Raw genomic sequence first — 57,176 nt, 5'->3', positions numbered from 1 at the left:
GCTCTGGAAGGAAAGCTCGCGCTGATAACCGGAGGAACATCGGGGATTGGCCTGGCCATGGTCGAGCGCTTCACCGCAGAAGGAGCCCATGTCTTCGCGATGGCGCGTGACGGGAGCCGCCTGGAAGCGCTCGGGCTACGGCTTGGCTCTGCCGTAATGCCGCTAGTAGGTGACATCGGCCGGCCAGAAGATCTCGATCGAGTCTTTGCCGCTATCGCCGCGACCGGTTCGCCGCTCGACATCGTATGCGCCAATGCGGGGGCGGCGATAGCCGGCGCGCTCGGCTCGGTATCTCCCGAAGACTTCAGGGCAGTCTTCGACGTAACGGTACTGGGCACCTTGTTGACCGTTCAGGGCGCGCTGCCATTGATGCGGGATGGAGGATCGATCGTTCTCACCGGTTCGATCGCCGGTTCCAAGGGCAGGGCTGGCCGCAGCGTCTACAATGCGAGCAAAGCGGCACTGCGCTCGTTTGCCAGAAGCTGGGCTAGCGAGCTTGCGCCCCGCAACATTCGAGTGAACCTACTAAGCCCGGGCCCGACCGAAACCGGCGCGTTCACGAACGTCAGCGAGGCGGTCCGGGCCGAAATGGCCGCCCAGACCCTTCGCGGCCGTCTTGCCCGGCCGGAGCAAATCGCGGCTACCGCGCTGTTCCTCGCCTCTGACGAGGCGTCGTTCGTCAACGGGGCCGAATTGTTTGCGGACGACGGCGTAGCGCAGGTCTGATCCTCAAGGGTGGCCCTTCCTGGCACGTCGGGTTACGAAGGGCTTGAATGTGGCAATTCGGACCGAAGACTTGAGCGATCAATTTCAAGCCCTCCGACTGTTCGTCCAGATCGCCCGGACCGGTAGTTTCTCGAAGGGCGCTCGCGAGATGCGGCTGTCGCAGCCGACCGCTTCGCGGATCATTGCGTTGCTGGAGGAGCAGTTGGGAGTCACACTCTTCTTGCGCTCGACACGTGCACTCACGTTGACCGACGCAGGATCGACATATCTCGCTCGGGTGCAACCTATTCTCGAATCCTTGAAGGAGGCAGACGACGCGATTCGAAGCAGCGACAATCTACGGGGAACACTTCGGGTAGCCGTTGCATCGATCATCGCCTCGCGCGCAATCGTGCCGCGGCTTGGTACTTTCCTCGCTCGCCATCCGAATTTGCGGGTGGAGTTGGTAATAGACGACCGCCGTCAGGACCTCATCCAGGAGGGGATCGATGTGGCGATACGGTTTGGCAAATTGCCGGACTCAAGCGCGATCGCGCGCCTCGTCGGGCGTTGGCCTCTAATCGTCGTCGCGGCCCCCGCCTATCTTGAAGCGAATGGGCGCCCGGAGACACCCGAGGAGCTTGACGGCCATGTCTTTGTGATCGCCGGGCCGCTCGCCGGCAAGGAGCTGCTTTTTCATAGAGACGGCCGTGCTGTGAGGGTTCAGCCGAAGGGACAGGTTTCGATCAACGGAGCCGAGGTCGCAGTGAGCGCGGTACGAGCGGGTCTTGGAATCGCGGTCGCGAGCCTGCCAGCCTTCAGCCAAGATCTCGACACCGGAGAACTTGTCCGATTGTTTGCCGACTGGAGTCTCAATGACATTGAGGCGCATGCGTTGTTTGCCCCCGGGCACGGCGCGAAACCAGCCGCCCGGGCCTTTGTCGATCATCTCGTTGAGGAACTCGGCAAGCTGTAGTGCGGCGAATATCCGATTCCCTGTTAGATGTGTCTGATCGCCTCGAATGTCAGCTATCGGCGGTGTGGTGCCCAGAACCTACCAGACTGCAACCGGCCCAATTCAAGACAAGGAGCGGCGACTGGACCGCCGTCTGTTTTCGGGGAGCGCGGCGGCCGGACCGAATGTCTACCGCTGGCGGAAGCTGGCGGGCCGCTTTTACGAGCCCCGGGCCTAGTAACGTCCCCAGGTAAATCGTGACGACAATGCGTAATTCCACACGGCGCCGACCATGATCCCCGCCAGCGCCGAAAAGGCCCATGTGTCCGACTGCGCGTCGTAAAGGAACGCCGCAACCCCGACATTGGCGATCGCCCCGACCGAGCAGACGACGCAGAACGACACCCAGCCTTCGAACAGCTGCTTCGCCCCCTTGAGCCGGCCGTCGCGATAGGTCAGCGCATTGTTGAGGAAGAAGTTGAAGGTCATCGCGACGGTGGTCGCGATAATCGTCGAGACGAGGAAGCCGAATTCGAGTTCCTTGAACAGCGGCCCGAGCACGAGAAAATGCACGCCCGCGCCAAGCGCGCCAATCGCCGCGAACATGGCGAAGCGCACCGGTATGACCCGTCCGAACATCCGGTCGTAGATCGCGATCAGATATTCCATCGCGACGACATGGTCGAGCTTGCTCTCGCCCTCGGTGCGCAACCGGAAGGTGTACGGCACTTCCTCGAACCGCAGCGGGCGCGGATTGGATGTCATGATGTCGAGCAGGATCTTGAAGCCGATCGCCGACAGATGCGGCACGGCGTCGCGCACGATCTGGGTGCGGATCATGAAGAAGCCGCTCATCGGATCGTTGAGATCGGCCTTCAGCACCTGTCGCGACAGCTTGGTCGCGAAAGCCGATTTCGCGACCCGGTCGTGATCCCAGTCGCCGGTACCGCCGCCATCGACGAAACGCGAGCCGATCACCAGGTCGAGATGCTCGTCCTGCAGCAGCCGGTCGAGCATCGCCGGCAGGATCGTCTCGTCATGCTGCATGTCGCCGTCGATGACCGCGACGATCGGCGCAGCGGTGGCACACATGCCCTCGATACAGGCGGAGGAAAGACCGCGCCGCCCGATACGCTGCACCACGCGGACGCGGCGATCGAGACGCGCGATCTGGCGCGCCACGCTGGCCGTGCCATCCGGGCTGTTGTCGTCGACGAAGATCGCCTCCCACTCGCGCCCCTTCAGCGCGGCGTCGAGCTTGGCAATGAGCAGCGGCACGTTGCCCGCCTCGTTGAAGGTCGGGATGACGATCGCGAGATCGAGCAACGGTCCGGTCATGCAAGCGCCGCCAGCACCGCATCCGCCATACCGCGGGTCGACAGCGACCCGCCAAGATCGGCCGTGCGCGCGCCATTGGCCAGCGCCGTGGCGACCGCCGCCTCGATCCGGTCGGCCGGTTCCGGCATGTTCAGCGAGAAGCGGAGCATCATCGCGGCGGAGAGGATCGCGGCGGCCGGATTGGCCTTGCCCTGCCCTGCGATGTCCGGCGCGCTGCCATGGATCGGCTCGTACAGGCCCTTGCCCGCCGCATCGAGCGCCGCCGACGGCAGCAGGCCGATCGAACCGACGCACATGCTCGCCAGATCGGACAGGATATCGCCGAAGAGGTTGCCGGTGACGATCACGTCGAACTGGCCGGGATCGCGCACCAGCTGCATCGCGGCATTGTCGACCAGCATGTGGCTGAGGGTAACGTCGGGATATTCCTTCGCCGTCTCGATCACGATGTCGCGCCACAATTGCGAGGTTTCGAGCACGTTCGCCTTGTCGATCGAGCAGAGCTTGCCGCCGCGCCGCTGGGCGGCCTGGAAACCGGAATGGGCGATGCGCGAGACTTCGCTCTCGTCATAGCTCATGACGTCATAGCCTTCGCGCAAGCCAGCCGGCGTGGTGCGCATGGCCTTTTCGCCGAAATAGACGTCGCCGTTGAGCTCGCGGATGATCAGCAGGTCGATCGTGCGGGCGATCTCGGGGCGAAGCGAGGAGGCATCTTCCAGGCCCGGGAACATCTTGGCAGGACGCAGATTGGCGAAGAGCGTCAGTTCCTTGCGCAGGCCCAGGATCGCCTGTTCCGGGCGCAGGCCGCGTTCGAGATTGTCGCAGGTCGGATCGCCGACCGACCCGAACAGGATCGCATCGGCGCGCTTCGCGAGATCGAGCGTTTCGGGCGGCAGCGGGTGGCCGGTGGTGTGATAGGCGACACCACCGACGAGCCCCTCCTCGAACGACAGGCCGAGATCGAGCGCCTCGAGCACGCGGCGCGCCTCTGCGGTGACTTCGGGACCGATGCCGTCTCCGGGCAGGATTGCGATCAGGGACACGTTGAATCCGTTCGAGCTGCGCGTGTCGAAGCTCCGTTCTTCTTCGACAGCGGGAAGGATGGCCCAGACGCGGGGCGAACGGAGTGCGCTGCCTTTGCCGTCAGGCCGCGACTCACGCAACTGCCCTTTTCAGCCGCTCGATCAGCCGCGCTCGCCCTGCGAGCGTTTCGACGCGGCGATCGGTGAGGATATCGCTTTCCAGCGCTTCGCCGGTGAGGCGAAGGGCGGCGAGGATGTCAGCCCAGCCGGCCTCGCCGCCGGTGCGCAGGATGTCGGGCAGGCGATCGAGTTCCAGGCCGTAGCCGAGTTCGGCGAGCAGCAGCAGTTCGTATCGGGCGAGCGCCACCGCCCAGCCCCGCGCGGCGGGCGCTGCCTCGATCGCGCCGATCACCCCGTCGAGCGCCGCGTGGAGGCGCGGATAGGGTTGTGCTTCCGGCAATGCCGTCGCGGTCAGCGCCGTCACCCATTCGAGCGCGGCGGCCGGGAGTGGTTCGGCGAAGAGCGGGGCTCGGCTGTGGATCAGCTCGACGGTGAGGCCGGCGAGCTGGTCTTCCGTACGGGCGCGCCATTCGCCCAGGATGAGGTTCGCCGGCTGAAGGATCGGGCGGATATGGCGCGAGCGGCCACCGCGGACATAGCCGGGCTGGAGGCCGTGATCGGCGGTGAGCGCGCGCACGATCGCACCGTGCTCGCCATGCTGGCGGATCGCGAGGACCAGGGCTTCGGCGCGGAGGTGCATGGCGATGCCCCTACCCCTTCTCCCCTTGTGGGAGAAGGAGGGAGGAGCGAAGCGACGGAAGTATGAGGGGAAGTGGGGCTCGAGACAATCGAGTGTCCCCCTCACCCTTCCCATCGCTACGCGATGGGCCCCTTCCCTCTCCCACAGGGGGAGAGGGAGAAGTGAGGTCTCAGGCGCGCCGGATTTTCTTTGCGATCTTTTGCAGGCCCAGCTTTTCCACTGTGCGTTTTCCGAAGGCGGCGCTCCGGTCGAAGGTGCCGAGGGCCAGTGTCGTCAGGCGGTTGGCGAGGCTGGCGCGGAGCAGGAGCAGGTCGATGCACTCGACGCCGCCGGTGGAGAACTGGCGTTTGTGCTGGCCGTCGCCCTCGGTGAAGTCGAAGCGGGTCAGGCCGGGATCGGCGAACAGATCGCGCATCGCCTCCATCTGGAGCACGCCGCCTGGGGAAAGATCGGAAAAGGCGGGATCGTGGCCGAGATGATCGTAGCGGACGACCCCGGCATTGACAGGCGTGTAGAGATAGGCGGCCGGCTCGCCACCGATGTAGAGCAGCCAGCCGCGCACCGAATCCGCCGCGGCGAGCTGGTACATGGAGCGCAGGAAGGCCGAATCGTCGGGCAGGCCGTCGCCGAGCAGCTTTTCCTGATAGGTCAGCACCGAGATGCGGCGGGCGATGTCGTGGAACACCGTCATCTCGTCCGGCGTGCGGAAGCGGCGGACGTCGAGCGTACCGCCCGAGGCGGTCGCGACCTTCTTCGCCTTGCGCTTCAGGCTGGAGCGCGCGTTGGACGACATGGTGTCGAGCCAGGCGTCGAACCCGATCGTCAGGTCGGTGTAGCGCCGCGTGTAGCGTTGCCGCACGAAGACGATCATGTTGCCGGCGGCGGCGCTCATGGCGTCGCGGCGGTCCTCCGGCAGCGAGGTGATCTGATAGCCGTGCGCCGAACGGTCGAGCGGCGGCAGCGCGGGCAGCCTGCCCTCCACCGCTTCGTCCAGGGTCAACGGCACGCGAACGAGCTGGCGCCTGATCGAGGCGAGCGTGCGGGCGCCGAGCTGGAACCGAAGCGGCATCGATACGGCGTTCATGCCGCGCGCTCCTCGACCATGTTCGACCAGAGCTGTTCGGCCTGGCGCCAGCGGGTGCGCAGGGAATTGGGGCCGAGCGGCCTATCCTCGCGACCGAGGCGGAGCGCGGGGCGATCCGCGAAATGGGTGGTGGGCAGCAGTTCGGCCCATTCGGCGAGCAGCGCGCACAATGCCTCGAAGCGGCGGACATGCACCGCGTTGGCGCGGGTGCCGGAGCGATTGGCGAGTTCGAAGCCGTGGCTGACGATCGTCACGGCGGCGTGATTCTCCATCGCCGCATGTTCGAGCGCGGCGCGCTGTTCGCCAGCGGACAGGGCGCAGATCTGGAAGTTGCGGAGGGCGCCGGGGCGGTCCTCGATCAGGGTCACCGGTACCTCGATCACGCCCTCGCGCTCGACCGGGGCGATATGGGTGGGCGGCAGGCCGATGGCGCTTGGCCAGGGATGCTCGGCGCCGTTGTGGCTGCTGTCATAGACGAAGCCGAGCGAGGACAGCGCCCGGAGCGTATCGTCGTTGGCGCTATAGGTGCCGGCGCGAAAGGCGATCGGGTGCGGAGCGCCGGCCGCGACGAGCAATTCGGTGGCGCCGACGATCAGGTCGTGCTGCTCGTCGAGCGCATAATCGGCCATTTCGAACCGGCCGAAGCTCGCCCCGCCATCGCCGTGCTTCGCGCCGGTCCAGTGCGGGTGGAGGTGAAGCTGGACCTCCTGCCCTGCCTCCAGGATGGTCTCCACCACGCGGCGGGTGGGTTCCAGGCCGAAGATCAGCGCCGGCATCGGATCGACGAAGAAGCACGCCTTGAGCCCGTGGCGCGCGAGCGTGTCGAGCTGATAGCTCACGCCGACCCCGGCGGGCTCCATCGAGCGATCATAGATCGCCGCGCGGTCGAGCCCGTCGATATGGTGGCGCCACATCAGCTCGGTATCGACGGTAAGAAAGACAGGCGTAGGCATCGGCATGGAGTTCTAGGTACGGGTGATGAAAATTCTCCCAACGTCAGCGTCATTTACAATCCGGAAACACGATTTCTTCGATCAGGGTACGATCCCGTACTTCGCATAGGTGCGGTCGATCTGCGGCGTCATCATGCGCGCGGCGGCGAGATCGCCCTCGCTTGCCTTGGCGTCGCCCATGCGCTTGCGCACCACGCCGCGCATATACATGCTGGCGGGAAGGCCCGGATCGAGATCGAGCGCGGTGTTGAGATCGGCCAGCGCGTCGGGCAGATCGAATCGCGCTCGCGGGCCGGTACGGGGGAAACGTATCGGGCGATCACCGTGCGCCCATCTCGACTCCGGGTCAGCGCGAGGGCTCGCATGCGGCGCGATCTTCGCGACCGGCGTCGCGCCAACGAGGTGCCCGAAGCGGTCGCCATGAAGCAACACCATCATTGCCAACCGTATCACGCGCCTGAGACTTCGGCCTCGGGCGCTTTTTGCCTGCCTGGCGGAGATCGCCCGGCGCGCACCCGGATTGTGGCACCGCCGGCCCGCTGCTACGCAGGCCCACAAAGAGGGGTATATTCGATGCGCAAGGTGATCGCGGGGCTTTTTTTACCACCTCGACCCAGCGACACCGAATATTATCACGCCGTCGATCTGCTGCGCGGCCTGGCGGCGATGGCCGTGGTGCTGTTCCACTACCTCAACTTCTATATCCCGGCGGGGCAGGTCGATGCTGTCGCAAATTTCCGCGACCTGGAACCACTGCACCAGATGCTTTGGCCATTCTACCAATATGGCCTGTACGCGGTTCAACTGTTCTGGCTGGTCTCCGGCTTCGTGTTCGCGGCGGTCTATGCCGGTCGCGCTAGGGAGCCCGGCAAATTCTTCGTCAACCGCTTCGCCAGACTATACCCGCTCCATTTCGTGACGCTGCTTGTGGTCGCGGCCCTGCAGTTCGGGCGGCTCCATGCCCTGGGCGATTTTCAGACCTACCAGTTCAATGACCTCTATCATTTCGTGCTGAACCTGTTTTTCGCGTCCAGTTGGGGGCTCGAGCGCGGGATGTCGTTCAACGGGCCGATCTGGTCGGTGTCGGTGGAGGTCGCGATCTATGCCGCGTTCCTGGTCACGCTCCCGTTTCTCTATCGCCGCGGCATCCTGGGCCCGCTCGCGCTGGCGGTGATCTTCACGAGCGGCAGCGTCTTCAAGCTGCCCGGCACCGTGTTCTGGCAGTGTGGCTTTTACTTCTTCCTCGGGTCCGCGATCTACATCGCGTTCGGCGCGCTGCGCGATCGACCGCTGTTGTTTGCCCTGGCGGGGATCGGAGCGCTCTGCGCGGCGGCGGCCGCCTGCCTGAAGCCGAACGGGATCGGAATCGCCCATCTCATGCCGATCGTGCTGCCGGGAATCTTCCTGCTCGCCTGCGCCATCGAAGCGACGGGCCGGATGCGGAAGAGCCGGTGGACGGCCTGGATCGGCGATAACACCTATGGCGTCTATCTATGGCACATACCTATCCAGCTCGCGCTGATGCTGATGCTTGATATCTGGGTTGGGAGTCGGGCGATCGCGAACAGCCCCGCCTTCCTGCTTGCGTTCGTGGCGATCGTCATGTGCGTGGCAAGGCTGTCGTTCCTCGTGATCGAGCGTCCTGCGAGAGATGCGATCAAATCCTGGTACCGCCAGCGTTCGGCAAGGTCTGAGCCACAGGCGGAAGCCCAGGCGATCTTCTAGGCTCCTGCGCCGCGCCGCGATCGTTTGCTCTCGATGGCGTTGCGTACCCGGATGTCTATCTTGTCGACGATCCACGCGGCTATTGCGGCGCCGATCAGCACCGCGATCCCGGCCGTGACGGGCGGCATCTGCAAGTGCCTGGTGACGACTATCCCTGCCGCGATCACCGGCATGTGGATCGCATAGAGGGGGAAGGACAATTCGCCGAGCAGGGCAAACAGCCGCCGGCATRCCGGTGGCGGCTCCATCGTCGATGCCATGAGGACGATCAGCGGTGACAGCGCGAGCGCGAAAACCAGATCATAGGGCAATCGCAGCGCGCGTGGCGGATCGGCAAATAACAGTATCAGCAAGATGGCGAGCAGGGCGACCGACCAGATCGTCTGCCGTCCATGTGCCCCGGAGCGATACCGATAGATCAGCAGGCCCGCGGTGAATGAAAAGACCGTTCTGGCGATACCGCCGGGCACAGTCGGCCATGTCGTTCCGAGGCCGATGTCGTTTGCCCATATCGCCCCCCACACAAAGGCGATGCCGGCGACGACGAGTAGGGCGATATAGCCCCGGAGTGACGTCAGGCGCGCGATGGCCGCCCATGCGACGTTGACCCAGAATTCAAAGATGAGCGACCAGGCCGGCCCGTTGAGTGGCGCGATGTAGAAGATCCCAGGCCCGAAAGCCGGGAGAAAGAACAAGGCCGGGACGAGCGCCCACCCGATCGAACCGATCGGGATCGCGCCACCCATGTGCAGGACATTTTCGGCAACGACTTGCGCGATGCCGAGGACCAGGCCGAGGAGATACAGCGGATAGAAGCGGATCAGACGCTTCGCCGCAAAGCCGCGCATCGTTAGCGTGCCGGACACAAGCTTGGCCTGGTATGCGCCGGCAACGACGAACCCGCTGAGCGCGAAGAAGAAATCTACCGCGAGATAGCCGCTCGCCGCTTTCTGCGGCCAGAAGAACGAGAACATGTGGAAGACCGCAACCGCGAGGGCCGCAGCGCCGCGCAACCCGTTCATCGTCTCATAGGTGCGCGTTGACGTGGTCATGCTGCGCCTTTGCTTGCTGGGCACCTTCCGCGCAATAGTTGTCCGGCGGATTCGGCCGCGGATCTGGTGCAGATTGCGGTGATTCCCGGCCCGGTTCGGAATATTCCGCCACACCAGCTTAGCAATAAGGCGCACGTCACCGTACTGGGGGTGATGAGGAGGTTTAGCGCCCGAATGGTGCGGAAACCGGGTGCGGCCGTGCCGCGGGCTCGGCGGACCATCAAGGCGGGTGCTGGCGGGATTCCGGCGTTTCTTTTTTCCTCCGCTATTCGCAGCAAATCCGCGCCGGAATTTCCCCTGCTTGATTCAAACGGGCGCCGGAACCGGGTCTTGAGAGGGCGGGATTGTCCATAGCGGGTGCGTGACATGGCGGAACGGCGGATTGAATCGGGCCACGAGAGGCCGGATGCGGTGGCGAGAGATGCGGCGGGGACGGGTGGCGCCGAGCCGGCCGCCTATCGTGTCGGGAAAGGCAGGCCGCCGACCGGCCGGCGCTTCGCCAGGGGCCAGTCGGGCAATCCGCGGGGGCGTCCGAAAATGCGCGGCGGATCGGGCAAGCCGGGCGATCGCCTGATCGGCGCCGACCAACCGACGCGGCGGATGATCCTGGAGGAAGCGTATCGGACGATCACGGTGCGGGACGGCGACGAGGAAATCCAGATGACCGCGAACCGGGCGGTGTTCCGGGCGATGATGGAGCGCGCGCTGAAGGGCAGCAGGATTGCGCAACGCAAATGGATCGAGATGGTCGAGCAGGCCGAGGCCGAACAGAGGAGCAGGAGTGAGGGGATGTATGGACATCTCCCCGGCGCGGGCCGCTTTCGGCCGGGCGCCGATGCTGCGCATCTTCGGTGGCAGATTGGTGGAGTACTACCGAAATCCCATGCAATACAGCCAAAGTGGCTATTTCCTATTATAGAATAATGATTCGATAACCCTGTAATCCACTTCCAGATTAAAATTTCGTGTGCGAAACGCTATGCGTCTACGAAAGGAAAAGATCATGGTCGCCAAGGGAATCGATTATTATCTTTACTCGGATTCGGAAAATCTACGCACTGACCTGGCCGTCCCGAAGATTCATCGCGCTCACGGCCCCGAGGCGAACTTCCAGCGCAACAACTTTCAGGTGCAATCGCAAAACATCCCTGATCCGGTCAACTATACCGGCAGGCTCGAATGGGTGACGACCGATCACGGCAAGGAGACGCTCAGGCAGTGGCAGAACATCAGTTCGCTCGACGGCAACCTCAAGACCGGCACGATGCACACCATGTTCAACACGCCGCCGCGGATCGGCAGCCCGACGGTCTGCTGGGGCCTGTACGACGCGGGATCCGGCAAGGTCTCCGGGATGACCAACCAGCATCAGCTCTATATCTATTCGACGCGCGATCAGCGCCGCTGGATGGGCGATCTCGCCAAGCGCAATCCGCGCGTCGCACGCGGGCCTTTGTACCGATTTGCGCTGCCCGGTTCCCATGACGCTGGCATGTTCGACATGCGCGCGGTGATGAAGGTGGTACACAATCCCGCGTTCGTCTTGGCGCTCGGCGCGTTTATGGGCGTGGCCGCCGCCCTGCTCGGGCCGCGCGCGATCGCCAATCTCGCGATGACGCAGAAGGACAATATCCGCACGCAATTGGACATCGGCATCCGCTATTTCGATTTTCGCCCCGGCTGGATGCACTCTGCGATCCGCCCCTTTTTCGGCAGCACGCTCTACCATCAGCACGGACTGGTCCCAGGATATCCCTATGTGGATTTCGTGGTGGACGTGCTGCGCTGGCTCGACGCCAATCCCGGCGAGATCGTGGTGGTCAATCCGAACACCCAGGGCTTCGCAGCCGATGCGATGAAGCCGACCGATGCCTCCGTGCAGCACGCGCTCAATACCGCGATCGACAGGGTCAAGCTGCCCCGGCCGATCGGCATCGGCAGGTCAGCCCATCTCGACAGGAGTTACGATTCGCTGATCCGTGACAATACCCGCCTGATCTTCGCAAACGAGATCCAGAACGGGTCGCAATTCTACAACAGCTGGAGCGGAGCCTATGCGACGTTGCGGCCCGCCCCCATCATCAAAGCCTTTGAAGGCATGAAGCGCGAAATGCCGGCCAATACCAACCATGTCGTGATGCAGATGCAGGCGACGGCGACGAAGATCGGTGCGGTCGTCGCGGCCTCGGTCGTCACGTCAAGCGACGCCTCATCGCCCCTGCTCGCGACCAAACCGGCGATGGACGCCGCGACCAACCCCTGGCTGCGCGCGAACGCCGCCAAGCGGCTGTCGCCGGATCGTTTACTGGTGTTCCTCAACGACTTCGTCGACAATTGCATGGTCGAGACGGCGATCATAGTGACGGAGCAGCGCGCGCGGGATTGAGCGCGGGGGGCGGGTGACCGCTTTGCGCTGGTCCAGCCTCCCCTCTTGGGAGAGATTGTGCTGGTCCTCGGCGAGGGCACCACATCCACTGTGCCAGAGGCGATCCAGCTCGGTTGTGATGGATGAGGCGCATCTGATCGGAGCGCTGCGCTATGTGGCGCTCAATCCGGTCCAGGCGCGGCTGGTCGAGCCGCCCGAGGACTGGCGCTGGTCGAGTAGGACGGCGCACATCACCGGCGCGGGCGACCGCTTTGTCGATGTGGTGCCGGGGCTGAAGCGCGTGAGCGATTTAGCCGCTTTCCTGGTGGAGGCGTTCGATGAGGCGTTGAGCTATGCTGCTCCGCTCCGCGCCGCGCGGAAAGTGTCGGCCATCCAGTGGTCGTAGGCGTGGCTCGCCGACATTGAAGCTCGTCCTGTGATCCCGCTCTCGCCACGCAAGCGCGGGCCCGTTCCGGAGGGTGGAGGTGAGGTTTAGGGGTTGTTGCACGTAGCACCGTAATGACACGGCCTGGCCTGGGTTGGGAGCGACGGCTTCAGGAGGATCAAGGCGGGATGGCTGCCGTCAGTCGCGCTATGCGGACACCGTTCGTTGCGCGACACCGTCGATCTTGCCTGCGATCTGCCGCCACACACCAGCCGGGAGGTCATGTCCCATGCCATCGATCAGCAGGAGTTCGGCCTCCGGGATAGAAGCGGCTGTGTCTCGGCCGCAGTCCGGCAAGAATAGCGGATCGTCATTTCCATGAATGACCAGCGTGGGTGCCGTCACAGCCGACAACCGGGAGCGCCGATCTCCCGTCGCGCCAATGGCCGCGATCTGGCGACCCGTTCCGGCGGGATCATAGGCACGGCCGAGCTCCTCCGAAGCCAGTGCACGGTGGGCTTCCTCGTCGAAAGGGTAGCCAGTGCCCGCGATGCGTCTGGCGAAGGCTGAACTTCGCGACAGGAAGCCGGCTCGATCGGAGGCAGGGTCGGGCATCGGCCGCATCATCATCGCCATCGCATCCGGTGCAGCCTGCGGGAGCGCTGGATTGCCCGTGCTCGACATGATCGAGGTCAGCGAGAGGACGTGGCTACCGTGCTCGCTGGCCATGATCTGAGCGATCATGCCGCCCATAGACCGTCCAACGATGTGAGCTTGCCCGATCCCCAGCGCGTCCATCAGTCCGATCGCGTCCGCCGCCATGTCGTAGAGCGTGTACGGCACCTCCGGTCGTTGCCCCGCCTGAAGCGCTGCAGCCAGCGCGCCGAAATCCACGGCCGGGCACCCGTCGAGATGCGTCGAATAACCGGCGTCCCGATTATCGAAGCGCACCACGCGATAGCCCAGGGATACGAGCTCGGCGCAGAACGGGGCGGTCCAGCGGATCATCTGGGTGCCAAGTCCGGCGATCAGGAGGACCACCTCACCGCTCGTATCGCCGAAGCTCTCCCAAGCCAGTTCGATCCCGTTTGCTTTGGCGATGTTCATGGCGGGACGTTCTCTCGTGCTCGGTGGTTCGCCGAGATCTCTCGCTACGGCCTGCGGTCACTAGAGGGTATTGCCAGCAGATGCGAAGGCCCGGAATCGGGAACGACAATTCTGCCGGCCTATGTCCGTTATTGCGGCGCTTGCCGGCAGACCGCTTCATTAGGCCAGGGCCCAACTCGCCGAGGAGCGAGTCGCGGTCCGGTTCGGTGTTGCGCACCCCTTTCGGCTGCGGGCCGGCGCGGGCGCCGGGCAGAGAGCCGCATCGACGCCATTATTGCCGCCATGCTCGAAATGCCCCCTTCACTGGAAATGCCCCCTTCGCTGAAAATGCCCCCTTCGCTGGAAATGCCCCCTTCGCTGGAAATGCCCCCCTTCACTGGAAATGTTTGTGAAGAATGCCGAATTCGCCTAGCGGGATGGCACAAGAAACATCGTCGACTGAGCAACATCTATGTCGAACCTGAAGATGGATTTCCGCCAGCCCCCTGCCCAGCTGGCCGATCATTTCTCGTTTTTCTACCATTTCGAGCAGGACGACGATCGTTTCGAGGGGGTCGACCGCGCCGATTATGCGCAGTTCCGCTTCATCCTGCGCGGCGACAATGCGCGGTATCGCTTTATCGACGGCACCGAGCAGGCGATGCCGGACACCTATGTGCTGGGCCCCACCACCGGCTCTTCGAGCCTGAGCTGCGATGGCGCGGCCGAGGCGATCGGCGTCGGGCTGATGCCGCATGGTTGGGCGGCGCTGGTGCCGATGGACGCCTCGGCGGCGGCGAACCGGCTGTTCGACGCGAAGGACCTGTTCGGCCCGATCGTGACCGAGGTGTATGAGAAGCTGCGCGCCACGCCGGATTTCGATGCGCGCGTCGCGATCCTGGAGGAGATGCTGGTCACGCTGATGCGGCGGCAGAAACCGGGGTATCAGGCGTTCGTCGCCCAGGTGAACGAATGGCTTGCCGGCACCGTCGCGCCCGAGGTCAACGACCTGGTCGCGCTGACCGGCCTGTCGCTGCGGCAGGTGCAGCGCGGCTGCAAACGCTATTTCGGATCGCCACCCAAGGTGCTGGCCCGCAAATACCGGGCGCTGCGCGCGGCGGTGGCGATGACGCATCGCGACCCCGAGCTGGACGAGATGCTGGACGAGGGGTTCTACGACCAGTCGCATGTGGTGCGGGAAATCAAGCATTTCACGGGGATGACGCCGCGGGCCTTTGCCGAGCATCCGACGGAGCTGAACCGGGAGATTGCCAAGCGGATTGCGCTGGAGCGGGAGAATCCGATCCGGCGGAGTGGGGTGATTACCTGAGGTGGAGTGGGGGGAATTTGGTATTGCGTCCCCGAAATCCCCCGAAATCCCTGCTGCATTTACTTTTGGAGCGGGCGGTTCGTTCGCCTGGCCCAGCGCCAGCGTTGCAGCGAGGTGGTAAAATCTTCAGACATGCCGCTTACCGGGGCCCCGACGCGTCAGGGCAAGGAACATGGAACAAGCTGTCGTTCGGGTGACACTTTCGCTGGTTGGACCCGGTATTCTGACATTATTCGGGATCGTGTTCGGTGCGTGCTGGCTGGTCGAGCGCCGCCGAGTGCACCTGTTGCTGATGGCAGCCGCGTGCGCGCTGGTCGCGATCGGGGCCACCGTTCAGGTACTTTACTGGCCTCGAGATACCGGCCTCAATGCCATGATATCAGGCCTGTTCTATACAGTGGGAGTGCTAGCTGCCGCTGAAGGGATCGTCCGACGTTCCGGGCGAAGCCTGGGGCTGTGGAGCCATATGGTCGCGGTCACCGCGATAATGGGCTTGCTCTGGTACTTTTTCTACATCGACAGGAGCCTCATCGCCCGGGTGTACATCCAGAACCTGGGCTATGGCATGATCCTGCTGGCGGCGGCCCTGCGCATATCGAAGCTGAGGCGGAGTCATGTCATCGACAGGATCCTGTTCTGGACCTTGCTGGCCTTTGCCCTCCATTTCTTTCCGCGAACGATCTTTACCATCGGATTCTCGGCGCCCGTAGGGGCGGCCGCCTTCGCCAACTCGCTCTTCTGGCAGGCTTTGCAGTTATCGCTTGCGGTGTTGGGCACGGCGCTGGCCATGGCGGTTCTTGCAGGCACGGTATCAGACCTGGTGGAGGATATACGCCGCGACCGTGACCTCGATCACCTGACAGGTGTGCTTAACCGGCGCGGCTTCGAAGCGTCGGTGAAGCTGTCCTTGTCCGAACCGGGAGCAAGGATGGCCTCGCTCATCATCTGCGATCTCGATGACTTCAAATCCGTAAACGATACCTACGGCCACGTTGTGGGCGATCAGGTGCTCCAGCACATTGCCAGCATCCTGCAGCAATCTACGCGCAAGCAGGATATCGTAGGGAGAGTCGGCGGGGAAGAATTTGCGATTCTGTTGCCGGACACCACCCCCGCCAAGGCGTTTGAATATGCCGAACATTTGCGTAGCGCGATATTGAATCGCGACTTTTCCGAGCTGCTGGATGCACGACGTGTTTCCGCCAGCTTTGGTGTGTCTTCAGAAAAAGACAGCCGATTCGAAAGACTGTATCAGAACGCGGACAATCACCTCTATGAGGCGAAGCGGGCGGGCCGAAACCAGACCTGGCCACAGCCCGTCTCGGCGCGCCAGAACAGATCCACTGGCGGCCATATCACGGTTTGATCTGCCCCATGCCGAGTGGCCCAAAGACCATGATCGTCTGGACCACCATGAGCCTGGCCCTTTTTTCTGGTCCAGCCATTGCGAGGACAGCCGCCCCTTTTTGCATCAGGGCAGGCTAGCCCGCCCTGATGCAAAAACGCTCCGCCGGGGTCTGATTGCCGAGGAAACTGTGCGGACGTACATTGTTGTGGTCGTGCCCCCACGCTTCACATTTATGCAGGGCGTCAGCCAAGCTCAAGAACCAGTTGGCATTGAGGCACTCCGGCCAACAGCAGGCGCCAGAGCGCGGTGCGGATGCACGCGATTGTAGAGGTCGAGCCACTTTGGCAGTTGGTCGATGACGGTCTGTGCATGGATCTAAATAGTAAGCTGTCACCGAATCCGAGGCGATCGGCGTGGGGCTGATGCCGCATGGCTGGGCGGCGCTGGTGCCGATGGACGCCTCGGCGGCGGCGAACCGGTTGTTCGACGCGAAGGACCTGTTCGGCCCGATCGTGACCGAGGTGTTCGGGACACTGCGCGCGACGCCGGATTTCGATGCGCGCGTCGCGATCCTGGAGGAGATGCTGGTCACGCTGATGCGGCGGCAGAAACCGGGGTATCAGGCGTTCGTCGCCTAGGTGAACGAATGGCTTGCCGGCACCGTCGCGCCCGAGGTCAACGACCTGGTCGCGCTGACCGGCCTGTCGCTGCGGCAGGTGCAGCGCGGCTGCAAACGCTATTTCGGATCGCTGCCCAAGGTGCTGGCCCGCAAATACCGGGCGCTGCGCGCGGCGGTGGCGATGACGCATCGCGACCCCGAGCTGGACGAGATGCTGGACGAGGGTTTCTACGACCAGTCGCATGTGGTGCGGGAAATCAAGCATTTCACGGGGATGACGCCGCGGGCGTTTGCCGAGCATCCGACGGAGCTGAACCGGGAGATTGCCAAGCGGATTGCGCTGGAGCGGGAGAATCCGATCAGGCGGCGTGGGGTGATTACTTGAGGTGGAGCGGGGTGCGAGGCCTTTATAGTAGGCACAAATCACCCTTAGGGTCACCATCGCGGATGGCCTGAAATCAGGCGGACCAAGCGCATCAGATTTGAAATCGCTCAAAGTTCTCGCTCGCCGTAGATGTCCGTCGTAAGCCCCCATCGGAGAAATACACTTCAGGGAGTTCGGATGTCAGAGTGGGAGAGCAAAGTCGTCTTACAGCGTGGCGAGAGCCTGACGCGGACGGGATCACGTCAAACCGGGTTCATGCAGGAGACCGATATTGATAATTATGATGTCGTGGACGGTGACGGCAACACGAACGGCACAGTCGAGATAAGGGATCATACCGCCGTGAGAGGATTACGCCGAACAATCACCGTCATTCAACGAGACAGCAGCGGGAAGATTGTTGTTAACGAAGTCTGGAACCCGTAATCGAATAAGGTTATCAAACCGTTCGATCTGATCAGGACAAATTAAACAGTCCGTTTTTACAACGAATCACTAAAGATATTACAAGGATAGAATCATGACAACTGGACTGGAAAGGTGGGCCAGAACTGAACGACAATTCATCAAGGACGACATCATGTGGCTTAAGACTGGAGCCAAACTCATCTCGCCTAGCGGTGACGATATCAGCGCCCGAAAGCTGGTCGAGTTGGAAGCGCGATTAGAGCAGGCTCATCTGGCGCTCGGGGACAGTTCGAATTGATGCAGATCATACGGACCTGGTCGTCCGGTGGACAATCTTCTTCGCTGTGCTCCACAGTATGGGCAGTACGGAGGCGCTGAGCGACCGGGTCTCGCCGACAATCGCGACGGCTTCGCGCCCAGCCATGGCGATGGCGGCAGACCCGCGGTCTGTTTACCTCGAACAAGCTGTCGTTCGAGTGCTCACAGTTGCCCGTCTTGAGTCGAGAGCGGTGGCACTGCGCATAGTTAACCAGAGCGCCAGTCCATTGGCCAGTTAAGTGGAGTGTCACCGCGCCCCCTTGACGGAATAGGAGCCGTCGCAGAACATAGAGATCGCACGCACTCAACGCAGGCAGAAGTCGGATTCGATTGGTAGAAATAAAGGCGGGCCGATTGCCGATCCGGTACGGCGAGAATCGTAATTGGGGGATCCGTTGATTGCATTTCCGCGCATCGAACGCGTTTCTGTTCGTAGCTATGACCTCTATCCCGGATTAGGTGAGAGCAAGGAGCTCTGCCTGGAACTTGGCGGGGGGCCTTGGCTCGTTCTCGGCGTTAATGGTCTCGGCAAGAGTACATTGCTCCTGCTTATGCGATATCTCCTGACCGGCGCGGTTCGGGCGCGTGGAGCAGGCTTTGCCGGCGATCGTGATGACTTGCAGGCTGTCAATAATCGGTTTTTCGCGGTTCGGGTACTCGACGGCGCGCGGGATTCGGTTGCCACTATCGAGGTTAGCGTTGGCGATGCGAAGTTGGTTGTAGAACGCTCACTTTCGAATTTGACGCTCATTAAAGCGGTTATCACACGAGACGGCGTGTCCGAGGAGATTGGCAGCGAAGAAAATTATCGCGCCGCTTTCACCGCACTGATGGGCGTCGCGCAGTTCGAAGACGTCGTACGCGCGCTGGATCACCTCACTTTCTACTTGGAAATGCGACAACCTCTAATTTGGGATGGGGCCGCCCAATTTGAGCTATTTCGCGCCCTCTTGACCCCCAATCTTTCGGCCGATCTACGTCGCCTTGAAGGCGAAATCGTCTCTGCAGACAGTGCGGCACGCAACCTCAGCGCAACGCTTTTCAAGATAACGGCTAAACGACAGAAGGAAGCAATAAAGAAAGTAAGCGCTAGCGACACCAGAGCGCGCATTGCAGCTGCTCAGGGAGAACTTGATGCCCTACTCAAGGATGAAATAAAATTATCCGAAGAATTAGACGGAGCTGAAACGCAGCGCTCTGACTACAATCTCCAGGTAAAGCGCGCCGAGAAAGAGCTCGACGATGCGGCGCAGGTATATGAAAAGATAAAATTCGATGTACTTCGTCAAGCATTCGCAGGAGTTAACCCGACTGATCAGTATATTTTCCTGAAACTTATATCGGAGAAAATATGCATTGCCTGCAACCAAGCAGCGCCAGATGCTGCGAAGGAGATGCAGACCCGCAGCGATACCGGGCATTGCGTAGTTTGCGGCAACCCTCGAAAATTCGACACCAACGTCGAATACATCGGTGATGCCGCTAAAAATAAGGCGGTAGAAGCCTACGAGGCGCTAGAATCGCGTCGCCGCGAACTTGATGACCTTCGTCGCCAGTTCATAACTTCGAATGATTTCGTTTATGCTCTACATAAAAAGCTATCTGCTGTCCGGCTGAATGCAGAAACGAAACACGGCACAATTCGACAATTGAAGAAGAATTTACCGGCAGAAGAGGGCCTGGAGCTTAGTCGCGAAGAGGATCGCATTGTTACGCTTCGTGAGCAAGTGCAGATATTTCGACAAGAGAGAACTATTGCGGAACAAAAGATTGACGAACTCCTTGTTCAGCTGAAGAACGCGACGGAGGAGATTCGAGAACGATTGGAAGGGGCATTCGATCGTCGGGCTGAGCCGTTTTTCGCGGAGCAAGTTCGGCTCGTGTACGCGCCCCGAACCGCTAAGATCGGGCAAGGGGGGCGATCATTCGAATTTCCTGCGTTCGAAGTCGAAATGACATCTGGTGCTACCCTTAGCCAATTTGTTCGAAGGACCCAAGAACAGGTCTCGCTATCGCAGCGTGAATATCTGGATATTATCTTCCGGATGATCCTTATTGACGAACTGGGCTCGGGAAAAGGTACTCTGGTTGTAGACGGACCGGAAGGATCATTAGACGCCGTATTCGCGGGGCGCGCGGGAGACCTATTTGCGCGCTTTGCGATGGGAGATACCGCCAACGTTATACTCGCTTGCAACATCATCGAGGGCGGATTCATTCCGCATACCCTATCAGCGTACCTGAAGGAACAACGCAGATCTCGCGTCGTGAACCTGATCGAACAAGCAATGCCCACGCAAGCGCTCATCAATCTGCGTGATCTCTACATGCAGAAGGTCGATGAGATTCTTGGCCAGGACCCTCAATGAGTGCTGGACAGCCTGAACCAGACCTCCGTGTCCGGGCTCGCCTCTTGCAAATCATCGCGGCTTTGGAAGGCGCTGGCGGCACTCCGATATCTAACCGCGATCTACACGCTTTCGCTTATCTAACTAACGTGCTCAGTCCAGTATGGGAAGTCGAACCGCTAGAACGGTCGGTTCTCAAAGATCGTGACGGCCCACGCTCCTCGGCGTTGGAGCATGAGCTAGATTTATGCGTCGGAGCGGGCCTGATAGTCGTCGATGCGTTAAAGCCCGATCCTGAAAACCCGTTACGCCTCGATGCAACTTACCGGCTTAACGCTAGGGCCGTGCGCCCCGTATTGGCAGCGATCTCGATCCTTCCCGATCAGGAGAATATTTCCGCATATCTCAACGAACTCGCATTTGCCTTCCTTGAGATTAGCCCGGACCAACGAGATGACGCTGCATTGCAGGATGCAACATGGTCAAATCCCGCGATCGCAGATGGGCGCGTTGTCGATTTTGGCGAGCGCTTAAAGAAGTCGATCAACCCGACCTATAACGCTGCGGAGACATTTCAGACGTTCGCTCCTGAAGGGGTTACGCTAAATAAGGCAGAGAAGCTTCTAATGTACGTACGCCTTCTCAAGAGGAGGTCGCATGGTTAGCAATCTCGGCGGGATAACGCTTGAGGAAATCAAGAACTCTGCGCGAGAGCAGCCGTTTCCCGACAACGCAGGAGCCACGCCTAGCGAGCGCTTTTTGATGAAGATCTCAGCTTTGGTGACGATTCGCCAGCAGCAAGGAGATTCAGGTGGGGTCGCGGTCTTCCTTCAGAGCGATGCGCTCCAAAGCGACGCCGAAGATTGCGGCGGGACTTTTCACCCGGTGATTGCAACCGGCAACGACCCCATCGCTGGAAAGGTATGGCTTTCGAATGCCGCCCTGGGAGCCGCATACGCGCTCAACATTGATTGTAGCGACCAAGCCGTAATTTTCGGGAAAGTCAGAAGTGCAGGCTTTGGCGGTCTTCCAGCACTAGTCATCGATTGGAGAGGCAATGTTCCGGTAGGCCGCTTTTATGCAAAGGGCTTGGAGAACGTTGACTTCGTGCATGACGTGGCACTTGCTTACACTGAGATAACAAGGGACGACCTCAAAGACTGCCTTGATCATTTCTATAATACGTCGCTCGCAACACCACTGCGCACTCGTGAAGGTCATGCCCCAGCAGTTTGGGGCGACGCATCAAAAGGGTGGCCAGCACATCGGCCAGAAGAACGCATACAGGGAAAGTTAATCGAGCAGCTGCGATCACGTTACACGAAGCACAAAGTCCGCGCAGAGCCTAAAAATGACGACGGCATCACAGATTTAGTGATTTATGCAGAGACCCGTGACGTATCAGGGAAGAAAATTATTGTAAAGGAGTGGGTTTTAGAACTGAAAGCTCTTACCGATAGAACTGAGGCAGGCAATACGATTGGGGTCGCTGACACAAGGGGGCGCGTCGTGGAAGGTATCACTCAGGCGGTTGCCTACCGGCATAGAGAGCATGCCAACAATGCTGCACTCTGCTGTTATGACATGCGCGCCGCTGACGAAGGTGATCGCGCATGTTTCGCCGAAATCCAAGAAGAGGCTATGCGGGAAGCGGTTTACCTTTGGCGATGGTTTCTCCATCGCAGCTCCTCGGCCCTGCGGACGGAGGAGCGCGCCGCCCGAAATGCTTCAGCGGCGAAAGGTCAAAAGACTCTCTAGCAATTCCGGACGCCCACCTTGTTGGGGAGACGCGCGCATTGACCTGAAGGGCTCAACGGCAAGCAACTGATAACCAATCCCGGCCGCTATTTCGGCGAGGATGTCAGCGACCGGCACTTGGATGCCGTGGTAACGACTGTCGCCGACGACAAGATAGGCCCTGCCGCCGGGCACGATCGATCCGTGAAGTTTTTCGAGAATATCTTGCATATCGGAGAAATAAGCGGAGACCATGTCAGGGATGGTTCCGTTCCACAGCTCCCCCCGGATGCTGTCTAACTCAAGCGACACGCGCCTAAGAATATCTGACTTTACTTCCGACCCGGAATAATCTCGCTTAATCTGAACGTGGCTACGCAAAGTCTCCAGTCGGAGTTTCCGATTTGCCTCGCCACCATTCAAATAGCCGCAAACCCAAAGTTCCACGTTATAAACATCGGTATAATCGAAGGAATTCGGGTACGGTGGCGAAAAGATAGCCACATCGAATTGGCCGGATGACGGCGTCAAAACTCGGGCATCGCCACGCAGTAAATCGTAGCCCAGATGCTGCCTGTTTCGAAAACGCTGGATGTCATAGACAGCTTGGACGAAGGCGGCATCGAAGGCGAAGAGAACATCAGAAGCTGACGATTCACGATCCGCCCAGTTTTTTCTGTAACGTCGCCCCTTCCCGCTCACTACTACGTTACTGACCTGCAACGAGATTGGGGCGAGAAGCACCCTAAAAAGACGGCGATGAGAGAGTTCTTTAACCGCCAAGATCGCGTTGCGGAGACCTGCCAAGCGCCGAGCTACCGCTTCGCTGAAAATATACCGACCATCCTTGCCTGGAGCTACGAACGTAGCGGGCGCACCAGGGAATATGTCATCGCTATCGTCGTCATCAACTTCCCGCAACAACGATGCATAATCATCCAACAATGCTGCGGCATCATAGGAAGCAAGCTTCGCTTCGATCAAATCGGCAAGATAAGGGTTAACCTCAATGGTCGTTGGCGCTGCGCCGAGAAACTGGCTTGCAAGCGCGGTCGTCCCAGACCCCCCGAACGGGTCAATAACTTGAGATATTGGTCTTCCGAGAGCTAGGCTCGTCTCTTCAAATGCCTGCGCTATTAATTCGGGCGCGAAAGCTTCCTTGAACGCACGCCACGCTTGAAAAGCGACAAGCGGCGTACCCGCATTCGTCGAAAGGTGAGCAGGGCTACGACCATCCAGCCAATCTTGCAGTGTTGCTGGTCGATCTTCAACAAATAGCATAGGCGCGATCCCCGATGTAGCCACCCTCGCGCACGAAATTTGGCGGGCAAAAGTTAGCATTCGTTGATATTTTTTGCAATACACTTGAAGCGATGGCCAAGAGGGCCCCTATCGCCCGTGGTAAAAATCATAAACCTGCCGCGCCACCAGCGCCGAGACCCCCGGCGCCTTCTGCAGGTCCTCCAGGCTCGCATTGCGCACCGCCCGCCCCGTGCCGAAATGCATCAGCAGTGCCTTTTTCCTCGCGGGGCCGATGCCCGGCACCTCGTCCAGCGGGCTCGCGCCGATCGCCTTGGCGCGTTTTGCGCGGTGGGCACCGATCGCGAAGCGGTGGACTTCGTCGCGCAGGCGCTGGAGGTAGAACAGGACGGGCGCGTTGGTCGGCAGGGTCAGCTCGCGGCCGTCCATCAGGTGGAAGACCTCGCGCCCTTCCCGCCCATGGTCGGGGCCCTTGGCGACGCCGACCAGGCAGACATCCTCGATGCCGAGTTCCTCCAGCACGCCCTTTGCGGCGTTGAGCTGGCCACGGCCGCCGTCGATCAGCACCAGATCGGGCCATTCGCCTGAATCCCGATCGGGGTCCTCGGCCTGAGCGCGGGCGAAGCGGCGGCCGAAGACTTCGCGCATCATGCCGAAATCGTCGCCGGGGATGGTCTTCGCATCCTTGATGTTGAACTTGCGGTACTGGCCCTTGCGGAAACCCTCCGGCCCAGCGACGACCATCGCGCCGAGCGCATTGGTGCCCTGGATATGGCTGTTGTCGTAGATCTCGATCCGGTCGGGCGGCTCGGCCAGATCGAACAGATCGGCGACCTCGCGCAGCAGCTTTGCCTGGGTGGTGCTTTCGGCGAGGCGGCGATCGAGCGCTTCCTCGGCGTTGCGCTTCGCCTGGTCGAGCAGGCGGCGGCGGGTGCCGCGCTGGGGGATGGAGATGGCGACCTTCGCCCCTGCCCGCTCGGCGAACGCCTCCTGCAGGAGCTCGGTCTCTTCCAGCTCGCGATCGACGAAGATGATGCGCGGCGGGGGCACCTCCTCGTAGAATTGGGTGAGGAAGCTCGCCAGCACCTCCGCCTCGGGCACGTCGTTGGTGTGGGCGGGGAAGAAGCTGCGATGGCCCCAATTCTGGCCGCCGCGGATGAAGAAGGCCTGGATGCCCATGACGCCGTTCTTGTTGGCGAGCGCGAAGATGTCGGCGTCCCCTACCCCTTCCGCGTTGATCGCCTGGCTGCCCTGGATGAAGGTGAGCGCCTTCAGCCGATCGCGGATGATCGCKGCCAGCTCGAAATCCATATTCTCGGCCGCTGCCTGCATCTGGCCGCCGAGCTTGGTCTGCACCTGGGTCGATTTGCCGGCGAGGAAGGCCTTGGCGTCGCCGATGAGCTCGCCATAATCCTCCTGCGAGATGCGGCCGACACAGGGGGCCGAGCAGCGCTTGATCTGGTAGAGCAGGCAGGGCCGGTCGCGCGTCCTGAAGAAGCTGTCGGTGCAGGAGCGGAGCAGGAACAGCTTCTGCAGGGCGTTGAGCGTGTTGTTGACGCTGCCGGCGCTGGCGAAGGGGCCGTAATAATTGCCCTTGGCGCGGCGGGCGCCGCGATGCTTCTGGATGCGCGGAAAATCATGATCGGCGCGCAGGAGGATGAAGGGGAAGCTTTTGTCGTCGCGCAGCAGGACGTTGTAGGCGGGGCGATAGCGCTTGATGAGCTGCGCCTCGAGCAGCAGCGCCTCCGCCTCGTTATTGGTGGTGACGATGGTCATCGAGCGGGTCTGCGCGACCATGCGCTGGAGCCGTTTCGGCAGGCGATCGACCTGGGTGTAGTTGTTGACCCGGTTCTTCAGCGCGCGGGCCTTGCCGATGTAGAGCACGTCGCCCTTCGCATCCTGCATGCGATAGACGCCGGGGCGTGTGGGCAGCGTTTTCAGCACGTTGCGGATGGCGGCCACGCCGGCCTCCAGATCGGGCGCGTCGGTGCCGCGGACCGTGAAGGTGGATTTCTCTTCGTTGAAGCGATCGGGGGCATTGGGGGTGGACATCGTCCCCCTCAGTTAGGACTCCGGCGCGCCCGCAACAACGGCTATATCATGTCCGACAGGGGAGCTGGACATGCAGTTGAAGGGCAAGACGGCGTTAGTGACCGGGGGCAGCGACGGCATCGGGCTGGAGATCGCACGGCACCTGCAGGCGGCGGGGGCGGAGGTGATCGTGGTCGGGCGCGACCGGGGGCGGCTTGCCGCGGCGCTGGCCGAGGGGTTCGACACGGTGACGGCGGACCTTTCGAGCGCCGCCGGGTGCGACGCGCTGATCGCGGAAGTGGCCGAGCGGACGATCGACATCCTGGTGAACAATGCCGGCATGGGCGCGACCTTCCAGGTTGGGGTGCCGTTCGACCTGGGCGAGATCGACCGGTGCATCTTCCTGAACGTCAATGCGCCTGTCCGGCTGATCGCGGGGCTGCTCGACCGGCTGCGCGCGCGGCCCGAGGCGATGATCGTCAACGTCACCTCCGGGCTGGCGATCGCGCCGAACGCGGGGAGCCCGGTCTATTGCGGCACCAAGGCGGGGCTGCGGAGCTTCACCATGGCGTTGCGGGCGCAGCTGGCGGGCACCAGCGTGCAGGTGATGGAGGCGTTGCCGCCGGTGGTCGAGACGCGGATGACCGAGGACAATCTGCACAAGAAGATGCCGGCGCCGGAATGCGGGCGGCAGATCGTCGCGGCGATGGCGCGCGGGCGGAAACAGGCGAATGTCGGCATGACCGCGGTGCTGAACGCGGTGTATAATGTGTCACCCGCCATCGCACGGCGGGTGATGATCCGGTATTAGGGTTTAAATCTGAACGGCTTGAAGCGCTGCTTTTGCCTCCTTCTTTCTTCCCCGGCGGAGAGTACCGGGTCGGATCGTCCCCCGGACGATCCTTGAACATGCGGGGCATGTTCAACCCGGTACTGGGCCCAGTAGGAAAGGTAGATGTAACGACGCGCAGCACTTCCCATTATCGTCCCCCAACTGGGCCCCGGCCTTCGCCGGGGAACAAGGGAGTTTGGGATCGCCTGCGCTCAGATTAACGCATTCCCGGACCTATTTGAGCGCGGCGAGATCGGCCTTGGCCTTGGCGAGCTGTGCGTCGGTGAGGGCGCCGTTGGACAGCGGCTGCACGGCGCTCAGCGACAGCACCTTGAACTGGTCATAGGCCGGGTGCGCGAGCATGCCGGGGAAATCGGCCTCGAGCACAGCCTTGCCGGCCGGGTCGGCGGCGATGGTCTGGATCGGGGTGTCGAGATCGAACTTCGCCGCGGTTGCCGCGGGGGCAGCCGGTGCGGCCGGGGTCGCAGGCGCCGCAGGAGCGGTCTGCGCGACGGCGGGGGCCGCCGTCATCACGAACAGGGCGGTAAGGGCGGCAAGCTTCATGGGACTCTCTCTCCAGGGATCAGGACACGCGACTCGGTGCCCCGGCCCCGGGTGTAGCCGGGATCGAGACACCGTGGAATGTCGGTGATGCTGCCCGAAGGCGGGATTAGTTGAGGCGACCGAGACCGGCGATGGTGCGATCGACCAGCGGCGCATCGGCCCCGGCGTCATGCTTCTCGGCGATGATCGCAGCGGCCGCACGGGTGGCGGCGTCGGCTGCCGTAGCGCGAACCTCGGCAATCGCGGCGCGCTCGGCCGCGGCGATCTTGTCCTCGGCCATCTTGCGACGGCGGCCGACCAGATCGGCGGAATCGCTTTCGGCCTTGGCGATCATCAGCTTCGCCTCTGCCTCGGCATGGGCGATGATCGCGGCGGCATCGCCGGCGCTCGCCGCATTGCGTGCCTTGGCCTCGGCAAGCTGCTTCTCCGCCTCGGCACGGAGGCGCGAGGCCTCGTCGAGCTGGGTGCGGATCGTGGCGATCTTTGCGTCCAGCATGCCGGCGATCATTGCCGGCACCTTCTTCCAGAGGATCAGGCCGATGACGACCAGCATCGACAGCGCGACGAAGCCGGGCGCCGAAATGCCCAGAGCCGTGGGCTCGTGATGCAGCTCGGTCGTGCCGGTCGCCGCCGTCAGAGTCTCGTGATGCGCGTCAGCCATGCGCCAGTTCCGCCTTCACCTGCTGTTCGATCGCCGAGCGATCGACCGCCACGCCCGAAAGCTTGGCGACAATATCCTGAACCGCGTCGACGGTCGCCGTCTCGATCTCGGCCAGGGCAGTCGTCCTGGCACCCTCGATCCGGGCGGTGGCATCGACGAGCTCCGCGGCCATTGCCGCGTCGCCCGCCTTGACGTTGGTTTCGGCCGTGGCGGCTGCCTTGGCCTTCGCCTCGGTCACCGCCTTCAGGGCCTGGGACCGGGCCGATTCGAGCCCGGTCTGATAGTCGAGTTCCGACGCACGGGCGGCGGCATTCGCGGCCTCAGCCGCGGCGAGGTCTCCGCTGATCTTCGCGTTACGATCGTCGATCGTGCGCTCGATCTTGGGGACCATCGCCTTGCCGATCCCGAAATAGATCAGGGCGAACACGATCGCGAGCCAGAACAGCTGCGACGCGTAGATCTCTGTGATCTGGGATAGCTGCGGCATTGAGGTCGCTCTTCGCTTACTTGACGACGAAGAGGATGAGGATCGCGACGACGAACGCGATCAGGCCGAGCAGCTCCGATGCCGCGAAGCCGATGAACAGGCGGCCCTGCTGGCCGTCTGCTGCGCCCGGATTGCGCAGAGCGCCTTCGAGGAACGAACCGAACACGTTGCCCACGCCGAGCGCGGCCATGCCAACGCCGATCGCCGCGAGGCCGGCACCGATGTACATTGCACCAAGATCAGTCATGATAAGCTCCATTAGAAATACGGTAGTTTGGGACGAAATTCGAAAGACTTAGTGCAGGTGCACCGCATCGTTCAGGTAAAGCGAGGTCAGCAGCGCGAAGACATAGGCCTGGATCGCGCACACCAGCAACTCGAGCGCGCTGACGCCGACGATCATCAGGAAGCTGAGCACCGTGACGATGAAGCCGATCGGGCTGCCGTCGAGGCCGGCGTTCAGGCCCTGCACCACGAAGCTGCCGAACACTTCGAGCAGGATGTGGCCGGCGGTCATCGCGACGAACAGTCGCAGACCAAGGCTGAACGGGCGAACCATGAACGACACGAACTCGACCGGGATGATGACGGGCATCAGCCAGCCGGGCGCGCCGTGCGGCACGAACAGCGAGAAGAAGTGCAGGCCGTGGCGCCAGAAGCCGACCGCGAGCACGATGCCGAACGACAGGAAGGCCAGCACCGCGGTGACGGTGATGTGGCTGGTCACGGCGAAGGTGTGCAGGCCCGGCACGATCGCCAGCGGCAGCACGCCGACCAGGTTCGCGAACAGGATGAACATGAAGATCGAGAAGATGTAGGGCGCGAACTTCTTGCCTTCCGGCCCGATGTTCACCTGCATCATGTTGTCGATGAAGCCGACGACCGATTCAGCGGCCGCCTGCCAGCGCGTCGGCACCAGCTGACGCTTCATGCCGCCCCACATGAACAGGAACAGCAGCGCGAACACGACGACCATGAACAGCGCCGAGTTCGTGAAGGAAACATCGTATCCGAACAGCTCAAGATGCCGGCCGAGCACAGGCTCGACCAGGAACTGTTCCATCGGGTCAATTTTACCGGCCACGATCGCCTTACCCTTGTGCGTTGCTGTCGGAAGCGACGGTCATTCCGCGCGCTCCTTCGAGATCTTGAAGATGTTACGGAATGCCGCGACGATGGCGAGCGCGAGCAGGATCAGCAGCAGCCAGGGGCTGGTGCCAAGCCATTTGTCGAGCAGCCAGCCGATCAGGCCGCCGCCGATCGGCGCGCCGATCAGCTCGGCCAGAACGCGCGACCCCTGCGAATAGCCCTTGGCGGGCTTTGCCGCGGGATTTCCGGCAGTACGCGCCTCTTCAGTCGCACGCGCCTTCGCGATGCGGCTTTCAAGGTCATCGTTCTGGCGGTCATCGGCCAACGCGAAAGCATCCTGATAAGAAAACGCCGCCGGGCTTGCGCACGGCGACGGAAAACATGGGGCGAGCCCCCGTTGCGGCGCCCGTTTAGAAAAGGGGTCGCCTTGAGTCAACCTTAACCCCCGGTGACTTTTCGCTTCTCTCCGCCCCTGAGCCCCGAAGCGGTGGGCCGACGATATGGACGCGTTCGTCGGCCGCGGGTTCGACCGCGGAGCGGTGCCGCCTTCGGACGATGCCTCGGGGCCTGATCGCCAAGGCGGACCCGCTGCGGAACAATCGCCGAATAGCTGCTCCAGGTTGTTGCGCCCCGATCCGAACTTCGTCACGCAGACGCCATGCTGACCGGACGGACTGACCGGGCGCCGGTCGCCTTGCTCGCGGGTTTCGTCCTGCTCGTGCTCATCGTCGCCGGTGCGCTATGGCTCGTGGTCAGGCAGGATCGGGCGGCGGCGCTGGTCCTGCATACGCTGGAAGTCGAAGGCCGCCTGACCGACGTGCTGTCCCGCCTGCAGGATGCGGAGACCGGCGAACGCGGATATCTGCTCACCAGGCAAAAGCCGTTTCTCGATCCGTACCGCGAGGCGACGGCCAACCTCGATGGCGATCTGGCGGCGCTGGAGGCGGCGGTCGGCGACAACGTGTCGCAGCTGGCCAGGGCCCGCGAGCTGACCCGCCTCGCCACCGACCGCAATGCGCATCTGGGGGCCGTCATCGCCACCTTCGATCGGAGCGGCATCGTGCCGGTCGGGCAGCTGGAATATGGCAAGCGGCTGATGGACCGGATCCGCGTCGTGGTCGCGACGATGAAGAGCGAGGAGGAACGCCTGCTGCCCGACCGGCGGGCCCGCGCGCAATGGAGGCTCTTCGTCGCCATCGGCGCCCTGATACTCGCGGCGATCGGTACCTGCCTGCTCGGCCTCTATGCCTTTTCCCGCATGCGCGGACAGTTGATGCAGGTGCAGTCGGCCCATGATGCGCTCGAACAGGCGAACGCCCGGCTGATCGAGGAAGCGCAGAGCCGCGAACGGGTGGAGGCCCAGGCACGGCAGATGCAGAAGATGGAAGCCGTCGGCCAGCTGACCGGCGGGATCGCGCACGACTTCAACAACATGCTCGCCATCGTGGTGGGATCGCTCGACATGGCGAAGATCCGCGCATCGGCGGGCGACCATGGGAAAGCCGCCGCCTGCGTCGACAATGCCATGGAAGGCGCCCAGCGCGCCGCGCAGCTCACCTCCCGCCTGCTCGCCTTTTCACGCCAGCAGCCGCTCGCCCCTGCGCCGGTCGACGCCAACAAGATGGTCGGCGGCATGTCGGAAATGCTGCGCCGGACGATCGGCGAGCATCTGCGGGTCGAAACGGTGCTGGCGGGCGGGCTGTGGCCGACCTTTGCCGACGCCAACCAGCTCGACAATGCCCTGCTGAACCTGTGCGTGAACGCGCGGGACGCGATGCCGGATGGCGGACGGCTGACCATCGAGACGGCCAATGCCCATCTCGACGACGCCTATGCCGCACAGCATCCCGACGTGAAGGCCGGGCAATATGTACTCGTGTCGGTGAGCGACACCGGCACCGGCATGCCGCCCGAAGTGATCGAACGTGCCTTCGACCCCTTTTATACGACCAAGGGTGTCGGCAAGGGCACCGGGCTTGGGCTCAGCCAGGTGTTCGGCTTCGTCAAACAGTCCAACGGGCATGTGAAGATCTATTCCGAACCCGGCCAGGGTACGACGGTGAAGATCTATCTGCCGCGCGCCCTTCAGGACGCGGTCCACCCGACCGGCACGCTATCCGGCAACGCGGCCCGGCTTGACGATATCCCCCGCGCCCGGGGCGAGGAATTCGTCCTGGTCGTCGAGGACGACGAGGGGGTGCGCCACACCTCCGTCGAGACGCTGCGCGAGCTCGGCTATACCGTGGTCCAGGCGTCCGACGCGCAACAGGCCCTGGCCTTGCTCGAATTGCAGCCGCGGATCGACCTGATGTTTACCGACGTCGTCATGCCCGACATGAACGGCCGGCTGCTCGCCGAACGGGTCGCCAAGGGCTGGCCGGACGTGCGCGTCCTCTACACGACTGGCTATACGCGCAACGCCATCGTCCATAACGGCATGCTCGACCCGGGTGTGGACCTGCTGTCAAAGCCGTTCACGCTGGAGCAGCTTGCGATGAAGGTCCGGCAGGTTCTGGACCGGTAGGGGCCAGAGCGCACTGCCTTACAGACGACCTGTCGGGCGGGCTGCTTCTACTCTTCTTTTTCGTTTCCCCGGGCGAAGGCCTGGGTCCAGCGACGGGACGGCTATGCTCGTCGTCACGCTTCGTTACCTCGGCCTCCGCAACTGGACCCCGGCCTTCGCCGGGGAACTGCAGAAGGGCCGGGGAAGTGCAGAAGGGAGGAAGTCAGACGCAGCGGGAATCGCGTTCCGGTGCGCCGGCGCCGCGGGTTGCCCAGGTGCCGCCGGGGGTCTTGTACTTCTCTCCGGGGGACGTCTGCAGGATCAGGTTGCAGCCGCTGACAAAAGCCATCTGCTCGACCGTCGCGCCTGCGGCCGCGCTCTGGGTGTATTTCGCCTTGCGCTGGATGTTGATGTTGTTGACCAGCGCGCGCAGTTCGGCGCTGCCGCCGCTGACGATGCCGAGATAGCCATCGGGCTGCTCGCCGACCTGGCCCGCAGAGCGCGCGGCCTGATAGGCCGGATCGCGCTGCGCATAGGCAGCCGTAGCGAGGCCCACGAGCCCGAGGCCTGCGGCGATCATCGAAAGCTTCATCATCTTCTTCATCAGAAAATACCCGGATTCTGCTGGATCAACGTCTTCGCCTCGCCATCGAGCCGATAGACAACCTCCTGCGTCACGCTGATGTTGAGATTGATCTCGATCGGCTTGTCCGGGGCGCTGATGCTGATGCAGCCGCTCGTCGCGGTGCTGGCACCCAGGGCAAGGATCGGTAACAGTCTCTTCATCCCGTCCTTCGTCGGTCTCCACCTTCGTTTCGTCAATCCTGTTTCGGTCATGGCAGTTTCTCGCTTTCAGCAGGCTGAATGGGCTGGATGGGCGGTGGCGTCTGTTCGGGAGGCTTGGCGCGCTTGCGCTGCTCCTCGAGCAAGGCCGGCAGGTTGCGCTGGATGAGGCGCCTCGGATCGTAGAAGGACGCGGCCGAATCGATCAGCCCGCGGAAGGGCGCCTTGATCCGGACGTTGAAGATGAAGGGCAGCTTCTGCAGCCGGTCGACGATGAAGTTGCGCTTGGCACCCTCACCCTGACCGACTCCGGCGAAGCGGACCTCGGTGACCATCTCGCCGGCCAGCGGGCCGTTCATCACCAGTTCGAGATAGCGGTAGCGCAGCGACTTCAGCGCCTGAAAGGCAAGGTTGCCCCACATGCCGACATCCTTCTGGCTGACCTCCCCCACATAAGCGAGCGTGCCGCCGCCGACACGCACGGTCAGCCGGCCATTCTCGATCCGCCCCCCCTTCTCGTCGAATATCATCGGCAGCGTGCCGTCGAAGATGCCGGTGGCGTTGAGGTTCTTGAAGTCGAACTGCTGGAGGAACTCGCCGGCATCCATACTGGTGACGGTGAAGGTCATGTGGCGTTCGATCTTCTGGCCGAAATCGAGCATGGTCGGCTCGAGCACCAGCGTGCCGCCGGCAAAGGGCCAGCGCCCTCCCTCCACCTCGACACGCGTACCGGCGAGCAAGCGGTAGCGGATCGTGCCGTCATTGACGGCGATGCCGGGGTTGACCGTCTTGATCGTCGCGATCTGGCCGGGAGCGCTTTCCAGGTTGAGCAGATCGGTGAAGCGGATCTCCCCCGCAATGCCCGTTACCGGGCCGAAGGCGGCAGCAAGATCGGTGCCTGGCGTGCGGAACACGCCGTCGCTGGTCACGCCATCGGCGTTCCAGCGGATATGGCCCTCACCCGAGACGGTGCCAACCACATTCGCGATGACACCGAAGGTCAGCGGTGTAAGCTGGTCGGGCTGGAGGGCGTCGCCGAAGACGATGCCAGGTACGCTCAGGTCGGCATGGCCGCTGCCGTTCGCCAGGTTGTGCTCGATCGCGACGCCGCTGACGAAGATATGCTTGTCGGGCGTGCTCAACCGTCCGGTCGCGATGATCCCGCTATCGGCGAGCCGGAGCGCGACATCGCTGCCGGCGAGCGGCGCGAAGCGTGGCGTGGCGGCGGCATCGGCAACCCGCAGCGTGCCGCCGGTCAGGTCGAGCGCGCCCTTCGCGAAAGTCCAGTTGGCCAGGGCGTCCGACATCAGCAGCGGGACATTGGCGATCCGGCCGCTACCGCCTTCGATCGTGCCGGCCATGGTGCCGCCTGCAAAGCGGCCCTCGACCCGGGCGAAGGAAAGCTGCGTCATACGGTCAGGCGAACCGATGCGGACATCCACATCGTGCAGGTCGGCGCGAGTATCGCGCAGGCGCAGCATCAGGCCGCTGCCCGATAGCGCGAGCGGCGAACTGCCGATCGCGCCCGCCAATTTGAACGCCCCGGTCTGCACACCACCACCGATACGGCGGCCATCTAGCCTGACCATCGCGCCATCGACCGGGCAGAGCGTGGCCGACACCCCCTTCAACCTGAAGCTCGACACGGCCAGGGCGCCAACCGACAGCGGTGCGCAGGCGCGGTTGATCTGGAGCCGGTCGTGGCCGTCCCAAAGGCCCGTCAAGGGCAGGACGAGCCCGTCGATCCGGCCATCCGCGAGCGGCCCGGACAGGGTGACCCGGGTCGAGATGCGGGTGATTCCACCGGGCGTCTCGGCGAAGCTGACCGGCGTCAGCGCGAGACGGGCATTGCCGGCAGCATAGGGCTGGAAGGTCGCGGTGCCGCTGATGGGCCCGCCCGCCCTGACCTGGACGATCCGGATGGTCGCGTCCGGGAGGTTGCCGCCGCCCATGCCGACCGAACCATCAAACCGCACGCCGACGCCCGGCCAGGCGTACCCGATACCGTCCCCGCCGCCGATCGTCGCCCAGGCGCCCGAGGCAGTGGCAAGCTTAAGCCGCGAGACGCTTGCCTGGCCGCGGCCGCCGTTGATGATGACCGAGAAATCGGCTTCGAGATCGGCCGACTGCGCGGCGGCCACGGCTGCGTCGATCGCCTTGCCGACCAGCGGCGCCACCGGCGTGCCCGCGCCCATGGTGCGATATGCGGCGACCCGGCTGCGCATCACGCGTCCGAGCAGGGCGTGGCGTGCCCCGGCCTTGCCGTCAAAGGCGATGCCATCCTTGCCGACCCGGTAGGTGCCGGCGAGCGTCGTCGAATCGGCGCCGGCGCCACGGACCGCGGCGATACCCGATTTGAGGTTGAGCTTGCCGGCGGTACCGTCAGCCTTCCCGGCAAAGTCGATCGTACCGGTAAGGGTGCGGAGCTCGGCGCCAGAATGGCGGAGCCTGGCCAGAGCGAGCTTCGCATCGCCGCGCCACCCGTCCAGCCCCTTGTCGAGCGTCACCGAGACGGTCGCGCCGGCGTCGGTCAGGCGGGCGCCGGCACAGTCCAGCGAGCCGGCATGAATCGGGCCGCTGAGCGACGGCTGGCCCGAGGCGATCCTTACCGCGAGCACGGCGCTTGCCGGACCGCTGAGGCAGGTTCCGAGATCGAGCCGTTCGGTGATCGCCGCGACCTGGCCGGCGAAACCATCGTTCAGCCTGCCCTTCCCGCTCAGCTTGATGCCGACCACGCCGTGCGGTGCGGCCAGCCTGATCCGGACATCCTCCATATCGGCATCAATCGCGGGCAGCGCGAACCGCTTACCCGACGGAGCGGACATGAATTTGTCGAGCGCGCCGAGCGACAGCTTGCCGTCGACCAGCCGCGCCTTCATCCGGACGTGGCCGGCACTGACCCCCGTCACCTCGGCGCCGGAGAAGCCGACACTGGTGCGCAGCTCGATCCAGTCGGCGACGAGATCGGGATTCTCGGGGTCGCCGATCGATACGTCGGTCAGCCGCTGACGGTTGAAACCAAGATCGGCGATCCGATAGCGCGCCGGCACGCCATAACCATGGAGCGCCTTGTCGATATAGCCCGCAGCGATCGGTTTGCGCTGGGTCCAGAGCGCGATCAGGCCGCCGAGCAGCACGAACGCGACGACAAGCACGACCCGACGCGCCCGCCGTCGGCGGGGCCTGTCCTCGATCGCTTCTTCCAGACTCAGCTTGCCACTCCCGGTTGCGGCACAAGGATATGCCTTTCAGCACGCTCCCCAAAGCACGCGCAATTGCGCGTGGCCAGCCCCCGCACTAATCCTCGAACCCCGATGAGCGTTCCCGAACCAGACAATAGCGGCCACCGCGCCCGCCTGCGCAAGCGCCTGAACGAGGGCGGATCCGATGCGCTGCTCGATCACGAGTTGATCGAATATCTGCTCGCCCTGGCGATTCCGCGGCGCGACACCAAGCCGCTGGCCAAGGCGCTGCTCGCCGAATTCGGCGGGATCGGCGGGTTGCTAAGCGCCGATGGCGAATCGCTGGCGCGGGTAAAGGGCATGGGCGAGACATCGGTCGCGGCGATCAAGATCGCCCATGCCGTCGCACTCCGCCTGCTGCGCGCCGAAGTGGCCGAGCGGCCCGTGCTGTCCAACTGGCAGGCGCTGCTCGACTATCTGCGCGCCGACATGGCGCACCACACCAATGAACGCGTACGGGTGCTTCACCTCAACACCAAGAACATGCTGATCCGCGACGAGCTGGTGAGCGAGGGATCAATCGACGAGGCGGCGGTCTATGTGCGCGAGGTGATCAAGCGGGCGATGGACCTTGGATCGGCGGCGATCATCCTGGTGCATAACCACCCGAGCGGCGACCCCTCGCCCAGCCGGGCGGACATCGACATCACCCGCAACATGGTGGAGGCGGGCAAGCGCATGGGCATCGCGGTGCACGACCATATCATTATGGGGACCAGCGGGCATTCGAGCCTGCGGGCGCTGGGGTTGATGTAGGGGCACGGAGGGATTCGCACTCCTCGCCCGCTTGTCCGAGGATCCGCGGTGTCGCCAGTTTAGCGGCCGAGGACCTTGCGGAACGGTGGATGCCGGAACAAGTCCGGCATTACGGTTTGTGTGGGAGGGCCCGCAAGACGCCCCTCCCCGCATAAACGAACGGCCGCCGGGCCCGAAGGTCCGACGGCCGCCCCGGAGGGACTGCGCGTCCCGCTAGGATTTCGTTATGCGCCCTTGGTCAGGAACCCGGTGAGTTCCGTCTTCGACAGCGACTTGTTTTTGTCGGTGTCGGCGGTCGCAAAAGCCTGATCGACCCAGGTCTTTGTGGAAGCGCTTTCCGCCTTTGTCGTGGGATCGCTCGCCGTCTTTAGGGCGACCATCCAGGTGGAAAACTCGGACTCGTTGAGCGTTCCGCTCGAGTCCTTGTCATAGGTCGGGAACTCGGTGCTCACGACCTGGGCGATCTGATCGGCCTTGGTCGCCGGCTGAGCCGATGCGGTCTGAGCCGGAGCGGCGGCCGGATCAGCCTGGGCGGGAGCCGCCTGGGCAGTCTGGGCCGGTGCCGCCGTCGGGTCGGCCTGAGCCGGGGTTGCCTGGGCGGTCTGGTCCGCCGATGGCGTCACCGAACTCATCGCCTGATCGACGGGCGAAGCCGTCTGCGGTGCCGCAGCATCGGCAGTGGCCGGTGCAGTCGTCGCAGGCGCTGCCTGCGTAGTCGGCGCAGCCTGCGCATCAGCGGGCTTGTCCTGCGCAAGAACAGGAACAGAAATCGTCATGGCGCTTGCAAGAAGAATATGTTTCAACATGGTTCTCTCCGTTGTTAGAACTTCAAGTTACACTCAGTGGCCAATTTTCCCGTTGGCCGGTACTTGGAGGTAGAACCCCTCAACCGCCGAGATAGTTCAATTTTTCTCGATTTGAAGCTTCGCCTCGTCCCTGCTAACGCGCAGCTCATCGCGAGTCCGTTCAGGATTCGCGATGAACAGAAACCGGAATCTCAGGAACCGTTGTAATGGTGCCACGCTACTCCCGCCCCGACATGGTCGCCATCTGGACGCCCGAAGCCCGATTCCGCATCTGGTTCGAGATCGAAGCGCATGCGACCGACGCGCTGGCCGAACTGGGCGTGGTGCCGAAAGAGGCTGCCAAGGCGATCTGGGAGAAAGGCGCGTTCGAGGTCGACCGCATCGACGAGATCGAGCGCGAGACCAAGCATGACGTGATCGCGTTCCTGACCAACGTCGCGGAGCATGTCGGCCCCGAGGCGCGCTTCATGCACCAGGGCATGACCTCGTCCGACGTGCTCGACACCTGCCTGGCGGTGCAGCTCGCCCGGGCCAGCGACCTGCTGATCGCCGATATCGATGCGCTGCTGGTCGTGCTGAAGCGCCGCGCGATCGAGCACAAGCTGACCCCGACAATCGGCCGCAGCCATGGCATCCATGCCGAGCCGGTGACCTTCGGCCTGAAGCTCGCCCAGGCCTATGCCGAGTTCGACCGCAACCGTGCGCGCCTCGTCGCGGCGCGGGCCGATGTCGCGACCTGCGCGATTTCCGGCGCGGTCGGCACCTTCGCCAATATCGATCCGTTCGTCGAAGCGCATGTCGCCGAGAAGCTGGGCCTGACCGTCGAGCCGGTATCGACCCAGGTCATCCCGCGCGACCGGCACGCGATGTTCTTCGCGACGCTGGGCGTGATCGCCAGCTCGATAGAGCGGCTCGCAACCGAGATCCGCCATCTGCAGCGCACCGAGGTGCTCGAGGCGGAGGAATATTTTTCGCCGGGCCAGAAGGGCTCGTCGGCGATGCCGCACAAGCGCAACCCGGTGCTGACCGAGAATCTGACCGGCCTTGCCCGCATGGTGCGCGGTTATGTGACGCCGGCGCTAGAGAATGTGGCGCTGTGGCATGAGCGCGACATCAGCCACTCGTCGGTCGAGCGCTATATCGGCCCGGACGCGACGATCACGCTCGACTTCGCGCTCGCCCGGCTGACCGGCGTGATGGACAAGCTGCTCGTCTATCCGGCGCGGATGGAGAAGAACCTCAACAAGATGGGCGGCCTCGTCCATTCGCAGCGCGTGCTGCTGGCGCTGACTCAGGCTGGTGTGAGCCGCGAGGATGCCTATCGGCTCGTCCAGCGCAACGCGATGAAGGTGTGGGAGTCCGATGGCGAACTGTCGCTGCTCGAACTGCTCAAGGCCGATCCAGAGGTGACCGCGGCACTGTCCCCGGCGGAGATCGAGGACAAGTTCGACCTTGGGTATCACCTGAAGCATGTCGACACGATCTTCGCGCGCGTCTTCGGCGAGACGGAGGCCTCTGCCGGCGCATGAGCGTCGAGGGACGGCATCGCACGTTCGTCGCGCGCGCTGCGCTGACGGTCGCGGGGCTGGCCTTTACCTATGGGCTGATTCGGCTCGGGCTGCACGCGGCCCTTGCGCTCGGCTATCCTTACGACCTGGATTATGGCGAGGGTGTCGTCTGGCAACAGATGCGCCTGATCATGAGCGGATCTGGATATGAGGCGCTGCGGCCGATGCCGGCCTTCGTGTTCGAATATCCGCCGCTCTATCATGTCGTAACCGCGGCGACCGCCGGTGCGTTCAGCCTCGACCCGCTCTTTGCCGGGCGGCTGGTGTCGCTGGTCATGTCGCTGATATCGGCGGCGCTGATCGGGCTGCTGACCGATGCAGCAATCGGGCGAGGGCAAGATCGCGCCGTGCGCCTCATTGCAGCGTCGATCGCCGGTCTGTTGTTCGTCACCCTGCCGGTGGTGCTGAGCTGGGCGGCGCTGATGCGGGTCGACATGCTCGCTTATGCGCTCACGCTGGCGGGGCTGCTGGTCGCGGGGCGCAGCGCCGAGCGGCCGATGCTGGCGATTGCCGCCGGCACGCTCTTCACCCTGGCGCTCTATACACGACAGACCAGCCTGCCCGCACCTGCCGCGGCGTTTCTTGTCCTGCTCGCGGTTCGGCCGCGTGCCGCCTGGCTGATGCTGGCGGCGTCGCTTGTCACCGGGCTGGCTGCGCTCGCGGCGCTGAGTATCGCGAGCCATGGCCAGTTCCTGGTCCATATCCTTGCCTATAATATCAACCGCGTGATCTGGGACCATGCGATGCGGCTGGTGCTGGTGCTGTCGGTGAATGTCGTCACCCTGGCGCTTGGTGCTATCGGCGCGGCGGTGGCGTGGCGTCTGCTTGCCGGCGGCGGATGGCGGGACCTGCCGGCGCGGCTGCGCGGCGACAATAGCCTGACCGTAACGGCTATCGTGCTGCTGGCGCTGGCGCTGAAGACCCTGATGCTGCCGGCGATCCTCAAATCCGGGGCGAGCGACAATTACCTGATCGACTGGTTCGCGCTGATCGCCGTGCTGATCGGTATCGTCTGTGTGCCGCTGGCCCGCGCTGCGCTGCGCCAGCCGGCGAATCCGGGACTCGCGCTGACCCTGCTGATGGGCATCGGCCTTCCCGTGCAGATGATGGATCCGCCGCTTCGACCGGATTATGCCAAGGCGGCGCAGGACCGCGCGGCGCTGGCGCCCGTCGTCGCGCTGATCCGAGCGAGCGCGAAGCCGGTGGTGAGCGACGAAATGGTGCTGATCCAACGCGGCGGGCAGCGGGTGATGTGGGAGCCGGCGATCATCGCCGAACTGGGCAGCGCCGGAATCTATGACGAACGCGCGCTTGCCGAACGCGTGAAGCGGCGCGAGTTCGGCTTTTTCGTGACGCGTGGGGAACGCGGATCGCTGCTGTTCGACCAAAGGTTCAACCCGATCGTCGCCGATGCGATGGATGCCGCCTATCCGCGGATCGAACCGGCCGGCGATCTGACGATTCATTTGCCGCCCCGGTAAGGCGAAACGTGTTAATTCATCGGCAGGACGATTGCAAATGCTGCAACTGCGAAGGCCTGTAATAATATTGCGCGAGTCCGCAACAATCTCCACATGAGCGCTGCCGGACTGATCCGGCATCGGAGACCCTACCATGCGCTTTTTCGAAACCGTGGTCAGCAGCCTGCTGACGTTCACGGCTCTCGCGCTGGTGGTCGAGGTCGTGAACCTCTGATCCATCGGCCAGCCCACCCCTTGCATAAAGGGGTGGCCAGGCCGGCGGGATCTTTTTTCACCTGAGATAATAGGTCGGCGTCTTTGAACCGACGCCTCGGCCTGCTTGCTCCAGTCCCGCTTGCGGATGGGCGCCGAATTACCGCAGGCGCGATCGTTCGCAGATAGCGCGAGCCGCCCCTCGGTCCCCTCCCGCATGCGGGAGGGGAGGAAGAAGGTCAGCCCAGGGCGCTTTTCACTTTCTTGAAGAAGCTGGTGGTCTGGGGGTTTTCCTCGCCGGTTTCGGTGGCGCGGAACTGCTCCAGCAGGTCGCGTTGCTTCGCGGTCAGCCTGGTCGGCGTCTCCACCTCGACCCGGATCACCAGGTCGCCGCGACCACGGCCCTGCAGGACGGGCATGCCGGCACCGCGCTGGCGCACCTCGCGGCCGCTCTGCGTACCGGCGGAGATCTTGATCGTGTGGCGCTCGCCATCCGGACCCGGAATACGAATCTCGCCGCCGAGCGACGCCGTCGTGAAGCTGATCGGCGCACGGGCGAACAGGGTCGTCCCCTCACGCTCGAACAGTGCGTGCGGCTGAATGTGCAGGAAGATGTAGAGATCGCCCGGAGGCGCGCCGCGCGCACCGGCCTCGCCCTCGCCGGTCAGGCGGACACGGGTACCCTCGTCCACGCCCGGGGGAATGTTGACGGTGAGCGTCTTGGTCTTCTCGACCCGGCCCTCGCCGCGACAGGCGCTGCACGGATCGGAGATGACCTGGCCGGCGCCGTGACAGCTCGGGCAGGTCCGCTCGACCACGAAAAAGCCCTGCTGCGCACGCACCTTGCCGTGCCCGCCGCAGGTGGCGCAGGCCTTGGCGCTGGTGCCGGGATTGGCACCCGTACCATGGCATGGGTCGCAGGCGGCGGAAACGTCGACGGTGATATCGGTCGATTTTCCGCGGAACGCGTCCTCGAGCGTGATCTCCATGTCGTAGCGCAGGTCTGCGCCACGGCGAGGTCCGCGCGGGGCACGCTGGCCGCCGCCCATGAACTCGCCGAAGATGTTTTCGAAAATGTCGCTGAACGCGCCGAAATCCTGCGCGCCGCCACCGGCGCCGGCACCATTGCGGAAGGCCGCATGGCCGAACCGGTCATAGGCAGCCCGCTTCTGCGGGTCCTTGAGGCAATCATACGCCTCGCTGACCGCCTTGAACTTGGCTTCGCTGTCCTTGCACCCGTCATTCTTGTCCGGGTGATATTTCATCGCGAGCTTGCGATAGGACGCCTTCAGCGTCGCATCGTCCGCGGTGCGCTCGCATTCGAGCAATTCGTAAAAATCGACTTCGGTGGTCATCTTGGGCCCCCGCCCGCCCCCTCATTCCCGCGCATCTCGCAGGAATGAAGGGGGGAACGCAACAAGTTACGCCTTGGTATCGTCGACTTCCGAGAACTCGGCATCGACCACGTCCTCGGCAGGAGCTTCGGGTGCTGCCTCGCCGGTGGGCGACGCCTCCGACTGGGCCTGCTTCTCGTAGATCGCCTGGCCGAGCTTCATCGCGACCTGCTGCAGGGCGTTGGCCTGCTCGCGCATCGCCTCGGGGTCACCGCCCTCGACCGCCGTCTTGGCCGTCGCGACCGCTGCCTCGATCTCGGACTTGAGCGCGGCGTCGACCTTGTCGCCATTGTCGGCGAGCTGACGCTCGGTCGTGTGGATCAGGCTGTCGAGGGTGTTCTTCGCCTCGGCCGCCTCACGGCGCTTCTTGTCCTCCTCGGCGAACTGCTCGGCATCGCGGACCATCTGGTCGATGTCGCGATCCGACAGGCCACCCGAGGCCTGGATGCGGATCTGCTGCTCCTTGCCGGTGCCCTTGTCCTTGGCGGACACGTTGACGATGCCGTTGGCGTCGATGTCGAAGGTGACCTCGATCTGCGGCACGCCGCGCGGCGCCGGCGGGATACCGACCAGGTCGAACTGGCCGAGCATCTTGTTGTCGGCCGCCATCTCACGCTCGCCCTGGAAGACGCGGATCGTCACGGCCTGCTGATTGTCGTCAGCGGTCGAATAGGTCTGCGACTTCTTGGTCGGGATCGTCGTGTTGCGGTCGATCATGCGGGTGAACACGCCACCCAGCGTCTCGATGCCGAGCGACAGCGGGGTCACATCGAGCAGCAGCACGTCCTTGACGTCGCCCTGCAGCACGCCGGCCTGGATCGCGGCGCCCATGGCGACGACCTCATCCGGGTTGACGCCCGAATGCGGCTCCTTGCCGAAGAAGTCCTTCACGACCTGGCGAACCTTGGGCATGCGGGTCATGCCGCCGACGAGCACCACTTCGGCGATGTCGGCTGCCTTGAGACCGGCATCGGCCAGTGCCTTGCGGCACGGCTCCAGCGTGCGCTGGATCAGGTCCTCAACCAGACGCTCCAGGTCGGCGCGGGTGATCGTCTTCACCAGATGCTTCGGGCCGTTCTGGTCGGCGGTGATGAAGGGCAGGTTGACCTCGGTCGTCGCAGCGGACGACAGCTCGATCTTCGCCTTCTCGGCCGCTTCCTTCAGACGCTGAAGGGCCAGCTTGTCCTTGGTCAGGTCGATGCCTTCGGCCTTCTTGAAGTCGTCGGCCAGGAAGCGGAGCAGCTTGTCGTCGAAATCCTCGCCGCCGAGGAAGGTGTCGCCGTTCGTGGCCTTCACCTCGAACACGCCGTCGCCGATCTCGAGCACCGAGATGTCGAAGGTGCCGCCGCCAAGGTCATAGACGGCGATGGTCTTGCCGTCCTGCTTGTCGAGGCCATAGGCCAGCGCGGCCGCCGTCGGCTCGTTGATGATGCGCAGCACTTCGAGGCCGGCGATCTGGCCGGCGTCCTTGGTCGCCTGACGCTGCGCGTCGTTGAAATATGCGGGAACCGTGACGACCGCCTGGGTCACCGTCTCGCCGAGATAAGCCTCGGCGGTTTCCTTCATCTTCTGCAGCGTGAACGCGCTGATCTGCGACGGGGAATAATCCTTGCCGCCGGCCTGGACCCATGCGTCGCCGTTCGGGCCCTTCACGATGTGATAGGGCACCAGCTCGGTGTCCTTCTTGGTGATGGGATCCTCGAAGCGACGGCCGATGAGGCGCTTCACCGCGAACACCGTGTTTTCCGGGTTGGTCACCGCCTGGCGCTTGGCCGGCTGTCCGACCAGCCGCTCGCCATCCTTGGCGAACGCGACGATCGAGGGCGTGGTGCGCGCCCCTTCCGCATTCTCAATGACCTTGGGCTTGCCGCCTTCCATCACGGAAACGCAGCTGTTGGTCGTACCCAGATCAATTCCGATTACTTTAGCCATGGTCCTCTTCGGCCCCCGTCTTCAAAAAAATTGCCTCTAGGCCGCATCCCCGGCTGGGCGATGCGACACTTACTGCTGGCGATATAGGGGGGCTTTCGCTTGCCGCAAGATTTTCGACTCCCTAGAGGGCTGACAACATTCCCGAAGCGGGAGAATTTGATGCGTATCACTGCCGTTCTTGCTGTCCTGCTGGCGCTTGCCGGGTGCGGAAGCCCGAAGGAAATGCATGTCAGCAACGCCTGGGTGCGGCTTGCCGCGGTCCCGCGCGGACCAGCGGCCGCCTATTTCACGCTGCATGGCGGACCGGCCGATGCGACGCTGGTCAGCATTTCGAGCGACGTGTCGATTCGGGCCGAGATGCACGAATCGATGATGTCGGGATCGATGTCCTCGATGAAGCCGATCCAGCAGGTCCGCGTACCCGCGGGCGGCGACCTGGTCTTCGCGCCCGGCGGCAAGCATGTGATGCTGTTCGACGTGAACCCCGGCATCAAGCCGGGCTCCCCAGTGCCGCTGCTGTTCACCTTCGCCGACGGCCAGCGCATCACCTACAAGGCGACCGCGGTCGGCGCAGGCGACGGCGCGCCCGGGAGTTGAGTGCCGACCGGACCGGCCGCCCACTGACCGCAGGCGAGATCGCGCTGGCACGAAGCGTGTTCGGCGATTCGATCGACTATGCGCCGGTGCGGATCGTGCAACGCAAATGGGCGTTCTTCCAGCCCCGCGAGACGGTGATGGCGCCGACCGGGTCGATCCATTTCCACCCCGGCGGAAGCCAGTATCGCGACGATTTCGCGACCGGCTCGCTGGACGACCAGGGGCTGTTCATCCACGAGATGGTCCATGTCTGGCAGCACCAGAAGGGGATCGTGCTGCCGATCAGGCGCCACCCCTTCTGTCGATATGATTATGCGATCAGGCCGGGCCTGCCGCTGCATCGCTACGGGATCGAGCAGCAGGCCGAAATCGTGCGCCACGCCTTCATGATGCGGCAGGGTGTCCGGGTGATCGGGGCGCCGGAACTCGCCCGTTACGAAGAGATATTGCCTTTCGGCACCGCACTACAGCGGAGCTGAGTCCCGTGCGATCGCCGCGCCCCAAATCGACAAACGACCGGCAATAACCGAGACCATCGAGGCGATCCGGGCGAACCTGATCGATACCTACAGCCGGCGAAACAGACCTGTCGCCGCCGCATCTGCGCAAACATGGCTTGTTTCACGGCCGATCCGGCGACAGAGCCGGGCGATGATCCGCCCTGCCCTGCTGCTGCTTGTCCTCCTGCCCACGGCGCTCTCCGCGCAGTCGGTTTCGCCCGGTAACTGGGACCTGAAATCGACCGCGGTCGAGCTGGTCATCCCCGGCACGCCCGGATTCATGCTCAAGATGATGAAGGGGCGGTCGAAGACCGAGCATAAATGCCTCCTGCCCGATCATGCGCGGGCCGGCCCCGGCGCGCTGTTCACGCCCGACCCGAAGGCGAAATGCACGGTCGAGCGGTCCCAGATCGCCGGCGGGCATATCGACCAGGTGATGATGTGCCCGCAGAAGAAAGGCCCGCCCGTGCGCGCCACCCGCACCGGCACCTACAGCGCCACCGGCGTCACCGCGCGGCTGACCATGGCCGGCGAGACGCCGAAGGGTCCGATGCGCGTGATCATCGACCAGACGGCCTCGCGCACCGAGGCGAAGTGCCGGTAGCCGGACCAAAAGGCGGTTACCCCGGCATCCGTTCTGCGCTAGGGACGCGATCGATGCGGACGCTGTTCAACCTCTTCTGCGCGCTGTTCCTGATCGCGAGCCTCGCGAACGGGGCGGTGGTGCATGCCGCCGAAGTGGCCGGCCAGGGCGAAGTGACCGCGACGACCGAATGGCTTCACCTCGCCGGAGATCACGACCAGGTGCCGCCCGATACCGACAAAAATTATCCGCACCATCACACGAGTTGCCAGGGCCATGATGTGGGCGTGCCGCTAAAGGCAGGCGCCCCGGTCGGCTGGGCCGGCGAGGCCGTTGCGGTGATCGAGCCCCGCGACCTGTTCGTGCGCGAAACGCTGGCGACGAGAGCCCTTCGACCACCCATCGCCTGACGACGACGCCCGCGCGCCAGGCGCGTCTGTCCTCTTCAGGAGATATTCCATGTTCCGTTACCCCGCGGCGCCTGTCGCCGCGCCGCCACGTCTTCTCGCGGCGGCCGTTGTCCTGTCGCTCGCCGCCTGTAGTGCGCCGGGCGGCAATGAGTCCCAAGCGCCCGAGACCCACAGCGACGGCGTCATCACCCTGACCACCGAGCAGATCGCGGCGGCGGGCATCGCCCTGGCCAGGCCGAGCCTCGGATCCGGCGGCGGCACGATCGAGGCCCCTGCGATCGTCGAAGGCGATCCGCAGGCGACACAGATCGTATCGGCGGCGGTGAGCGGGCGCGTGATCTCGCTCACCCGCAACCTTGGCGACACCGTCAGGCGCGGCGATACGCTGGCCGTGATCGAAAGCCGCGAGGCGGCAGCGCTCAACGCCGAGGTCGAGACGGCCCGCGCGCGCGCCGTGCTGGCGCATTCCAACCTCAGCCGCGAGGAAAAGCTGTTCGCGATGGGCTATCGGCCGGAGCGCGAGGTGCTGGTCGCACGCGCGGCGGCGACCGAGGCCAATGTCGCGCTGCGCCTCGCCGGCCAGCAGGTCGCGGCGGCAGGGCTGCGCGGCAGCAACCTCAACCGGATCGCGATCGGTGCCCCGATCAGCGGGCAGGTGATCGGGCGGACAGCGGTGCTTGGCCAGACGGTAGCGGCGGATGCAGAGTTGTTCCGGGTCGCCAATCTCCGCCAGTTGAGCGTCGCCCTGTCGCTATCGCCCGCCGACGCGGGGCGGGTCGGGCCGGGTGCGAGTGTCGAGGTCAGCGCGGCGGGGCGCCGCAGTGTCGCGCGCGTGACCTTCGTGTCGCCGGTGCTCGACGAGGCGACCCGGCTGGTCCGGGTGATCGCGGTGCTCGATAACCGGGATGGCCGATGGCGCGCGGGCGAACCGGTCCAGGCGGCGATCCGCATCGCGGGCAATGCCGGAGGGGGCATGGCCGTCCCCGCGGGCGCGGTACAGACGGTCGAGAACCGCCCCGTCGTCTTCGTGCGCACCGCAACGGGTTTCCGGGTCGCGCCGGTGACGCTGGGGCGGCGTGACGGGCCGATGGTGGGGATCGCCGCCGGCCTGACCGGCACCGAGACGATCGCCACCGGCAACAGCTTCACCCTCAAGGCCGAGCTCCGCAAGGGCGAAGCCGGGCATGAGGACTGAGCCATGATCGGACGGATCGTCTCGCTCTCGGTCGAGCGGCGCTGGCTGGTGCTGCTGCTGACCTTCATCGCCGCCACGATCGGTGCCTTCGCCCTGGCGCGACTGCCGATCGACGCGGTGCCCGACATCACCAACAACCAGGTGCAGGTGAACATCCGCGCCCCGGCGCTTTCCCCCGAACTGGTGGAGAAACAGATCGCCTTCCCGATCGAGACCGCGCTCGCGGGCACGCCGGGGCTCGAATATACCCGCTCGATCAGCCGCAACGGCTTCGCGCAGGTGACGGCCGTGTTCACCGATTCGACGGACCTGTATTTCGCGCGGGCGCAGGTGTTCGAGCGGCTGCGTGGCGTGGAGGCCGAGCTGCCCGAAGGGGCGGTGCCCGAGATGGGGCCGATCGCGACCGGCCTGGGCGAGATCTTCATGTGGACGGTGCGCATGGAGCACCGCCCGGGCGACAAGCACGCGATCGGCCAGCCCGGCCTTCAACCCGATGGCAGCTATATCACGCCCGAGGGCGACCATCTGACCAGCGAGGCGGACAAGGCCACCTATCTGCGCACTGCGCAGGACTGGATCGTCGCGCCCCTGCTGCGGAAAGTGGGCGGGCTGGCCGGGGTCGATTCGATCGGCGGCTATGTGAAGCAATATCTGGTCGTGCCCGATCTCCAGCGGCTGGCGGCGATGAAGATCAACGTCGGCGACCTGGCCGAGGCGATCGAGGCGAACAATGTCGGCATCGGCGCCGGCATCGTGAATCGGCATGGTGACGGCCTCGCCGTCCGTTCCGATGCGCGGGTGACCAGCCTGGCCGAGCTGGCGCGCATTCCGGTGGCGACACGCGAAGGCGTGCCGATCCTGCTCGACCAGGTTGCGAGCGTGAGGCTGGGCCAGGAGCTGCGGATGGGCTCGGCGTCGGAGAATGGCGAAGAGGTCGTGGTCGGCACCGCGATCATGCGGGTCGGCGAGAACAGCCGCAACACCGCCTCGGCGGTCGCTGCGCGGCTGGCGGAGATCAACGCCTCGTTGCCGATGGACGTCTCCGTACGGCCGGTGCTCGACCGCACGGCGCTGGTGAACGCGACGATCAACACCGTCGCGCGCAATTTGGGCGAGGGCGCCTTGCTGGTCGTGGTGGTGCTGTTCGCGCTGCTGGGCAATGTCCGTGCGGCGCTGATCGCCGCGCTGGTGATTCCGATCACGATGATGCTGACCGGCTTCGGCATGCTGCACGCGGGTGTGTCGGCCAATCTGATGAGCCTCGGCGCGCTCGATTTCGGGCTGATCGTCGATGGCGCGGTGATCATCGTCGAGAATGCGCTGCGGCGGATCGGCGAGAGGCAGCACGAGGCCGGGCGTCCCCTCACCCGCGACGAGCGGCTCGAGACGGTGGCGCGCGCGGCGCGCGAGATGATCCGGCCGTCGGTGTTCGGCCAGGCGATCATCATGCTCGTCTATGTGCCACTGCTGATGCTGAGCGGAGTCGAGGGCAAGACCTTTACCCCGATGGCCATGACCGTGATCATCGCGCTGGCCGCCGCCTTCCTGCTGTCGATCAGCTTCGTGCCGGCCGCCATCGCGATCGGGCTGAGCGGGCCGGTCGAGGAAAAGGAGGGACGGATCATCGGCTGGCTCACGCGCCGATACCGGCCCGGGCTCGACCGGGCGATGGATCGGCCGCGCATGACGACCGGTCTCGCGGTCGGCGCGTTCGCGCTGGCCGCGGTGCTGTTCACTACGCTTGGGCAGGAATTCCTGCCGCAGCTGGACGAGGGCGACCTCACCGCGCAAATCCTGCGCGTGCCCGGCACCTCGATCGAGCAGAGCCAGGCGATGCAGTCCCGGGTCGAGCGCCGGATCGCGGCCTTGCCCGAGGTGCGGTTCGTCTTCTCCAAGACCGGCACCGCCGAGGTCGCGTCCGACCCGATGCCGCCCAATATCTCGGACACCTTCATCGTGATGAAGCCGCGCGCCGAGTGGCCCGATCCGAGGCTGCCCAAGGCCGCGCTGGTCGGGAAGGTTGAGACGGTACTCGCCGCCTTGCCTGGCCATGGTTTCGAGATCAGCCAGCCAATCCAGATGCGCTTCAACGAACTGATCGCCGGCGTGCGGGGCGACCTGGCAATCAAGGTGTTCGGCGACGATCCGGTCGCGATGGGCGATACTGCCGACCGGGTGGCGGCGATCCTGCGCAATATCCGTGGCGCAGTGGATGTGCGGGTCGAGCAAACCGAGGGGTTGCCGATGCTCGACATCCGGCCCGACCGCGACGCGATGGCGCGGCTGGGTATCACGGCGCGCACCGTGCAGGACGTGATCGCCGCGGCGGTCGGCGGGCGCGATGCGGGGCTGATCTTTGAGAGCGACCGGCGCTTCGCGGTGACGATCCGTCTCGACGACGCTTCGCGGGCCGATCCAGGCGCGCTGGCGCAGGTGCCCGTCCCGACTCCGGCGGGTGCGTTCGTACCGCTGGCCAGCATCGCGACGATCGCGGCGACCTACGGACCGAACCAGATCGGGCGAGAGGATGGCAAACGCCGGATCGTGGTGCAGGCCAATGTCCGTGGCCGCGACGTCGCCGGCGTGGTGGCCGACGCGCGGGCAGCCATCGCCCGCGACATCCGGCTGCCCGGCGGGGTCTATCTCGAATGGGGCGGCCAGTTCGAGAATCTCGCCTCGGCACGGGAGCGGCTGATGCTGGTGGTGCCCGCCTGCCTGATCGCGATCCTGCTGCTCCTCTATGGTGCGCTGGGCAGCGTGCGCGATGCGGCGATCGTGTTCACCGGCGTGCCGCTCGCATTGGTCGGCGGTGTAGCGGCGCTGGCGTTGCGGGGCATGCCCTTCTCGATCTCGGCGGCGGCGGGGTTCATTGCGCTGTCGGGTATCGCCGTGCTCAACGGGCTGGTGATGGTTGCGTCGATCCAGGCGCTGATGCGTGGTGGTGCCGACCGTATCACTGCGGCGAAAGACGGTGCGCTGGCGCGGCTGCGGCCCGTGGTGATGACGGCGCTGGTGGCGTCGCTCGGCTTTGTGCCGATGGCGCTTGGCCATGGTGCAGGGGCCGAGGTTCAGAAGCCGCTGGCCACCGTGGTGATCGGTGGGCTCATCTCAGCGACGATCCTGACGCTCTTCCTGTTGCCGACGCTCTACGCGCGGTTCGGCAACGTCATGAGGAGCGACCGAACGACTACATGATCCGGCGCGCCTCAGGCGGCCATTTCCTGCGGTTCGGCCACCGCGGTGGCGAGGGTCAGGATGGCGACGGCGCCCCTGCCCTGGCCTTCGCTGTCCAGACGTAGCGAACCCTGCATCGCGGTCATCGAATTGGCACACCAGTGCAGCCCGAGACCGCCCGACTTGTGCTTGCGGGTGGAGAAGCCGCGCTGGAACAGGGTCGGTGCACGGTCGAGCGCGAAGCCCTCGCCATCGTCGCGGATGGCAATGCGGGTCTGGCCGTTCGCCTCCTCCACCGACACGCCGATGCTGCCGCCGCCGGTGCCCATCGCACCGATCGCCTCTGCCGCATTGGAGAAGAGGTTGCCGATCACCTGGCTGAGGATCACACGACTGCCCAGCACGAAATGCGGCCGCGCGGGGAAGCTGAAGGCGATCGACAATTCCCCCGAATAGCGGGCGATCGTCGCATTCTTGGCGATGATCTCGGTCACGTCGCAAGGTTCCAGCTCGGGGCGGCCATTGGCGGCGTGCTGCTGCTCGCCGATGATCTCGAGCACATGGCTCATCGCTTCGCGGCCGATCTGGAGCTGGTGGCGGCGTTCTTCGCGATCCTTCGCCTCAGCCTCGATCGCCGCCGCGACGAAGGCAGCCAGCTTGGCACGACGGGCTGCGGGGATATCGTCCTTGGCCAGTTCCGAGACGGCGCGGTCGAGCGTGCCGCGATCCATCGGTGCCGGCTGGGCGATGCCCTGGCTGATGATGGTGCTGATCGGGTTGAGCGCGTTGCGCACATTATGCATCACCGCCACTGCGCTCTCGCTGCGCCCGAGCGCGAAGCTCTGTACTTCGAGCTGTTCGCGCAGATCCTTCAGCTGGCGCAGCATCGCGTTGAAACTGCGGCCGAGCGAGCCGATTTCATCCTGGCGCTGTGCCTCGTCGGGCAACAGGCCCAGCGCGCCCGAACGGCGAACGACCTGCATATGATCCTCCACGCGGTGCAGCGGGCGCAGCACCAGCCGCTCGATCACCCGGCGCAGCATCAGCAGGACGAAGAGCAGCAACAGGGTCGACCCGGCGACGGCGAGGATCAGCATGCGGCGACCGAGCACCGAAACGTCGCGCGGCACGGTGAAGGCGGTGCTCGCCACGGCATGACCGCCGGGGCCGAGGATCGGCACCGCGATGAGCATCGTTTCGCGGCTCGGCGTGATCAGGCCCGTATCGGAAACAGTGTCGAGATCGAGCCGGGCGGTGAGCTGGAGCAGGCTCGACAGCTGCGCGGAGGTGATACGCCGTGCCATCAGCACATAGCCGCGTGGCGTGCCGCTGCCATCGCTGCGCCGGACCTGGGCGACGCCGACAGCCACGACCGCCGGTCCGAGGCGGACGAAGAAGCTGGAGGAGTTGCGCTTGCCGAGTGCCGTGCGGAAATCGAGCTTGCCGATCTGCGCGATCAGCGCGGCGCGCATCGCCGGATCATCCCTGTCGCCATCGCGCCAGCGGGCGATGAGGATGCGGCCATCATTGCCGACATAGGCCATGCCGTTGACGCCGAGATTCTCCATGGCGAGCGGCGAGAAGGATTCCTCCTCGAATGCGGCCGTCTGGTGCGCCATGTACTCATAGCTCGAATTCCAGTCGCCATAGTCGCGCACGGCACTTTCGACCTTGGAGGCATAATCGCCGAGCACCGCGCGGGTGCGTTCGACATGCGCGTCGACCGACCGGGATTCGAGCTGGTTGAAGCTTGGGACGATGACGCTGGCCAGCAGCAGCGTTATGGCGATCGAGCCGATCAGCCCAACGACGGTCAGGATCAGGACGAGCTTTGCACCGAGCGATTTCGGATTGCGCAATGCCCCGATCCGGCCGCCAGCGGCGCGGAGGAAACGGGCCATCAGCCGTGAGTCCCGTTACCCAGTTCCGGTTCGAGATATTCTTCCTCGAGTCCCGACGGGTCGGGGATGAAGCGCGCCTCCGCCATGGCGCGCGCGACATCGGCGGCGATCGGCCGCGAGAAATAATAGCCCTGGAGATGCGAGATGCCGGCGGCGCGGAGCGCCATGACCTGCGCCTCGGTCTCGACGCCCTCCGCGATCACGCCGAGCCCGAGCGCCCGGCCGAGATGGATGATCGAATGGACGATGGCGGCGCTTTCGCGCTCGCGGCCCATGCCGTCGATGAAGCTGCGGTCGATCTTCAGGCAATCGAGCGCGAATTTGCGGATATTGTAGAGGCTCGAATAGCCGGTGCCGAAGTCGTCGAGCGCGATGCGGAAACCCATCTGGCGCAGGCGGTACAGCGTTTCGGCCGCACGGTCCGCATCGTCGAAGATCGCTGTCTCGGTTATCTCGATCTGGACCCGATTGGGTTCGACCCCGGCGCGCTGGACGCATTCCAGTACATGCCCGATGAAATTGGGCCGGCGGAACTGGCGCGGCGAGAAATTGACCGAGACATATTGGCCCGGCCAGTGCTTCAATTCCTTGACCGCTTCGCACAGCACCCAGGTACCGAGCTCATGGATCAGGTTCGATTCCTCGGCGATCGGGATGAACATCGACGGGCTGACAGGACCGAATTCCTCGGTATCCCAGCGCAGCAGCGCCTCGAAACCGACGATCTCCAGCCCCTCGCGCGCGACGATCGGCTGATAGACGAGGCTCAATTCGCCCCGCTCGATCGACTTGTTCAGGCCGCCCTCGATACGGCGGCGGAAACGGATCGATTCGTCCATGCTGTCATCGAACGCCCGCGCGACGCCGCGGCCATTTTGCTTGGCGTCGTTCAGCGCGAGGTCGGCACGACGCATCACATCGACCGGATCATGCTTCTCGCCCGCTTCGACAAAGACGAAGCCGGCCGAGGCACCGCACTGGACCGAATGGCCGAATATTTTGAAGGTGGCCGCGCAGGCCTTGAGCAGCCGCTCACACACCATGCCGGCAGCCTGTTCGCCGGGCGAATCGAACAACAAGCCAAATTCGTCGCCGCCGAGCCGGGCAACCATGCCGCCGTCCGGGATCGAGTCCTGGAGCACCGCGCAAATCTGGCGGATCAGATCGTCTCCGGCGAGATGGCCGAGCGTGTCGTTGACCAGCTTGAACCGGTCGAGATCGACCATCGCGGCGGCGAAGCTATCGTTTCCGCGGGTCTTTTCGGCGAGCATGCGCTGGAACGCGAGCCGGTTGGGCGCCTCGGTCAGCGAATCGTGATTGGCGATATGGACCGCCTTGCTCTCGTTCGCGGCCAGTTCCAGGCCCTGTTCCTCGAGGATCACGATCTTCTCGGCAAGGGCGGCGCGGGTTGCGGCCAGTTCCCGGTCGAGCTGCCAGCGATGGCCGAGCGCCGAGGCCATCTGGGTAACCTCGGCGACCTCGAACGGCTTGGCGATATAGAAGATCTTGTCGGCGGGACCGGCGGCCTTGCTGATCTCGATCGGCGAGAAATCGGAATAACCGGTTACGATCACAAGATTGATGTTGGGGTCGAGCGCGCGGATCCGTGTCGCGGTCTCCTTGCCATCGAGGCCGGGCGGCATGCGGACGTCGATGAACGCGACAGCGAAGGGATCGCCATCGGCAATCGCCTTCTCAACCGCGTGGACGCCGTCCAGGCCCTGCATGGCGTGGGTGAGCGCGAAATCCATCGCGTCTGCGGTCGTGGCAGGGGCCTCGTCATCGTCACCGAACAGCTCGGCCGCCATCGCGTCGAGCGCGCCGACATCGGCATTCGCCACGGGCGCGAAGCTGCGCCGATAGGAATCGTGCATCGCAGGTTCGTCGTCGACGATCAGAATGCGCATTTGAACACCGCCGTGGCTAATCATTGAGGGCGCGTCTGCCCCTTGCCACGGCGTAACCGAACACGGTTAAAGCCATGTAAACGACGTTATTGGAGACGAAGCGCCCTGACACCGAGTTCGATCGCACCGAGGGGCCCGGCCTGATTGCCGAGCGCGGCGGGAACGACATAGTCGTCGACCGGGTCGAGGCCGGGCGCAGCGACGTAACCGCCGAGACTCGCTACCAGCTTTTGGCGGATGCGCGGGAAGAGATGGGGCATACCGGTCATGACGCCGCCACCCATTACGATGCGGCGCGGAATGCCGGTCAGCACCAAGGTGTGGGCAAGTTGGGCCAGTGCGTGCGCGACGCCGTCCCACAGCGGATCGTCTTCAGCGAGCTGTTCCGCGGGCCGCCCTGCCCGCGCCCTGATCGCCGGGCCCGAGGCAAGGCCTTCGAGGCAACCGCCGTGGAACACGCACGCGCCCGGCCAGTCATCCCCGGCCAGCCGGACCGGGCGGATATGGCCGAGTTCAGGATGGGTGAGACCATTGCTCGGCTCACCGCCCATGATCAGACCGACACCGATACCGGTGCCGACGGTGACATAGGCGTGGTCGGCGATATCCCGCGCCGCGCCCCAGCGCCCCTCGCCCAGCGCGGCGCCGGCCACGTCGCTGTTGAACCCCAGCGGCACGCCTGCCCTGCGCGCGAGGCGGCGCCCGACATCGGTGTCGGACCAGCCCGGCTTGGTCGTCGCGGTGATGAAACCGTAATTCGCCGCTGCGGGATCGATCGAGACCGGGCCGAAACTCGCGATGCCAAGCGCCTCGAACCCCGACCAGCGGCCGAGCACCGCCTCGATCGCCGCCAGGGTTTCTTCGGGGCTGGTCGTCGATATGCGGACTTCGTCGCGGATATCCTCAGGGCCGGAGCCGAGGACGCAGATACACTTGGTCCCGCCAAGTTCGATGCCGGCAATAAGGGGATTGATCATGCCGACGCTATCCGCCGCGGATGCAAATACTGTCAATCGTACGTCAATGCACAGACCGGCACATTCTTGCGACAAATGGAGTCTAGGGCTCCGACCGAGAGTCGAGTTGGAGTGATTATGCGGCGTATCAGTACCTTGTTCCTGTTGGCATCGGTCAGCGTCCCGACAGTGGCGGCGGCGCAGCAAACGCCAAGCGGTGCCGTAGCAGCCACGCCCGCGCCGGCACAGACCGACGACCAGGAATCGGACGAACCGGACATCATCGTGCGCGGCCAGCGCAACCTGCCCGGCGCCGTGATTGGCGACATCCAGCCGGAGGTACAGCTCGGCCCGGCGGACATCCGCTCCTATGGCGTGAGCTCGGTGTCCGACCTGCTGAACGAACTGGCACCGCAGACGAACAGCGGTCGCGGCAGCGGCGGCGCACCGGTAGTACTGCTAAACGGGCGGCGGATCTCAGGCTTCTCCGAGATCCGCGACCTCCCGACCGAGGCGATCGCGCGGGTCGACATCCTGCCGGAGGAGGTCGCGCTGAAATATGGCTATCGCGCCGACCAGAAGGTGGTGAACATCGTGCTGCGCCGCCGCTTCCGCGCGACCACGGTGGAGCTGGCCGACCGGGTACCGACCTCGGGCGGGCGCAACGATGCCGACGGCAAGCTCGACCTGCTCAACATCCGCAACGATCACCGCTTCACGCTGCATGCCGAATATGAGGCGCAATCCGCGCTGACCGAGGACGAGCGGAACATCACGCCACAGCCGAGCCCGTTCGCGGTCGGCGGCAACGTCGTCGGGGCGAATGGCGGCGAGATCGACCCGGCGCTCAGCGCGCTGGCCGGTGCCCCGGTCACCATCGCCGGCGTGCCGGCGGGTGCGGCGAACGGCGCGCCGACGCTCGGCCAGTTCGGCACGACCGCGAACGTCGCCAACGCGACCAACCAGGGCGCCTATCGCACCCTGCTGCCGTCAGGGCGGGATTTCAGCGCGAACGCGGTCTATGCGCGGCCGATCGGCAAGGTTTCGGCGACGCTCAACGGCCGGGTCGAATATACCGACAGCCTGCGCCTCAACGGCCTGCCGACCGCGGCCTTCGCCCTGCCCTCGGGCAATCCTTTCTCGCCGTTCGGGACCGACGTGGTCGTTGACCGGGCGCTCGACGGCTATATGCCGTTGCAGCAGCGCAATTCGACGCTGACGGCGCATCTTGGTACGAGCTTCAACGGCACCATCGGGCCGAAATGGCGCTGGTCGGTCACCGGCAATTACGACCGGAGCGATACCAAGACCTTCACCGAGACCGGGCTGGACGTTTCCGGGTTCCAGGCGCGGATCAATGCGGGCGACCCGACCGCCAACCCGTTCGGGCCGCTCAGCGGAATCGGGGCGAGTCCGGCGAACCGCGCTTATGCCATCTCGAACCAGGCCGGGGTCGACGCGCTGTTCAACGGCCCGGTCTTTGCGTTGCCCGCCGGCGACATAACGACCAGCATCAAGGTGGGCGCCGACACCAGTGGCTTCGACACCACATCCTATCGCGCCGACAGAAATGGCCTTGTGCAGCCAACGGTCGGGTCGGTCTCGCGCGACACGGTGAACGGCCAAGTCAATATCGACGTGCCGATCGCGAGCAAGAGCAAGGGCTTCCTGCCCTTCCTCGGCAGGCTGTCGGCCAATTTCAACATCGCCGAGGATCACCTCTCCGACTTCGGCACGATGCAGACGCTGGGTTACGGCGCGAACTGGGTGCCGGTCGACGCGATCCGCTTCATCGTGTCGCATACCGACCAGGAGCTGGCGCCGAGCGCTCAGCAGCTGGGCAATCCGATGATCACGACGCCGAATGTGCGTGTGTTCGACTATATCCAGGGCACAACGGCCAACATCACCACGGTGACCGGCGGCAATCCCGGCCTCACCGCCAGCAACAACCATGTCACCAAGATCGGCCTGACGCTTAAGCCATGGTCGCAAAAGGACCTGAGCCTCACCGCCAATTATGTGACGAGCCGGACCGAGGATCCGATTGCCGGCTTCCCGTCAGCGACCGCGGCGATCGAGGCCGCGTTCCCGAGCCGCTTCACGCGCGATGCCACGGGCCAGCTGACCCGGATTGACACGCGGCCGATCAACTTCGCCGAGAGCAGCCGGTCGCAACTGCGCTGGGGGATCAATTATTCCAAGTCGATCAAATCGAAGATCCAGAAGGAACTGGAGGCCTTCCGTGCCGGCAACGGGCCGAACCCGTTCGCGGGCATGCAGCCGCCGGGCGGCGGGCGGCGGCGCAATGCGGAGGGGCCCAACACCACGCCGGACGGCAGCGCCCTCAATGGCGGCACCCCGGCGGGCGGGCAGGCGCAGGGCGCACCAGGCGGCCCGCCGGGTGAAGGCGGCCCGCGGCCCGGCGGGTTCGGCGGCGGCCGTGGTC

The 57,176-nt window shown here is 64.3% G+C and carries 52 protein-coding genes and 1 pseudogene (1 of these 53 running past the window's edge); 27 read left to right on the top strand and 26 right to left on the bottom strand.

Features of this window, described 5'->3' with window-relative positions; translation table 11 throughout:
- Together AC1DT7_RS14460 and AC1DT7_RS14455 are read left to right on the top strand one after the other, a co-directional pair.
- Positions 1-726, top strand: the 3' portion of a protein-coding gene (locus AC1DT7_RS14460) for an SDR family NAD(P)-dependent oxidoreductase (RefSeq protein ID WP_478036737.1). Its footprint begins 75 nt before the window's first position; 726 of the gene's 801 nt are visible here — the last part of the coding sequence; its start codon lies beyond the left edge, outside the window; the stop codon is at positions 724-726.
- Positions 727-796: 70 nt separating this feature from the next.
- The gene (locus tag AC1DT7_RS14455; protein ID WP_478036736.1) at positions 797-1,681 is read left to right on the top strand and encodes a LysR family transcriptional regulator; all 885 of its coding nucleotides are present in this window, start codon (positions 797-799) and stop codon (positions 1,679-1,681) included.
- A 213-nt stretch (positions 1,682-1,894) separates the two neighbouring features.
- Here the strand turns inward: AC1DT7_RS14455 and AC1DT7_RS14450 are convergent, their stop codons facing one another.
- The 6 genes from AC1DT7_RS14450 to AC1DT7_RS14425 form a co-directional block, all read right to left on the bottom strand.
- Entirely contained in the window at positions 1,895-2,998 is a 1,104-nt protein-coding gene (locus AC1DT7_RS14450; protein WP_478036735.1) for a glycosyltransferase family 2 protein, read from the bottom strand.
- Positions 2,995-4,035, bottom strand: coding sequence for a 3-isopropylmalate dehydrogenase (leuB, locus tag AC1DT7_RS14445; RefSeq protein WP_478036798.1), 1,041 nt, complete (start codon positions 4,033-4,035; stop codon positions 2,995-2,997). Before leuB ends, AC1DT7_RS14450 begins: the two co-directional genes overlap by 4 nt.
- A 118-nt stretch (positions 4,036-4,153) precedes the next feature.
- Entirely contained in the window at positions 4,154-4,780 is a 627-nt protein-coding gene (gene recO / locus AC1DT7_RS14440; protein ID WP_478036734.1) for a DNA repair protein RecO, read from the bottom strand.
- Between the two features lie 169 nt (positions 4,781-4,949).
- A complete protein-coding gene (locus AC1DT7_RS14435) occupies positions 4,950-5,864 on the bottom strand; it encodes a GNAT family N-acetyltransferase (protein ID WP_478036733.1) in 915 nt (304 codons plus the stop codon).
- Positions 5,861-6,817 carry a polysaccharide deacetylase family protein gene (locus tag AC1DT7_RS14430; protein ID WP_478036732.1) on the bottom strand — a complete coding sequence of 319 codons (957 nt, stop codon included), beginning with the start codon at positions 6,815-6,817 and terminating at the stop codon, positions 5,861-5,863. Before AC1DT7_RS14430 ends, AC1DT7_RS14435 begins: the two co-directional genes overlap by 4 nt.
- Before the next feature lie 81 nt (positions 6,818-6,898).
- Positions 6,899-7,255 carry a hypothetical protein gene (locus tag AC1DT7_RS14425; protein WP_478036731.1) on the bottom strand — a complete coding sequence of 119 codons (357 nt, stop codon included), beginning with the start codon at positions 7,253-7,255 and terminating at the stop codon, positions 6,899-6,901.
- On the opposite strand from AC1DT7_RS14425, the gene AC1DT7_RS14420 reads away from it, so the two are divergent.
- Entirely contained in the window at positions 7,220-8,542 is a 1,323-nt protein-coding gene (locus AC1DT7_RS14420) for an acyltransferase family protein (protein WP_478036730.1), read from the top strand. The genes AC1DT7_RS14425 and AC1DT7_RS14420 overlap by 36 nt on opposite strands.
- Here AC1DT7_RS14420 and AC1DT7_RS14415 read toward each other — a convergent pair.
- Entirely contained in the window at positions 8,539-9,594 is a 1,056-nt protein-coding gene (locus AC1DT7_RS14415) for an acyltransferase family protein (RefSeq protein WP_478036729.1), read from the bottom strand. The two genes, AC1DT7_RS14420 and AC1DT7_RS14415, sit on opposite strands and share 4 nt — an antisense overlap.
- A gap of 366 nt (positions 9,595-9,960) precedes the next feature.
- Between AC1DT7_RS14415 and AC1DT7_RS14410 the strand changes: the two genes are divergently transcribed.
- The 3 genes from AC1DT7_RS14410 (at position 9,961) to AC1DT7_RS14400 (ending at position 12,365) form a co-directional block, all read left to right on the top strand.
- Positions 9,961-10,518: a DUF5681 domain-containing protein gene (locus AC1DT7_RS14410; RefSeq protein ID WP_478036797.1), complete on the top strand. Its 558-nt coding sequence runs from the start codon at positions 9,961-9,963 to the stop codon at positions 10,516-10,518.
- A gap of 79 nt (positions 10,519-10,597) precedes the next feature.
- Complete coding sequence (locus AC1DT7_RS14405; RefSeq protein WP_478036728.1) at positions 10,598-11,980, top strand: PI-PLC domain-containing protein; 1,383 nt, start codon at positions 10,598-10,600, stop codon at positions 11,978-11,980.
- Positions 11,981-12,098: 118 nt separating this feature from the next.
- Positions 12,099-12,365, top strand: a complete 267-nt coding sequence (locus AC1DT7_RS14400) for a hypothetical protein (RefSeq protein WP_478036727.1) — start codon at positions 12,099-12,101, stop codon at positions 12,363-12,365.
- Positions 12,366-12,551: 186 nt separating this feature from the next.
- Here the strand turns inward: AC1DT7_RS14400 and AC1DT7_RS14395 are convergent, their stop codons facing one another.
- The gene (locus AC1DT7_RS14395; protein WP_478036726.1) at positions 12,552-13,451 is read right to left on the bottom strand and encodes an alpha/beta fold hydrolase; all 900 of its coding nucleotides are present in this window, start codon (positions 13,449-13,451) and stop codon (positions 12,552-12,554) included.
- A gap of 451 nt (positions 13,452-13,902) precedes the next feature.
- On the opposite strand from AC1DT7_RS14395, the gene AC1DT7_RS14390 reads away from it, so the two are divergent.
- Positions 13,903-14,760 (top strand): helix-turn-helix domain-containing protein, encoded by an 858-nt coding sequence (locus AC1DT7_RS14390; RefSeq protein WP_478036725.1) that lies wholly within the window; start codon positions 13,903-13,905, stop codon positions 14,758-14,760.
- A gap of 172 nt (positions 14,761-14,932) precedes the next feature.
- The gene (locus tag AC1DT7_RS14385) at positions 14,933-16,126 is read left to right on the top strand and encodes a GGDEF domain-containing protein (RefSeq protein ID WP_478036724.1); all 1,194 of its coding nucleotides are present in this window, start codon (positions 14,933-14,935) and stop codon (positions 16,124-16,126) included.
- Between the two features lie 115 nt (positions 16,127-16,241).
- On the opposite strand, the pseudogene AC1DT7_RS14380 reads toward AC1DT7_RS14385, so the two are convergent.
- Positions 16,242-16,388 (bottom strand): annotated as a pseudogene (locus tag AC1DT7_RS14380) (integrase core domain-containing protein); the annotation flags it as partial.
- Between the two features lie 133 nt (positions 16,389-16,521).
- Between AC1DT7_RS14380 and AC1DT7_RS14375 the strand changes: the two are divergent.
- From AC1DT7_RS14375 to AC1DT7_RS14345, 7 genes are all read left to right on the top strand, one after another.
- Positions 16,522-16,746 (top strand): hypothetical protein, encoded by a 225-nt coding sequence (locus tag AC1DT7_RS14375; protein WP_478036723.1) that lies wholly within the window; start codon positions 16,522-16,524, stop codon positions 16,744-16,746.
- A complete protein-coding gene (locus AC1DT7_RS14370) occupies positions 16,747-17,112 on the top strand; it encodes a helix-turn-helix domain-containing protein (RefSeq protein ID WP_478036722.1) in 366 nt (121 codons plus the stop codon).
- A 177-nt stretch (positions 17,113-17,289) separates the two neighbouring features.
- Entirely contained in the window at positions 17,290-17,538 is a 249-nt protein-coding gene (locus tag AC1DT7_RS14365; RefSeq protein ID WP_478036721.1) for a hypothetical protein, read from the top strand.
- 94 nt (positions 17,539-17,632) lie between these two features.
- Positions 17,633-17,818 (top strand): hypothetical protein, encoded by a 186-nt coding sequence (locus tag AC1DT7_RS14360; RefSeq protein WP_478036720.1) that lies wholly within the window; start codon positions 17,633-17,635, stop codon positions 17,816-17,818.
- Positions 17,819-18,233: 415 nt separating this feature from the next.
- The gene (locus AC1DT7_RS14355) at positions 18,234-20,207 is read left to right on the top strand and encodes a hypothetical protein (RefSeq protein WP_478036719.1); all 1,974 of its coding nucleotides are present in this window, start codon (positions 18,234-18,236) and stop codon (positions 20,205-20,207) included.
- Positions 20,204-20,851, top strand: a complete 648-nt coding sequence (locus AC1DT7_RS14350) for a hypothetical protein (protein WP_478036718.1) — start codon at positions 20,204-20,206, stop codon at positions 20,849-20,851. The genes AC1DT7_RS14355 and AC1DT7_RS14350 overlap by 4 nt, the downstream gene beginning before the upstream one ends.
- On the top strand, positions 20,844-21,944 hold the full coding sequence (locus AC1DT7_RS14345) for a hypothetical protein (protein WP_478036717.1): 1,101 nt from the start codon (positions 20,844-20,846) through the stop codon (positions 21,942-21,944). The genes AC1DT7_RS14350 and AC1DT7_RS14345 overlap by 8 nt, the downstream gene beginning before the upstream one ends.
- Here AC1DT7_RS14345 and AC1DT7_RS14340 read toward each other — a convergent pair.
- On the bottom strand, positions 21,915-23,204 hold the full coding sequence (locus tag AC1DT7_RS14340; RefSeq protein WP_478036716.1) for a hypothetical protein: 1,290 nt from the start codon (positions 23,202-23,204) through the stop codon (positions 21,915-21,917). The genes AC1DT7_RS14345 and AC1DT7_RS14340 overlap by 30 nt on opposite strands.
- Before the next feature lie 108 nt (positions 23,205-23,312).
- Positions 23,313-25,235 carry an excinuclease ABC subunit UvrC gene (uvrC, locus tag AC1DT7_RS14335; RefSeq protein WP_478036715.1) on the bottom strand — a complete coding sequence of 641 codons (1,923 nt, stop codon included), beginning with the start codon at positions 25,233-25,235 and terminating at the stop codon, positions 23,313-23,315.
- Between the two features lie 70 nt (positions 25,236-25,305).
- Between uvrC and AC1DT7_RS14330 the strand changes: the two genes are divergently transcribed.
- Entirely contained in the window at positions 25,306-26,025 is a 720-nt protein-coding gene (locus AC1DT7_RS14330) for an SDR family oxidoreductase (protein ID WP_478036714.1), read from the top strand.
- Between the two features lie 255 nt (positions 26,026-26,280).
- Here AC1DT7_RS14330 and AC1DT7_RS14325 read toward each other — a convergent pair whose 3' ends face one another.
- The 6 genes from AC1DT7_RS14325 to AC1DT7_RS14300 all read right to left on the bottom strand — a co-directional run bounded on the left by AC1DT7_RS14325 (position 26,281) and on the right by AC1DT7_RS14300 (position 29,172).
- Entirely contained in the window at positions 26,281-26,610 is a 330-nt protein-coding gene (locus tag AC1DT7_RS14325; RefSeq protein ID WP_478036713.1) for a hypothetical protein, read from the bottom strand.
- 106 nt (positions 26,611-26,716) lie between these two features.
- Positions 26,717-27,271 (bottom strand): F0F1 ATP synthase subunit B family protein, encoded by a 555-nt coding sequence (locus AC1DT7_RS14320; protein WP_478036712.1) that lies wholly within the window; start codon positions 27,269-27,271, stop codon positions 26,717-26,719.
- Positions 27,264-27,758: a F0F1 ATP synthase subunit B family protein gene (locus AC1DT7_RS14315; protein ID WP_478036711.1), complete on the bottom strand. Its 495-nt coding sequence runs from the start codon at positions 27,756-27,758 to the stop codon at positions 27,264-27,266. The genes AC1DT7_RS14320 and AC1DT7_RS14315 overlap by 8 nt, the downstream gene beginning before the upstream one ends.
- A gap of 16 nt (positions 27,759-27,774) precedes the next feature.
- Positions 27,775-27,987: a F0F1 ATP synthase subunit C gene (locus AC1DT7_RS14310; protein WP_055777096.1), complete on the bottom strand. Its 213-nt coding sequence runs from the start codon at positions 27,985-27,987 to the stop codon at positions 27,775-27,777.
- Between the two features lie 66 nt (positions 27,988-28,053).
- Positions 28,054-28,821, bottom strand: coding sequence for a F0F1 ATP synthase subunit A (locus AC1DT7_RS14305; protein WP_478036796.1), 768 nt, complete (start codon positions 28,819-28,821; stop codon positions 28,054-28,056).
- 60 nt (positions 28,822-28,881) lie between these two features.
- Positions 28,882-29,172 carry an AtpZ/AtpI family protein gene (locus tag AC1DT7_RS14300; protein ID WP_478036710.1) on the bottom strand — a complete coding sequence of 97 codons (291 nt, stop codon included), beginning with the start codon at positions 29,170-29,172 and terminating at the stop codon, positions 28,882-28,884.
- A 333-nt stretch (positions 29,173-29,505) separates the two neighbouring features.
- Between AC1DT7_RS14300 and AC1DT7_RS14295 the strand changes: the two genes are divergently transcribed.
- Positions 29,506-31,371 (top strand): CHASE3 domain-containing protein, encoded by a 1,866-nt coding sequence (locus AC1DT7_RS14295; RefSeq protein ID WP_478036709.1) that lies wholly within the window; start codon positions 29,506-29,508, stop codon positions 31,369-31,371.
- A 202-nt stretch (positions 31,372-31,573) separates the two neighbouring features.
- On the opposite strand, the gene AC1DT7_RS14290 is transcribed toward AC1DT7_RS14295, so the two are convergent.
- The 3 genes from AC1DT7_RS14290 to AC1DT7_RS14280 are packed head-to-tail and all read right to left on the bottom strand — an operon-like array spanning position 31,574 to position 35,288.
- A complete protein-coding gene (locus AC1DT7_RS14290; protein ID WP_478036708.1) occupies positions 31,574-31,954 on the bottom strand; it encodes a YdbL family probable chaperone protein in 381 nt (126 codons plus the stop codon).
- A complete protein-coding gene (locus AC1DT7_RS14285) occupies positions 31,954-32,136 on the bottom strand; it encodes a YnbE family lipoprotein (RefSeq protein WP_478036707.1) in 183 nt (60 codons plus the stop codon). The genes AC1DT7_RS14290 and AC1DT7_RS14285 overlap by 1 nt, the downstream gene beginning before the upstream one ends.
- Before the next feature lie 47 nt (positions 32,137-32,183).
- Positions 32,184-35,288, bottom strand: coding sequence for an intermembrane phospholipid transport YdbH family protein (locus tag AC1DT7_RS14280; RefSeq protein WP_478036706.1), 3,105 nt, complete (start codon positions 35,286-35,288; stop codon positions 32,184-32,186).
- 159 nt (positions 35,289-35,447) lie between these two features.
- On the opposite strand from AC1DT7_RS14280, the gene radC reads away from it, so the two are divergent.
- On the top strand, positions 35,448-36,131 hold the full coding sequence (radC, locus tag AC1DT7_RS14275) for a RadC family protein (protein WP_478036705.1): 684 nt from the start codon (positions 35,448-35,450) through the stop codon (positions 36,129-36,131).
- 224 nt (positions 36,132-36,355) lie between these two features.
- Here the strand turns inward: radC and AC1DT7_RS14270 are convergent, their stop codons facing one another.
- A complete protein-coding gene (locus AC1DT7_RS14270; protein WP_478036704.1) occupies positions 36,356-36,907 on the bottom strand; it encodes an EF-hand domain-containing protein in 552 nt (183 codons plus the stop codon).
- A gap of 236 nt (positions 36,908-37,143) precedes the next feature.
- On the opposite strand from AC1DT7_RS14270, the gene purB reads away from it, so the two are divergent.
- Both purB and AC1DT7_RS14260 read left to right on the top strand, forming a co-directional pair.
- A complete protein-coding gene (purB, locus tag AC1DT7_RS14265) occupies positions 37,144-38,466 on the top strand; it encodes an adenylosuccinate lyase (protein WP_478036703.1) in 1,323 nt (440 codons plus the stop codon).
- Positions 38,463-39,986: an ArnT family glycosyltransferase gene (locus AC1DT7_RS14260; RefSeq protein ID WP_478036702.1), complete on the top strand. Its 1,524-nt coding sequence runs from the start codon at positions 38,463-38,465 to the stop codon at positions 39,984-39,986. Before purB ends, AC1DT7_RS14260 begins: the two co-directional genes overlap by 4 nt.
- Positions 39,987-40,417: 431 nt before the next feature.
- Here AC1DT7_RS14260 and dnaJ read toward each other — a convergent pair whose 3' ends face one another.
- Positions 40,418-41,533, bottom strand: coding sequence for a molecular chaperone DnaJ (dnaJ, locus tag AC1DT7_RS14255; RefSeq protein WP_478036701.1), 1,116 nt, complete (start codon positions 41,531-41,533; stop codon positions 40,418-40,420).
- Between the two features lie 66 nt (positions 41,534-41,599).
- The gene (gene dnaK / locus AC1DT7_RS14250) at positions 41,600-43,504 is read right to left on the bottom strand and encodes a molecular chaperone DnaK (protein ID WP_478036700.1); all 1,905 of its coding nucleotides are present in this window, start codon (positions 43,502-43,504) and stop codon (positions 41,600-41,602) included.
- A gap of 159 nt (positions 43,505-43,663) precedes the next feature.
- Between dnaK and AC1DT7_RS14245 the strand changes: the two genes are divergently transcribed.
- From AC1DT7_RS14245 to AC1DT7_RS14220, 6 genes are all read left to right on the top strand, one after another.
- Positions 43,664-44,101, top strand: coding sequence for a copper chaperone PCu(A)C (locus AC1DT7_RS14245; RefSeq protein WP_478036699.1), 438 nt, complete (start codon positions 43,664-43,666; stop codon positions 44,099-44,101).
- Positions 44,098-44,580 carry a vgr related protein gene (locus tag AC1DT7_RS14240; protein ID WP_478036698.1) on the top strand — a complete coding sequence of 161 codons (483 nt, stop codon included), beginning with the start codon at positions 44,098-44,100 and terminating at the stop codon, positions 44,578-44,580. Before AC1DT7_RS14245 ends, AC1DT7_RS14240 begins: the two co-directional genes overlap by 4 nt.
- A gap of 172 nt (positions 44,581-44,752) precedes the next feature.
- Positions 44,753-45,205, top strand: coding sequence for a DUF3617 domain-containing protein (locus AC1DT7_RS14235; protein WP_478036697.1), 453 nt, complete (start codon positions 44,753-44,755; stop codon positions 45,203-45,205).
- Between the two features lie 53 nt (positions 45,206-45,258).
- Positions 45,259-45,594, top strand: a complete 336-nt coding sequence (locus AC1DT7_RS14230; RefSeq protein ID WP_478036696.1) for a hypothetical protein — start codon at positions 45,259-45,261, stop codon at positions 45,592-45,594.
- 49 nt (positions 45,595-45,643) lie between these two features.
- Positions 45,644-46,789 carry an efflux RND transporter periplasmic adaptor subunit gene (locus tag AC1DT7_RS14225; protein ID WP_478036695.1) on the top strand — a complete coding sequence of 382 codons (1,146 nt, stop codon included), beginning with the start codon at positions 45,644-45,646 and terminating at the stop codon, positions 46,787-46,789.
- A 3-nt stretch (positions 46,790-46,792) separates the two neighbouring features.
- The gene (locus AC1DT7_RS14220) at positions 46,793-49,984 is read left to right on the top strand and encodes an efflux RND transporter permease subunit (protein WP_478036694.1); all 3,192 of its coding nucleotides are present in this window, start codon (positions 46,793-46,795) and stop codon (positions 49,982-49,984) included.
- Positions 49,985-49,995: 11 nt separating this feature from the next.
- Here the strand turns inward: AC1DT7_RS14220 and AC1DT7_RS14215 are convergent, their stop codons facing one another.
- The 3 genes from AC1DT7_RS14215 to AC1DT7_RS14205 all read right to left on the bottom strand — a co-directional run bounded on the left by AC1DT7_RS14215 (position 49,996) and on the right by AC1DT7_RS14205 (position 54,748).
- Positions 49,996-51,864, bottom strand: a complete 1,869-nt coding sequence (locus tag AC1DT7_RS14215; protein WP_478036693.1) for a CHASE4 domain-containing protein — start codon at positions 51,862-51,864, stop codon at positions 49,996-49,998.
- Positions 51,864-53,771, bottom strand: a complete 1,908-nt coding sequence (locus tag AC1DT7_RS14210) for a putative bifunctional diguanylate cyclase/phosphodiesterase (RefSeq protein WP_478036692.1) — start codon at positions 53,769-53,771, stop codon at positions 51,864-51,866. Before AC1DT7_RS14210 ends, AC1DT7_RS14215 begins: the two co-directional genes overlap by 1 nt.
- Before the next feature lie 86 nt (positions 53,772-53,857).
- Positions 53,858-54,748: an ROK family protein gene (locus tag AC1DT7_RS14205; protein WP_478036691.1), complete on the bottom strand. Its 891-nt coding sequence runs from the start codon at positions 54,746-54,748 to the stop codon at positions 53,858-53,860.
- Positions 54,749-54,865: 117 nt separating this feature from the next.
- On the opposite strand from AC1DT7_RS14205, the gene AC1DT7_RS14200 reads away from it, so the two are divergent.
- Positions 54,866-57,176: TonB-dependent receptor (locus AC1DT7_RS14200; protein WP_478036690.1), on the top strand; the 2,311-nt coding region annotated here is incomplete at its 3' end.

It is taken from the genome of Sphingomonas sp. P3_C6, from assembly GCF_056402595.1.
This window is presented reverse-complemented; position numbering and strand designations above follow the sequence as displayed.

Bases quoted from the DNA above. Each gene is read 5' to 3' on its own strand.
- AC1DT7_RS14450 (WP_478036735.1), bottom strand. From the start codon at position 2,998: ATGACCGGACCGTTGCTCGATCTCGCGATCGTCATCCCGACCTTCAAC.
- recO (WP_478036734.1), bottom strand. From the start codon at position 4,780: ATGCACCTCCGCGCCGAAGCCCTGGTCCTCGCGATCCGCCAGCATGGC.
- AC1DT7_RS14435 (WP_478036733.1), bottom strand. From the start codon at position 5,864: ATGAACGCCGTATCGATGCCGCTTCGGTTCCAGCTCGGCGCCCGCACG.
- AC1DT7_RS14430 (WP_478036732.1), bottom strand. From the start codon at position 6,817: ATGCCTACGCCTGTCTTTCTTACCGTCGATACCGAGCTGATGTGGCGC.
- AC1DT7_RS14425 (WP_478036731.1), bottom strand. From the start codon at position 7,255: ATGATGGTGTTGCTTCATGGCGACCGCTTCGGGCACCTCGTTGGCGCG.
- AC1DT7_RS14410 (WP_478036797.1), top strand. From the start codon at position 9,961: ATGGCGGAACGGCGGATTGAATCGGGCCACGAGAGGCCGGATGCGGTG.
- AC1DT7_RS14405 (WP_478036728.1), top strand. From the start codon at position 10,598: ATGGTCGCCAAGGGAATCGATTATTATCTTTACTCGGATTCGGAAAAT.
- AC1DT7_RS14400 (WP_478036727.1), top strand. From the start codon at position 12,099: ATGGATGAGGCGCATCTGATCGGAGCGCTGCGCTATGTGGCGCTCAAT.
- AC1DT7_RS14395 (WP_478036726.1), bottom strand. From the start codon at position 13,451: ATGAACATCGCCAAAGCAAACGGGATCGAACTGGCTTGGGAGAGCTTC.
- AC1DT7_RS14390 (WP_478036725.1), top strand. From the start codon at position 13,903: ATGTCGAACCTGAAGATGGATTTCCGCCAGCCCCCTGCCCAGCTGGCC.
- AC1DT7_RS14385 (WP_478036724.1), top strand. From the start codon at position 14,933: ATGGAACAAGCTGTCGTTCGGGTGACACTTTCGCTGGTTGGACCCGGT.
- AC1DT7_RS14365 (WP_478036721.1), top strand. From the start codon at position 17,290: ATGTCAGAGTGGGAGAGCAAAGTCGTCTTACAGCGTGGCGAGAGCCTG.
- AC1DT7_RS14360 (WP_478036720.1), top strand. From the start codon at position 17,633: ATGACAACTGGACTGGAAAGGTGGGCCAGAACTGAACGACAATTCATC.
- AC1DT7_RS14350 (WP_478036718.1), top strand. From the start codon at position 20,204: ATGAGTGCTGGACAGCCTGAACCAGACCTCCGTGTCCGGGCTCGCCTC.
- AC1DT7_RS14345 (WP_478036717.1), top strand. From the start codon at position 20,844: ATGGTTAGCAATCTCGGCGGGATAACGCTTGAGGAAATCAAGAACTCT.
- AC1DT7_RS14340 (WP_478036716.1), bottom strand. From the start codon at position 23,204: ATGCTATTTGTTGAAGATCGACCAGCAACACTGCAAGATTGGCTGGAT.
- AC1DT7_RS14330 (WP_478036714.1), top strand. From the start codon at position 25,306: ATGCAGTTGAAGGGCAAGACGGCGTTAGTGACCGGGGGCAGCGACGGC.
- AC1DT7_RS14325 (WP_478036713.1), bottom strand. From the start codon at position 26,610: ATGAAGCTTGCCGCCCTTACCGCCCTGTTCGTGATGACGGCGGCCCCC.
- AC1DT7_RS14320 (WP_478036712.1), bottom strand. From the start codon at position 27,271: ATGGCTGACGCGCATCACGAGACTCTGACGGCGGCGACCGGCACGACC.
- AC1DT7_RS14315 (WP_478036711.1), bottom strand. From the start codon at position 27,758: ATGCCGCAGCTATCCCAGATCACAGAGATCTACGCGTCGCAGCTGTTC.
- AC1DT7_RS14310 (WP_055777096.1), bottom strand. From the start codon at position 27,987: ATGTACATCGGTGCCGGCCTCGCGGCGATCGGCGTTGGCATGGCCGCG.
- AC1DT7_RS14305 (WP_478036796.1), bottom strand. From the start codon at position 28,821: ATGGAACAGTTCCTGGTCGAGCCTGTGCTCGGCCGGCATCTTGAGCTG.
- AC1DT7_RS14295 (WP_478036709.1), top strand. From the start codon at position 29,506: ATGCTGACCGGACGGACTGACCGGGCGCCGGTCGCCTTGCTCGCGGGT.
- AC1DT7_RS14290 (WP_478036708.1), bottom strand. From the start codon at position 31,954: ATGAAGAAGATGATGAAGCTTTCGATGATCGCCGCAGGCCTCGGGCTC.
- AC1DT7_RS14285 (WP_478036707.1), bottom strand. From the start codon at position 32,136: ATGAAGAGACTGTTACCGATCCTTGCCCTGGGTGCCAGCACCGCGACG.
- radC (WP_478036705.1), top strand. From the start codon at position 35,448: ATGAGCGTTCCCGAACCAGACAATAGCGGCCACCGCGCCCGCCTGCGC.
- AC1DT7_RS14270 (WP_478036704.1), bottom strand. From the start codon at position 36,907: ATGACGATTTCTGTTCCTGTTCTTGCGCAGGACAAGCCCGCTGATGCG.
- purB (WP_478036703.1), top strand. From the start codon at position 37,144: ATGGTGCCACGCTACTCCCGCCCCGACATGGTCGCCATCTGGACGCCC.
- AC1DT7_RS14260 (WP_478036702.1), top strand. From the start codon at position 38,463: ATGAGCGTCGAGGGACGGCATCGCACGTTCGTCGCGCGCGCTGCGCTG.
- dnaJ (WP_478036701.1), bottom strand. From the start codon at position 41,533: ATGACCACCGAAGTCGATTTTTACGAATTGCTCGAATGCGAGCGCACC.
- dnaK (WP_478036700.1), bottom strand. From the start codon at position 43,504: ATGGCTAAAGTAATCGGAATTGATCTGGGTACGACCAACAGCTGCGTT.
- AC1DT7_RS14245 (WP_478036699.1), top strand. From the start codon at position 43,664: ATGCGTATCACTGCCGTTCTTGCTGTCCTGCTGGCGCTTGCCGGGTGC.
- AC1DT7_RS14235 (WP_478036697.1), top strand. From the start codon at position 44,753: ATGATCCGCCCTGCCCTGCTGCTGCTTGTCCTCCTGCCCACGGCGCTC.
- AC1DT7_RS14230 (WP_478036696.1), top strand. From the start codon at position 45,259: ATGCGGACGCTGTTCAACCTCTTCTGCGCGCTGTTCCTGATCGCGAGC.
- AC1DT7_RS14225 (WP_478036695.1), top strand. From the start codon at position 45,644: ATGTTCCGTTACCCCGCGGCGCCTGTCGCCGCGCCGCCACGTCTTCTC.
- AC1DT7_RS14220 (WP_478036694.1), top strand. From the start codon at position 46,793: ATGATCGGACGGATCGTCTCGCTCTCGGTCGAGCGGCGCTGGCTGGTG.
- AC1DT7_RS14215 (WP_478036693.1), bottom strand. From the start codon at position 51,864: ATGGCCCGTTTCCTCCGCGCCGCTGGCGGCCGGATCGGGGCATTGCGC.
- AC1DT7_RS14210 (WP_478036692.1), bottom strand. From the start codon at position 53,771: ATGCGCATTCTGATCGTCGACGACGAACCTGCGATGCACGATTCCTAT.
- AC1DT7_RS14205 (WP_478036691.1), bottom strand. From the start codon at position 54,748: ATGATCAATCCCCTTATTGCCGGCATCGAACTTGGCGGGACCAAGTGT.